Source organism: Phycobacter sedimenti (genome assembly GCF_038148855.1).
Taxonomy (GTDB): Bacteria; Pseudomonadota; Alphaproteobacteria; order Rhodobacterales; family Rhodobacteraceae; genus Phycobacter; species Phycobacter sedimenti.
In genome coordinates this window covers 114764-169209 of the sequence record NZ_JBBVGR010000009.1, presented here as the reverse complement: position 1 = coordinate 169209, position 54446 = coordinate 114764, and the positions used below count along the sequence as shown (strand labels likewise).

The 54446-nt window shown below is 62.1% G+C and carries 59 protein-coding genes and 1 tRNA gene (2 of these 60 running past the window's edge); 35 read left to right on the top strand and 25 right to left on the bottom strand.

The window, feature by feature from the left end; translation table 11 throughout:
• A protein-coding gene (locus AADA15_RS16575; RefSeq protein ID WP_341642671.1) for a P-II family nitrogen regulator crosses the window boundary here: on the bottom strand, positions 1–14 show its 5' portion. 325 nt of this gene lie to the left of the window's left edge; the window shows 14 of its 339 coding nt (coding positions 1–14); its start codon is at positions 12–14; its stop codon lies off the left edge, out of view.
• 172 nt (positions 15–186) lie between these two features.
• Between AADA15_RS16575 and AADA15_RS16570 the strand changes: the two genes are divergently transcribed.
• Positions 187–1863 carry an NAD(P)H-hydrate dehydratase gene (locus AADA15_RS16570; RefSeq protein ID WP_341642670.1) on the top strand — a complete coding sequence of 559 codons (1677 nt, stop codon included), beginning with the start codon at positions 187–189 and terminating at the stop codon, positions 1861–1863.
• Here AADA15_RS16570 and AADA15_RS16565 read toward each other — a convergent pair.
• Positions 1860–2393 carry a Hint domain-containing protein gene (locus AADA15_RS16565; protein WP_341642669.1) on the bottom strand — a complete coding sequence of 178 codons (534 nt, stop codon included), beginning with the start codon at positions 2391–2393 and terminating at the stop codon, positions 1860–1862. The two genes, AADA15_RS16570 and AADA15_RS16565, sit on opposite strands and share 4 nt — an antisense overlap.
• Before the next feature lie 224 nt (positions 2394–2617).
• On the opposite strand from AADA15_RS16565, the gene AADA15_RS16560 reads away from it, so the two are divergent.
• A tRNA-Leu gene (locus tag AADA15_RS16560) sits at positions 2618–2702 on the top strand.
• Between the two features lie 91 nt (positions 2703–2793).
• Here the strand turns inward: AADA15_RS16560 and AADA15_RS16555 are convergent.
• Positions 2794–3411, bottom strand: coding sequence for a sensor histidine kinase (locus AADA15_RS16555; RefSeq protein WP_341642668.1), 618 nt, complete (start codon positions 3409–3411; stop codon positions 2794–2796).
• Positions 3412–3435: 24 nt separating this feature from the next.
• Here AADA15_RS16555 and AADA15_RS16550 point away from each other — a divergent pair, with 24 nt between their 5' ends.
• Positions 3436–3573 carry a hypothetical protein gene (locus AADA15_RS16550; RefSeq protein ID WP_341642667.1) on the top strand — a complete coding sequence of 46 codons (138 nt, stop codon included), beginning with the start codon at positions 3436–3438 and terminating at the stop codon, positions 3571–3573.
• Positions 3574–3600: 27 nt separating this feature from the next.
• Here AADA15_RS16550 and AADA15_RS16545 read toward each other — a convergent pair whose 3' ends face one another.
• Positions 3601–4314 (bottom strand): response regulator, encoded by a 714-nt coding sequence (locus tag AADA15_RS16545; protein WP_341642666.1) that lies wholly within the window; start codon positions 4312–4314, stop codon positions 3601–3603.
• A gap of 179 nt (positions 4315–4493) precedes the next feature.
• Between AADA15_RS16545 and AADA15_RS16540 the strand changes: the two genes are divergently transcribed.
• Positions 4494–5033, top strand: coding sequence for a hypothetical protein (locus AADA15_RS16540; RefSeq protein WP_341642665.1), 540 nt, complete (start codon positions 4494–4496; stop codon positions 5031–5033).
• Positions 5034–5198: 165 nt separating this feature from the next.
• On the opposite strand, the gene gph is transcribed toward AADA15_RS16540, so the two are convergent.
• The 10 genes from gph to AADA15_RS16490 all read right to left on the bottom strand — a co-directional run bounded on the left by gph (position 5199) and on the right by AADA15_RS16490 (position 15063).
• The gene (gene gph, locus AADA15_RS16535; protein ID WP_341642664.1) at positions 5199–5858 is read right to left on the bottom strand and encodes a phosphoglycolate phosphatase; all 660 of its coding nucleotides are present in this window, start codon (positions 5856–5858) and stop codon (positions 5199–5201) included.
• The gene (locus AADA15_RS16530; RefSeq protein WP_341642663.1) at positions 5855–6412 is read right to left on the bottom strand and encodes a thioredoxin family protein; all 558 of its coding nucleotides are present in this window, start codon (positions 6410–6412) and stop codon (positions 5855–5857) included. Before AADA15_RS16530 ends, gph begins: the two co-directional genes overlap by 4 nt.
• Before the next feature lie 15 nt (positions 6413–6427).
• The gene (locus tag AADA15_RS16525) at positions 6428–7132 is read right to left on the bottom strand and encodes an HAD family hydrolase (protein WP_341642662.1); all 705 of its coding nucleotides are present in this window, start codon (positions 7130–7132) and stop codon (positions 6428–6430) included.
• Entirely contained in the window at positions 7122–7805 is a 684-nt protein-coding gene (gene rpe, locus AADA15_RS16520; RefSeq protein ID WP_341642661.1) for a ribulose-phosphate 3-epimerase, read from the bottom strand. The genes AADA15_RS16525 and rpe overlap by 11 nt, the downstream gene beginning before the upstream one ends.
• 73 nt (positions 7806–7878) lie before the next feature.
• Positions 7879–8934: a class II fructose-bisphosphate aldolase gene (fba, locus tag AADA15_RS16515; protein WP_341642660.1), complete on the bottom strand. Its 1056-nt coding sequence runs from the start codon at positions 8932–8934 to the stop codon at positions 7879–7881.
• 9 nt (positions 8935–8943) lie between these two features.
• Entirely contained in the window at positions 8944–10155 is a 1212-nt protein-coding gene (locus AADA15_RS16510) for a phosphoglycerate kinase (RefSeq protein WP_341642659.1), read from the bottom strand.
• Positions 10155–11156 carry a type I glyceraldehyde-3-phosphate dehydrogenase gene (gene gap, locus AADA15_RS16505; RefSeq protein WP_341642658.1) on the bottom strand — a complete coding sequence of 334 codons (1002 nt, stop codon included), beginning with the start codon at positions 11154–11156 and terminating at the stop codon, positions 10155–10157. The genes AADA15_RS16510 and gap overlap by 1 nt, the downstream gene beginning before the upstream one ends.
• Complete coding sequence (tkt, locus tag AADA15_RS16500; RefSeq protein WP_341642657.1) at positions 11153–13153, bottom strand: transketolase; 2001 nt, start codon at positions 13151–13153, stop codon at positions 11153–11155. Before tkt ends, gap begins: the two co-directional genes overlap by 4 nt.
• An 11-nt stretch (positions 13154–13164) precedes the next feature.
• Positions 13165–14037, bottom strand: a complete 873-nt coding sequence (locus AADA15_RS16495) for a phosphoribulokinase (RefSeq protein ID WP_341642656.1) — start codon at positions 14035–14037, stop codon at positions 13165–13167.
• Between the two features lie 24 nt (positions 14038–14061).
• Complete coding sequence (locus tag AADA15_RS16490; protein WP_341642655.1) at positions 14062–15063, bottom strand: class 1 fructose-bisphosphatase; 1002 nt, start codon at positions 15061–15063, stop codon at positions 14062–14064.
• A 91-nt stretch (positions 15064–15154) separates the two neighbouring features.
• On the opposite strand from AADA15_RS16490, the gene AADA15_RS16485 reads away from it, so the two are divergent.
• Entirely contained in the window at positions 15155–16090 is a 936-nt protein-coding gene (locus AADA15_RS16485) for a LysR family transcriptional regulator (RefSeq protein ID WP_341642654.1), read from the top strand.
• 2 nt (positions 16091–16092) lie between these two features.
• On the opposite strand, the gene AADA15_RS16480 is transcribed toward AADA15_RS16485, so the two are convergent.
• From AADA15_RS16480 to AADA15_RS16465, 4 genes are all read right to left on the bottom strand, one after another.
• The gene (locus AADA15_RS16480; protein WP_341642653.1) at positions 16093–18408 is read right to left on the bottom strand and encodes a nitric oxide reductase activation protein NorD; all 2316 of its coding nucleotides are present in this window, start codon (positions 18406–18408) and stop codon (positions 16093–16095) included.
• Positions 18374–19177, bottom strand: coding sequence for a CbbQ/NirQ/NorQ/GpvN family protein (locus AADA15_RS16475; RefSeq protein WP_341642652.1), 804 nt, complete (start codon positions 19175–19177; stop codon positions 18374–18376). Before AADA15_RS16475 ends, AADA15_RS16480 begins: the two co-directional genes overlap by 35 nt.
• An 88-nt stretch (positions 19178–19265) precedes the next feature.
• A complete protein-coding gene (locus AADA15_RS16470; RefSeq protein WP_341642651.1) occupies positions 19266–19622 on the bottom strand; it encodes a ribulose bisphosphate carboxylase small subunit in 357 nt (118 codons plus the stop codon).
• Between the two features lie 45 nt (positions 19623–19667).
• Complete coding sequence (locus AADA15_RS16465) at positions 19668–21101, bottom strand: form I ribulose bisphosphate carboxylase large subunit (protein ID WP_341642650.1); 1434 nt, start codon at positions 21099–21101, stop codon at positions 19668–19670.
• Between the two features lie 122 nt (positions 21102–21223).
• Between AADA15_RS16465 and AADA15_RS16460 the strand changes: the two genes are divergently transcribed.
• From AADA15_RS16460 to tig, 4 genes are all read left to right on the top strand, one after another.
• Positions 21224–22132: a LysR family transcriptional regulator gene (locus tag AADA15_RS16460; protein ID WP_341642649.1), complete on the top strand. Its 909-nt coding sequence runs from the start codon at positions 21224–21226 to the stop codon at positions 22130–22132.
• A 31-nt stretch (positions 22133–22163) separates the two neighbouring features.
• Positions 22164–22745, top strand: coding sequence for a hypothetical protein (locus tag AADA15_RS16455; protein WP_341642648.1), 582 nt, complete (start codon positions 22164–22166; stop codon positions 22743–22745).
• A gap of 412 nt (positions 22746–23157) precedes the next feature.
• Positions 23158–24273, top strand: a complete 1116-nt coding sequence (locus AADA15_RS16450; protein ID WP_341642647.1) for a porin — start codon at positions 23158–23160, stop codon at positions 24271–24273.
• 219 nt (positions 24274–24492) lie between these two features.
• The gene (tig, locus tag AADA15_RS16445; RefSeq protein WP_341642646.1) at positions 24493–25824 is read left to right on the top strand and encodes a trigger factor; all 1332 of its coding nucleotides are present in this window, start codon (positions 24493–24495) and stop codon (positions 25822–25824) included.
• An 89-nt stretch (positions 25825–25913) separates the two neighbouring features.
• Here tig and AADA15_RS16440 read toward each other — a convergent pair whose 3' ends face one another.
• Together AADA15_RS16440 and AADA15_RS16435 are read right to left on the bottom strand one after the other, a co-directional pair.
• Positions 25914–26378, bottom strand: a complete 465-nt coding sequence (locus tag AADA15_RS16440) for a transglycosylase SLT domain-containing protein (RefSeq protein WP_341642645.1) — start codon at positions 26376–26378, stop codon at positions 25914–25916.
• 401 nt (positions 26379–26779) lie between these two features.
• On the bottom strand, positions 26780–27142 hold the full coding sequence (locus tag AADA15_RS16435; RefSeq protein ID WP_341642644.1) for a hypothetical protein: 363 nt from the start codon (positions 27140–27142) through the stop codon (positions 26780–26782).
• Positions 27143–27328: 186 nt separating this feature from the next.
• On the opposite strand from AADA15_RS16435, the gene AADA15_RS16430 reads away from it, so the two are divergent.
• Entirely contained in the window at positions 27329–27907 is a 579-nt protein-coding gene (locus AADA15_RS16430; RefSeq protein ID WP_341642643.1) for a hypothetical protein, read from the top strand.
• A gap of 75 nt (positions 27908–27982) precedes the next feature.
• On the opposite strand, the gene rplI is transcribed toward AADA15_RS16430, so the two are convergent.
• From rplI to rpsF, 3 genes are read right to left on the bottom strand one after another with little or no spacing between them, the layout of a single operon-like run.
• Positions 27983–28603: a 50S ribosomal protein L9 gene (rplI, locus tag AADA15_RS16425; protein WP_341642642.1), complete on the bottom strand. Its 621-nt coding sequence runs from the start codon at positions 28601–28603 to the stop codon at positions 27983–27985.
• Positions 28604–28615: 12 nt separating this feature from the next.
• Positions 28616–28843 (bottom strand): 30S ribosomal protein S18, encoded by a 228-nt coding sequence (rpsR, locus tag AADA15_RS16420; RefSeq protein ID WP_005982441.1) that lies wholly within the window; start codon positions 28841–28843, stop codon positions 28616–28618.
• Between the two features lie 28 nt (positions 28844–28871).
• Positions 28872–29225: a 30S ribosomal protein S6 gene (gene rpsF / locus AADA15_RS16415; RefSeq protein WP_341642641.1), complete on the bottom strand. Its 354-nt coding sequence runs from the start codon at positions 29223–29225 to the stop codon at positions 28872–28874.
• A 379-nt stretch (positions 29226–29604) separates the two neighbouring features.
• Between rpsF and AADA15_RS16410 the strand changes: the two genes are divergently transcribed.
• Positions 29605–30180, top strand: coding sequence for a YceI family protein (locus tag AADA15_RS16410; protein WP_341642640.1), 576 nt, complete (start codon positions 29605–29607; stop codon positions 30178–30180).
• A 396-nt stretch (positions 30181–30576) separates the two neighbouring features.
• Here the strand turns inward: AADA15_RS16410 and AADA15_RS16405 are convergent, their stop codons facing one another.
• Entirely contained in the window at positions 30577–31845 is a 1269-nt protein-coding gene (locus AADA15_RS16405) for a cytochrome b/b6 domain-containing protein (RefSeq protein WP_341642639.1), read from the bottom strand.
• 184 nt (positions 31846–32029) lie between these two features.
• Between AADA15_RS16405 and fabD the strand changes: the two genes are divergently transcribed.
• From fabD to cysE, 24 genes are all read left to right on the top strand, one after another.
• Entirely contained in the window at positions 32030–32962 is a 933-nt protein-coding gene (gene fabD / locus AADA15_RS16400; RefSeq protein WP_341642638.1) for an ACP S-malonyltransferase, read from the top strand.
• Positions 32963–33032: 70 nt separating this feature from the next.
• Positions 33033–33770: a 3-oxoacyl-[acyl-carrier-protein] reductase gene (gene fabG, locus AADA15_RS16395; RefSeq protein WP_341642637.1), complete on the top strand. Its 738-nt coding sequence runs from the start codon at positions 33033–33035 to the stop codon at positions 33768–33770.
• A 363-nt stretch (positions 33771–34133) separates the two neighbouring features.
• Entirely contained in the window at positions 34134–34367 is a 234-nt protein-coding gene (locus AADA15_RS16390) for an acyl carrier protein (RefSeq protein WP_065273474.1), read from the top strand.
• Positions 34368–34533: 166 nt separating this feature from the next.
• Positions 34534–35277 (top strand): 1-(5-phosphoribosyl)-5-[(5-phosphoribosylamino)methylideneamino]imidazole-4-carboxamide isomerase, encoded by a 744-nt coding sequence (locus AADA15_RS16385; protein WP_341642636.1) that lies wholly within the window; start codon positions 34534–34536, stop codon positions 35275–35277.
• A gap of 284 nt (positions 35278–35561) precedes the next feature.
• Positions 35562–36827: a beta-ketoacyl-ACP synthase II gene (gene fabF, locus AADA15_RS16380; RefSeq protein ID WP_341642635.1), complete on the top strand. Its 1266-nt coding sequence runs from the start codon at positions 35562–35564 to the stop codon at positions 36825–36827.
• Positions 36828–37982: an endolytic transglycosylase MltG gene (mltG, locus tag AADA15_RS16375; RefSeq protein ID WP_341642634.1), complete on the top strand. Its 1155-nt coding sequence runs from the start codon at positions 36828–36830 to the stop codon at positions 37980–37982.
• A gap of 540 nt (positions 37983–38522) precedes the next feature.
• Positions 38523–39914, top strand: coding sequence for a DNA-packaging protein (locus tag AADA15_RS16370; protein ID WP_341642725.1), 1392 nt, complete (start codon positions 38523–38525; stop codon positions 39912–39914).
• A 122-nt stretch (positions 39915–40036) separates the two neighbouring features.
• Positions 40037–41242, top strand: coding sequence for a phage portal protein (locus AADA15_RS16365; protein ID WP_341642633.1), 1206 nt, complete (start codon positions 40037–40039; stop codon positions 41240–41242).
• Positions 41235–41453 (top strand): GTA head formation protein, RCAP_rcc01685 family, encoded by a 219-nt coding sequence (locus tag AADA15_RS16360; RefSeq protein WP_341642632.1) that lies wholly within the window; start codon positions 41235–41237, stop codon positions 41451–41453. The genes AADA15_RS16365 and AADA15_RS16360 overlap by 8 nt, the downstream gene beginning before the upstream one ends.
• A 33-nt stretch (positions 41454–41486) precedes the next feature.
• Positions 41487–42029 carry an HK97 family phage prohead protease gene (locus tag AADA15_RS16355; protein ID WP_341642631.1) on the top strand — a complete coding sequence of 181 codons (543 nt, stop codon included), beginning with the start codon at positions 41487–41489 and terminating at the stop codon, positions 42027–42029.
• A 24-nt stretch (positions 42030–42053) separates the two neighbouring features.
• Positions 42054–43235 (top strand): phage major capsid protein, encoded by a 1182-nt coding sequence (locus tag AADA15_RS16350; RefSeq protein WP_341642630.1) that lies wholly within the window; start codon positions 42054–42056, stop codon positions 43233–43235.
• Between the two features lie 185 nt (positions 43236–43420).
• Positions 43421–44020: a head-tail connector protein gene (locus AADA15_RS16345; protein WP_341642629.1), complete on the top strand. Its 600-nt coding sequence runs from the start codon at positions 43421–43423 to the stop codon at positions 44018–44020.
• A complete protein-coding gene (locus AADA15_RS16340; RefSeq protein ID WP_341642628.1) occupies positions 44017–44367 on the top strand; it encodes a head-tail adaptor protein in 351 nt (116 codons plus the stop codon). Before AADA15_RS16345 ends, AADA15_RS16340 begins: the two co-directional genes overlap by 4 nt.
• A complete protein-coding gene (locus tag AADA15_RS16335; protein ID WP_341642627.1) occupies positions 44364–44771 on the top strand; it encodes a DUF3168 domain-containing protein in 408 nt (135 codons plus the stop codon). The genes AADA15_RS16340 and AADA15_RS16335 overlap by 4 nt, the downstream gene beginning before the upstream one ends.
• Positions 44772–44827: 56 nt before the next feature.
• Entirely contained in the window at positions 44828–45241 is a 414-nt protein-coding gene (locus AADA15_RS16330) for a phage major tail protein, TP901-1 family (RefSeq protein ID WP_341642626.1), read from the top strand.
• Between the two features lie 3 nt (positions 45242–45244).
• A complete protein-coding gene (locus AADA15_RS16325) occupies positions 45245–45568 on the top strand; it encodes a gene transfer agent family protein (protein ID WP_341642625.1) in 324 nt (107 codons plus the stop codon).
• Positions 45565–45780, top strand: a complete 216-nt coding sequence (locus AADA15_RS16320) for a rcc01693 family protein (RefSeq protein WP_341642624.1) — start codon at positions 45565–45567, stop codon at positions 45778–45780. The genes AADA15_RS16325 and AADA15_RS16320 overlap by 4 nt, the downstream gene beginning before the upstream one ends.
• On the top strand, positions 45767–46423 hold the full coding sequence (locus AADA15_RS16315) for an RcGTA-type gene transfer agent tail tape measure protein (RefSeq protein ID WP_341642623.1): 657 nt from the start codon (positions 45767–45769) through the stop codon (positions 46421–46423). Before AADA15_RS16320 ends, AADA15_RS16315 begins: the two co-directional genes overlap by 14 nt.
• Positions 46424–46444: 21 nt before the next feature.
• The gene (locus AADA15_RS16310) at positions 46445–47077 is read left to right on the top strand and encodes a phage distal tail protein, Rcc01695 family (RefSeq protein ID WP_341642622.1); all 633 of its coding nucleotides are present in this window, start codon (positions 46445–46447) and stop codon (positions 47075–47077) included.
• On the top strand, positions 47077–47964 hold the full coding sequence (locus AADA15_RS16305) for a phage/gene transfer agent baseplate hub protein (RefSeq protein WP_341642621.1): 888 nt from the start codon (positions 47077–47079) through the stop codon (positions 47962–47964). The genes AADA15_RS16310 and AADA15_RS16305 overlap by 1 nt, the downstream gene beginning before the upstream one ends.
• Positions 47961–48473, top strand: coding sequence for a C40 family peptidase (locus tag AADA15_RS19310; protein WP_437343209.1), 513 nt, complete (start codon positions 47961–47963; stop codon positions 48471–48473). Before AADA15_RS16305 ends, AADA15_RS19310 begins: the two co-directional genes overlap by 4 nt.
• Positions 48355–52299 carry a baseplate multidomain protein megatron gene (locus AADA15_RS16295; protein WP_437343214.1) on the top strand — a complete coding sequence of 1315 codons (3945 nt, stop codon included), beginning with the start codon at positions 48355–48357 and terminating at the stop codon, positions 52297–52299. Before AADA15_RS19310 ends, AADA15_RS16295 begins: the two co-directional genes overlap by 119 nt.
• Positions 52296–52622: a DUF7742 family protein gene (locus AADA15_RS16290; RefSeq protein ID WP_437343208.1), complete on the top strand. Its 327-nt coding sequence runs from the start codon at positions 52296–52298 to the stop codon at positions 52620–52622. The genes AADA15_RS16295 and AADA15_RS16290 overlap by 4 nt, the downstream gene beginning before the upstream one ends.
• Before the next feature lie 200 nt (positions 52623–52822).
• Positions 52823–53632, top strand: coding sequence for a serine O-acetyltransferase (cysE, locus tag AADA15_RS16285; RefSeq protein WP_341642618.1), 810 nt, complete (start codon positions 52823–52825; stop codon positions 53630–53632).
• 87 nt (positions 53633–53719) lie between these two features.
• Here the strand turns inward: cysE and AADA15_RS16280 are convergent, their stop codons facing one another.
• A protein-coding gene (locus tag AADA15_RS16280; RefSeq protein WP_341642617.1) for a pyruvate dehydrogenase complex dihydrolipoamide acetyltransferase crosses the window boundary here: on the bottom strand, positions 53720–54446 show its 3' portion. 602 nt of this gene lie beyond the right edge of the window; the window shows 727 of its 1329 coding nt (coding positions 603–1329); its start codon lies beyond the right edge, outside the window; its stop codon occupies positions 53720–53722.

The window sequence follows — 54446 nt, the reverse complement described above, 5'->3', positions numbered from 1 at the left end:
TCGATCTTTTTCATCTCGGGGGCTCCTCACAACCTTGTCGAAGGTGGTCAGATCATTTCTAAATGCCGTGGACAATGGATACTGCTCAAGTTGCCGGAAAATCAGCCTGCAAAACAGGCATGCATGATTAAAAAATAGTCTATGCGCACAAAAACTGTGCGGTTTTGAAACGCAAGGGGCGAAAGAATGACCGAATTGCTGACCGCTGCCCAAATGCGCGCCATTGAACAGGCCGCCATCGAGTCAGGTGAGGTGACCGGCCTAGAGCTGATGGAGCGGGCCGGGCAGGGCGTTGTGGAGGCCATTTTCGAGGAATGGCCAGAGCTGGACACCCCCGGCAAGCGCGCCGTGGTCCTCTGCGGTCCAGGCAATAATGGTGGCGACGGGTTCGTCGTAGCGCGATTGCTGAAAAAGCGTGGCTGGGAGGTGGAGGTTTTTCTGTACGGAGATCCGGCCAAGCTGCCGCCGGATGCGAAGGAAAATTATGAGCGGTGGTTGGGGGGGAACCAGGTCGACTGCTCGGTTGACGGCGATGAAGGGGATTGGTCTGAGAATGCCTATCAGGAAGCCGTGCGGGCAGATCTGGTCATTGATGCATTGTTTGGGATTGGCTTGTCACGTCCGATTTCTGGTGAGTTGCGGTATCTGATTGGCCGGTTTGGCGAGAAGCGCCGCTATTTCGAGCGCCTTGTCTCAATTGACGTGCCGTCTGGTCTGTGCTCGGACAGTGGTGCATGTCTTGGTGATCCCAGGCAGGCAAGGTCTTTTGGTGAAGATCTGGTCTGGGGCGGAGTATCTGCACTTGCGGCTCACATGACAGTGACTTTCGATAGTCCGAAGGTGGGTCACTTTTTGGAAGACGGCTCGTCAGCCTGCGGTATTGTGAAAGTGGTCGATATTGGAGTTCAACAATATCGTGCTACTGAGATTTCCAAAAATTCACTGCATCGCGTTCTAAGGGAGCCTGATGTCGAGTTGTTGTGCCAGACGCCCTTGGTTCAAGACAAAAGGCCATTCTTCTCGAGGCCTTGGGTTTGGGCTGCCAAGTCTGAGGGGCACAAATTCTGGCATGGCCATGCCCTGATCCTGACGGGCGGTTCCGGTAAGACAGGTGCAGCGCGGCTGTCTGCGCGCGGCGCGCTTCGGATCGGGGCAGGGTTGGTGACGCTGGGCGTGCCGCCAAGCGCCCAGCAGGAGGTTGCCTGCCAGATCACCGCGCTGATGTTGCAACGCGTTGCCGATGCCGAGGCTTTGACAAAGGTTTTGGAGGATTCTCGTCTCAATGCCCTGTGTCTGGGGCCGGGAATGGGCCTTGATCGGGCGCGGGAGCTTGTGCCTGCGACGCTGGCGGCCAAACGGGCAACCGTGCTGGACGCCGATTCGCTCTCGGCCTTTGGCGAGGCGCCGGAAGACCTGTTCGCCATGCTGCATGAAAACTGCGTCTTGACGCCCCATGGCGGCGAATTTGCGCGGCTGTTTCCAGATATCGCAGAGAAGCTGAACGCGCCCGCCACCAAAGGCCCGGCTTATTCCAAGGTGGACGCGACGCGCGAGGCCGCCGCGCGGGCGGGCTGCGTGGTGCTGTTCAAGGGCGCCGATACGGTGATCGCTGCGCCGAATGGGCGCTGTTCGGTGAACGCGGCGCATTACGACCGCGCTGCGCCTTGGCTGGCGACCGCCGGGTCGGGGGACGTTCTGGCGGGTTTCATCACCGGCCTTTTGGCGCGAGGCTTTGCCCCGATGCAGGCGGCAGAAAGTGCCGCCTGGCTGCATGTGGAATGCGCGCTGGAATTCGGCCCCGGACTGATCGCCGAGGACCTGCCGGAACAGATCCCCGCCGTCTTTCGCAAACTTGGGCTTTAGGCGGCCGGGCGCAGGTCGGTGCTGGCGGCCTTTGAGGTCGCGATCTCCATGCCGCCCGCATAGATCACATGGGGCCGGTCAAAGCTGAGAATGCACAGCTCCAGCATCTGCAGGCCCTCGTCGCGGATGAATTCATCGTCAATCAACTCGAACGCGGGGACAACGGCCTGGGGCTGTCCGAACATGGCCCTGGCGCGCCAGTCCCGGATCAGCACCTGCTGATTGATGGGAAGCAGCAGGTCGCGTCCGGGCTGGGTATGGCCCAGGGACCCGGCGGCAAAGGTGACGCCATGCATCAAGCTGCGCGTTTTGCGGATCCCCAAGACGGATGAAAAGCCTTGCGTGCGGGTGATGATCTGATCGCCGGGCTGCAAGGTCTCAACGGGGATTTCGCCATCCTGTGTCTGAACCATTGTGCCTTGGGTCAGCGCGACCGAGGTCTGCGCCCCAATGCTGTCGCTGCGTTCGCGGCGGGTTTGAATGATGCGCGCAAGAATGTGCTGCGCAGGCGGATTCGCTTGCGTTTTCATTGGGGTACTCGCTCTGCCTCAGTGTGCTTTATTTTTTTTGCCCTTTATAAGCCCGAGACCCCTCAGACGTCTGCGGGTTTTTGCATGGATGAGCCAAAGGCTTGAAAACCATGTGTCATTCTTGCCGCAATGGAGAAGTTTCAAGGCGGTGCGATTTTCTCTCGCATCCTTGGGCGGGCTTTGCTATTGAGCGGCTCACGCAGCGCCTCAGGTGCTGCGCCCGTGCGGGTGTGGCGGAATTGGTAGACGCACCAGATTTAGGTTCTGGCGCCGCAAGGCGTGGGGGTTCAAGTCCCTTCACCCGCACCATCATCCATAGCAGATTCGTGTATTCGCGCTTTGGCTGTGAATAACCGTTTGTTTCCGGAGAGATATGCCGTGCGCTGGCAACGGGCTGCGGTCAACCCGAAGGCTCAACCGGGAAACTGAACTTGAAACAGGTTCCGCGCCCCAATTCCGATTGAATGGTCAGGACGCCGCCCCAGTTTCCCGCGATTTTCTTTGCTATTGCCAACCCGAGACCGCTGGCCTCTCCCTCTTCACGAGGTTGCAGCCGGGCAAAGGGTTCGAAGATGCGCTGGTGGAATTGCGGATCTATGCCTGGCCCGTTGTCCGCAATCTCGAAAACGGCGGTCGTGTCTTGAAGATGAGCCGTGACACGCACTTTGGGCGGGCGCTCCTCGTTGTGCTGCACGGCGTTGGATATCAGGTGGTTGAAGCAGGCCTCAAAATCCTCTTCCGCCACCTCAATATGCGATAGCTCTGGGGCGATGGAAATCTCAAACCTGTCCTGCGGCAGGTGTCTGTCGGCAATGTCGCTGATCTTTGCTGTGACATCAATCTTGCAGAACCTGGCCGCCGGGTCTGCCACCAGGGCATATTCAAGAAGACCTGCCAGCATGCTTTCCATCAGGATGGCCTTGGCCGTGATCAGATCCAGATACTCGATTGCCTGTACGTTGGCGGTGCCGCCTTCCTCTTCGAACTCTTCGACAATCCATTCAGGAAGCGTTTTCATTGCACGCAGCGGCGCGCGCAGGTCATGTCCGATTCTTTGGGCTATGAGGTTCACGTCTGCGCGGGTCCGCGCGCAGCTTTTGCAGTCATCACCTCTGTTCATGGCGGCACGAAACATGACGCGAAGGTCCTTGTCGTTAAGCGCGATGGGGTGGCGGGCTGAGAGGAAGTCAGTGGGGAGCGCTGACGCTCAAACGCGGGCGCGCTCGGATTTTTCGTGATCGGTCAGAGGGGTGCTCTTTGATCTTGGAAGGCCGCCTGGGATCGCATGTGGGGACGTGGGTCTTGCCCCATTTTTCGGTGCGAGGATTTCGGTTATGAGATGCGGTTTCAGATCGGACTTGGTCACGATCCGTCTGACACCTGCGGCGCTCGCCTTGTCCCACATGAAAGGCGAGGGCCAATCGGAGACTATGATGATCGGAATGTCGGACCATTTCGAGGAGAGGGCCAACTCCATCGCAAAATCCGCTCCCTTTCCATCCGGCAAGGAGTTATCCAGCAGGATCAGGGAAATCAGTTCGGTTCTGACGGCCGTCCTTGCCTCCTGCAAGGTGCTTACAACTTTGATCGTGATGCCGCTCACTGCAAGCCGTGTGGTGCGATACATCATTTTCTTGTCGAAACTGTCGTCCTCGACGATCAGGCACTTCGGCGACGTTTCCTTAAGACCAACATGGCCCATACTGATACTCCACATGTTCAACGGTGAACTGCTTGGCTTGGGTGGATTGGCTGCAAACAAGCTGACCAACAGGTTATCGGAATACTGTAAAGATATCCTTAAGGGTAAACACTTGGATAATTGGTAGAGGCCGGGTGTTTCGGCAAAATTCCATGAATCAAAGGGCGCTGGCCATTGATGATTGAAGGGTGGGTGTTTGGTGGCCGCTGAATGGCTCAAGGAAATGCGACCATACCATCGGCCTCTCTCGAGCTTGCCTGTGCGTTACATTGGACCGAAATGCCGGAAATCCCCCACAGTTTTGGCGGATCAACGCCTCATTAACCTGCTGCAACTTAAGAATGTGCGGACCGCGAACAGAGGAGAACGGGCCATTCGTGGCCCTGATGCGTTGAGACATGGAACAGGAAATCCCAAACCGTCGCAGATCCAGATCGGAAGTAACCCCGCAGATCGAAGACGGCGGGCTGTTCAAGCATGAGTTGCAGGATGTTTCCGTGGACCTGAACCCGGTCTTTGGGCGCAACAGTCGCGGCGATCTTCTGATCAAAGGGATCGCTCGCCCCGAAAAGGAAGTGGAAGTCGTTTTTGCCGGGCGGCGCCTGCCTGATGCGGCAGACCTTTATGAGCGCGTAAAGCAGCTGGGATTGGCAAGAGGGCCGCGGGCACGGTTTCAGGTCAGTATCCGCGGGAACTGGCGCTTGCGCTTTGCGCCGGACGAGAGCGGCTGGGGCGTGAAGAGCTATCAGCTGCTGGCGGCGCAATGGGCCTATTTCGACGATGAGGGAGAGCCGCTTCTGTGCGGCTGCCTGCCCGTGCCGATTCAGAACCACATCATGGATCGGGCCCGAGCAGCCCAGGCGGTCCAACTGGCCCAGGCCAAAGCGATGGCTGCTGTGCGCGACCTGCAGGGGCAAAACGGGGAAGCCGCAATGTGACCAATGCCGCGTTGACGGAACCTGCGCGAGCCATGATCGGGGCGGCCAGTTCGTTGCCCAGATCGAGGATGCGGAGCTGTTCATGCCGGACGTGCAGGTTGCCCTCATCCCGGTGATGCACCGCGGGCATAGCGCAGCCCTGCTGGCAAAGGGGGCGGCCGGGTATCAGGCGGCGGCTCTGCGCCGGTCCACGATATCCATCAACAACTCGAAATGATTGAAGGTCGCGGTGTGAGGCAGCTCATCAACCGGTGTTTTCCGGTAGCCTTCGGTGAACAGGGCAAAGGGCACATCCGCCGCATCGGCCGTTGCCGCATCGACCTCACTGTCGCCTACATAGAGCAAGGCGGCAGCCTCCAGTTTCTCGAACGCCTTGAGGAGCGGTGCCGGATCGGGTTTCTTGACCGGCAGTGTGTCCCCGCCGATGACCACGTCGAAGAACGACGTCAGATTCAGCGCCTGCAGGATCTGCAGGGTCGGCTCAAGCAGCTTGTTGGTGCAGACACCCAGCCTGTACCCTTGATTGCGCAGTGTCTGAAGGCAGTCGATGACGCCTGGGTATGGCTGTGACAGATCCGCAGGATGAGCCGTATAGTGCTCCAGCATCCGGGCCTGCATGATCTGTTCCTCGGCTGAGGGGATACCACGCTCCTGCATGACAAGGCGTACGAGATTGGGAATGCCGTTGCCGATGAAACTGGTTACGCGGGCGAGGGTCAGCGGTGCATGTCCGAAATCTTCCAGCATCCGGTTGGCGGCGGCGTGGATGTCCGGCGCGCTGTCGATCAGAGTTCCGTCAAGGTCGAATACGATGGCCTGGCTCATGCGGGTTCCTTCCATTTGATCGAACATCCCATCGAGGGCACCTGATCGCGCGGTCCATGACCGGTTTTGGCGATCTGGCGCATGGCTTCGAACAGCTCTCGCGGGGCATCAGGTGGGGCGGGATTGCGCCCCGAGGCATCCAGCCGCCCGCGATACTGCAATTCGTCGGCTGCGTTGAAGCCAAAGAAATCCGGCGTGCAGGCTGCCTCCCAGGCGCGGGCGACGCTTTGGTCCGCGTCGTGCAGGTATGGGAAAGGGAAGGCCCGGTCGCGGGCCAGCTTGCTCATGTTCTCGAAACTGTCGCGCGGATAGGTCTGCGCATTATTGGAACAGATTGCGGCCACCCCGATGCCGAGTTTCTGCAGATCGCGGGCATCCCGCTCGATCCGGTCCAGAACGGCGATCACATAGGGGCAGTGATTGCAGATGAACATCACCAGCGTGCCCTTGGGGCCTGCGATATCCGTCAGGCTGTAGGTCTTGCCATCGGTGGCAGGCAGACGGAACTGCGGCGCGTGCCAGCCGAAATCGCAAATGGGAGGGGAGACGGCCATGAGTTGGTCCTTTCGTTACGCGGTTTGGGGCTGCGGCAAAAGCTGGGCAAGGGCATCCACACCGCCAAGCGCGGTCACATCTCCAATCACGCAGCGAGCGCCGGTGAAATCGTCGCCATCGGTATAGATCGACGGCGTGACAATCGTGGCAATCCCGGCGGCCTCTGCGCTGCGCAGCCCGTTGGTGCTGTCCTCGAAGGCGAGCGCATTTTCTGGGGGCAGCCCAAGACGTTTCAGGGCCAGGTCGTAGACATCCGCTGCGGGCTTCTTGGCCGCAACCTCATCGCCGCAGGCAATCACCGAAAACAGGGTGTTTGCTGGCGCACCGAAACAGGCTTTGCAAAGGGCATCCACATTGGGGCGGCTGGTCGTTGTGGCGATGGCAACTTTCAACCCTGCATCCTTTGCCTCTGCGATCAGGGCAGCAATGCCGGGACGCAGGTCCAGGCCGCCGTCACCCATCAGGCGGACATAGCGGTCTGTCTTCGCTCTGTGCAACGCGGGGATGTCGATTCTGTCCGGGGCAAGGCCGAGGTCGCGCATGTGGTGGGCGATGCGTTCCTTGCCGCCGGTGGTCTGAAGCAGGCGGCGGTAATCTGCCTCACTCCAGTGCCAGTCGAGCCCTTTTTCGGCGAAGGTCTCGTTGAAGGCGCGCCTGTGCAGCTCTTCCGTCTCAGCGAGCGTACCGTCCACATCGAATATGAGTGCCTCAAGCGGCATTGGCTGCCTCTCGGATGGCGCGGATGTTGGTGCCGTAGGGGGCGGGATTGTCGACCGAACCGCCCTTGAAGACGGCGGATCCCGCCACCAGCACATCGGCGCCGGCGGCGCGCACCTTTGGGGCGGTTGTGGGATCGACGCCGCCGTCGATCTCGATATGCACGGGGCGGTCGCCGATCATCTGGCGCAGGGCCGCGATCTTGCCCGTCATGTCGATGAACTTCTGCCCGCCGAAACCGGGGTTCACCGTCATCACGCAGATGAGGTCGGTCAGATCCAGAAGATGCGCCACAGCCTCGGCCGGGGTGCCGGGGTTCAAGGCCACGCCCGCCTTCATGCCTGCGCCACGAATGGCCTGCAGGGTGCGGTGAATATGCGGGCCTGCCTCGATATGGGCGGTCAGAACATCGGCGCCCGCGTCGGCGTAGGCCTCGATGTAAGGATCCACCGGCGCGATCATCAGGTGCACGTCCATCACCGTCTTTACATGCGGGCGGAAGGCTTTGACCGCCATCGGCCCGAAGGTGAGGTTGGGGACGAAATGGCCGTCCATCACATCCACATGCACCCAGTCTGCGCCTTCGGCCTCGATGGCCCGGATTTCCTGGCCGAAGTTGGCGAAATCGGCAGAGAGGATGGAGGGTGCGATCTTCACGCTGCGGTCAAAGGACATCGGGGAGCCTCGTCATGTCGGGGAGGAGGAGGGCGCGCGACACGCCCCCCGAATTTGCTGCGCCTGGGCGAGATCAGACCGCCAGCGCGCCGCTGCTGTAGCGTTTCGCCATCTCATCCAGATCGATCGGGGTTATCCTGGAGGCGTTGCCCGCGGTGCCGAAACGCTCGAACCGGTCGAGGCAGAGTTTCTCCATCTCTTCCATCGCGGGGATGGTGAACTTGCGCGGGTCGAACTCGGTCGGTTTTTCCTGCGCTACCTTGCGGAACTGGCCAGTGATTGCCATGCGATTATCGGTGTCGATATTGACCTTGCGCACGCCGGATTTGATGCCGCGCTCGATCTCTTCCACCGGTACGCCATAGGTCTGGGGCATCTCGCCGCCGAATTCGTTGATCAGGTCCTGAAGGTACTGCGGCACCGAGGACGAACCGTGCATCACCAGGTGCACATTGGGGATCTTGGCGTGGATCGCTTCGATCTGGCTGATCGCCAGGATGTCGCCGGTGGGCTTGCGGCTGAACTTATAGGCGCCGTGGCTGGTGCCGCAGGCGATGGCGAGCGCATCGACCTGGGTTTTCGCCACGAAATCCTTGGCCTGATCCGGGTCGGTCAGCAGCTGCTCTTGTGTGAGCTTGCCCACCGCGCCCGATCCGTCCTCTTCACCCGCTTCGCCGGTTTCCAGCGAGCCAAGCACGCCCAGCTCGCCCTCGACCGAGGCACCGACCCAATGGGCCATGCGCGACACGCGTTCGGTGATCTCGACGTTGTAGTCATAGGATGCGGGCGTCTTCATGTCCGCCTCAAGCGAGCCATCCATCATCACGCTGGTAAAGCCGTGGCGAATGGCGGACAGGCAGGTCTGTTCGTTGTTGCCATGGTCCTGATGCATGCAGATCGGTATATGCGGATACATCTCGACCAGCGCCTGAATCATGTGCCGCAGCATGATGTCACCGGCATAGGAGCGCGCGCCCCGGCTGGCCTGCAGGATCACCGGGCTGTCGCATTTCGCGGCGGCCTTCAGGATCGCAAGACCCTGCTCCATGTTGTTGATGTTGAACGCGGGCACGCCATAGCCGTGTTCGGCGGCATGGTCGAGCAGTTGACGAAGAGTGATAAGTGCCATGAAAACCTCTTAGGCCGCTTCTGCCGCGCCTTGCAGCGCCGCAATGCCGGGGAGCGTTTTACCCTCCAGCCATTCCAGGAAAGCCCCCCCGGCGGAGGAGACATATGTGAAATCGCCAGATACACCGGCCATGTTGAGGGCTGCAACCGTGTCTCCACCCCCTGCGACAGAAACGGCCAGCCGTTGGCGGGTCAGGTCGGCGGCGGTCTGCGCCAGGTGCCTGGTCGCCAGGTCAAAGGGAGAGAGTTCAAACGCCCCCAGCGGCCCGTTCCACAGGATTGTCTTACAGGAGGTCAGCACCGACTGGAACCGTTTCAGCGCGCGCGGCCCGGCATCCAGGATCATGGCGTCTTTTGGACAGGCAGTGGCGGGGGTGATGTCATGGGCCGCACCGGCGGCAAAGTCATGGGCGGCGACCACGTCTTCGGGCAGATGCAGCGTGCAGCCTGCAGCCCGGGCCAAGCCGCGGATTTCCCGCACCGTTTCGATCTGGTCGGCCTCATGCAGCGAGCGCCCCATCGGCGCGCCATCGGCAAAAAGAAAGGTATTGGCCATGCCGCCGCCGATGATGATGTGATCCACCTTCTGAACCAGGTTCTTCAGCACGGCGATCTTGCTGGAGACCTTGGCGCCGCCAACAACTGCCACCGCCGGGCGTTTGGGGCATTCCAGCGCTGCCGACAGGGCTTCGATCTCCTCGATCATCAGCGGGCCTGCCACGGCGGGCAGAAGGTGCGCCAGCGCCTCGGTTGAGGCATGGGCGCGATGGGCGCAGGAGAAGGCATCGTTCATGTAGATATCGCCAAGCTTGGCCAACTGCGCGGCAAAGGCCAGATCATTGGTGGTTTCCCCCGCATGAAGACGCAGGTTTTCGCAGAGCATCACCGTGCCATCCGTCAGACCCCGGCTGCGGGCGACGGCCTCATCCCCGATCAGTTCGGGACAGAAACGGACCGGGCGGCCCAAGGCGGCGGCGAGGGATGGGATCAGCGGTTCGACGGAATGCTCCTCCGTATCGGTTCCCGGTTCGGGGCGGCCAAAGTGGGTCAGGATCACCAGCCGTGCCCCTGCGGTCAGAAGCGGTTTCATGCCCTCGGCAAAGCGGCGGATGCGGGTGTCATCGCTGACGGTGCCGTCATCACTCATCGGCACGTTGAGGTCGGCCCGCACCAGAATGCGGCGGCCTTTGACGGTGGCGAGGTCGATCTGCGGCAGGTCCATCACTGAAGTCTCCCCATGGCATTGGCCGTATCCGCCATGCGGCAGGAAAAGCCCCATTCGTTGTCATACCAGGCCATCACCCGCACCAGCCGCGCGCCCATCACCTTGGTCTGGTCGGCGGCGAAATTGCAGGAATGGCTGTCATGGTTGTAGTCGATCGAAACCTTGGGTTCGGTCTCGTAGCTGATGATCTTTTGCATGTTGCCTTGGGCGGCCTCGGCCATGATCGCGTTCACATCGGCCTCGGTCACATCGCGGGCTGCCATGAAGGTCAGGTCCACCGCTGACACATTCGGGGTGGGCACCCGGATGGCGGACCCATCCAGACGGCCCGAGAGTTCCGGCAGAACTTCGCCGATGGCCTTGGCCGCGCCGGTGGAGGTCGGGATCATCGACAGGGCGGCGGCGCGGGCCCGATATAGGTCCTTGTGGCGCCGGTCGAGCGTGGGCTGATCGCCAGTGTAGGAATGCACCGTGGTGACAATGCCGCTTTTAATGCCGATGGCATCGTTCAGCACCTTGGCCAGCGGGGCGAGGCAATTGGTGGTGCAGGAGCCGTTTGAGACGACCAGCTCATCGCTGCGCAGGTCACCGTGGTTGACGCCGTAAACCACGGTACGGTCGGCGTTCTTGGCCGGGGCCGAGATCAGCACCTTGCGCGCGCCCTGTTTCAGGTGGACCGTGGATTGTTCCTTGGAATTGAAGACGCCGGAACATTCCAGCACCACGTCCACGCCCTCCCAATCGAGTTCCTCGGGGGTGTAGGTGGAGAAGACCTTGATCGGGCCACGGCCCAGATCCAGCGTGTCGTCATTGACCGCAACCGGGTGCGGGAACCGCCCGTGCACGCTGTCATAGCGCAGAAGATGCGCATTGGTCTCAATCGGGCCGGTGGCGTTGATCTTCACCACCTCGATGTCGTTGCGGCCGCTTTCGATGATATGGGCCAGGGTGCAGCGTCCGATGCGTCCAAAGCCGTTGATGGCGACTTTCGTGGTCATGCCTTCGTCCTTTTCTCGATCTGTCGGCGGGCAGAGGCGGCGATGGCCTCGGCCGTTATGTTGAAATGGCGGTAAAGCTCCTCGGCGGGGGCAGAGGCGCCAAAGCCGCTCATCCCGATGAAGCCGTCGCCGCGCTCGAGGAACAGCTCCCAGCCCTGGCGTATGGCGGCCTCGACACCGACCCGTGGCGCACTGCCGCGCACCGCCGCGCGATAGTCCGGAGACTGGGCCGCGAAGGCTTCGAAACAGGGGGCCGAGACGACGGCGGCCTTGATCCCGTCCTGTGCCAGCAGATCCGCGGCCTCCATCGCGATCTCGACCTCTGATCCGGTGGCGATCAGGGTCACGTCACGTGCACCGCCGCCGCGCAGAACATAGGCGCCCTTTGCGGTCAGGTTCTCGGCGCTGTGGTTGCGGCGCAGGGTCGGCAGGCCCTGACGCGACAGGCACAGAACCGTTGGGGTGGTTTCAGATGTGGCCGCCATTTCCCAGGCCTCCGCCGTTTCCACCGCATCGGCAGGGCGGATCACGTTCATGTTGGGCATGGCCCTGAGCGATGCGATGGTTTCCACCGGCTGATGCGTCGGGCCATCTTCGCCAAGGCCGATGGAGTCATGGGTCATCACGTAGGTGACTGGAACCCCCATCAAGGCCGACAGACGCATGGCGGGGCGGCAATAGTCGGCAAAGGCCAGGAAGGTGCCGCCATAGGTCACGAACCCGCCATGGAGCGCGATGCCGTTCATGGCGGCGGCCATGGCATGTTCGCGAATGCCGTAGTGGATGTAGTCGCCGCTGAAATCCTGCGCCGTGATGGGCCGCATGGCGCTGGTGCGGGTGTTGTTCGATCCCGTCAGGTCCGCCGAGCCGCCGACGCTGTTGGGAAGGGTGGCATTCACCACCTCCAGCGCCATTTCTGACGCCTTGCGCGTCGCGACCTTCGGCGCATCGGCGCTGAGACGCTCCTTATAGGCGGTGATCGCATCACGCAGGGCATTGGCGTCCGGTGAGGCAAGGGCGGTGTCGAAATCCGCGGCCTTGGCCGAAGCCGCCTTACGCGCTTCCCAATCCTTGCGGGCCTTTTCGCCGCGCTTTGCCACCTCGCGCCAGGCATGGCTGACGGTATCCGGGATAACAAAGGGCGCATGGGGCCAGTCCAGTGCTGCGCGGGTGGCGGCGATCTCCTCGGCGCCCAAAGGTGCGCCATGCACCTTGTGGCTGCCACCCATGTTTGGCGCACCCTTGCCGATCACCGTGCGGCAGGCGATCATTGAGGGACGATCATCTGCGCGCGCGGCGACGATAGCGGCGGCGATGGCTTCGGGCGCGTGGCCGTCCACGGCCTGCACATGCCAGCCAGCGGCCTCGAAACGCTTCTTCTGGTTCATGGAGGTGGACAGATCGGTCGGCCCGTCGATGGTGATGCGGTTGTCGTCCCAGAAGACGATCAGCCGCCCGAGGCCCAGATGCCCGGCCAGATCGATGGCCTCGTGGCTGATGCCTTCCATCAGGCAGCCATCGCCGGCCAGCACATAGGTGTAGTGATCGACCAGATCATCGCCAAACCGCGCCTGCATCATGCGTTCGGCCATGGCCATGCCGACGGCGGTGGAAATGCCCTGACCCAGGGGGCCGGTGGTGGTCTCGATCCCCGCCGCATGGCCGTATTCGGGATGGCCCGCGGTGCGCGCACCCATCTGGCGGAAGTTGCGAAGCTGATCTGCGTCCATGTCCGCATAGCCCAGAAGATGATGGATCGCGTAGACCAGCATCGATCCGTGTCCCGCGCTCATCACAAAACGGTCGCGGTCGGGCCAGTCGGGGCGGGAGGGATCGATCCTGATGAATCGGTTGAACAAAACGGTGGCCACATCCGCCAGCCCCATGGGAGCGCCGGGATGGCCGGAGTTCGCCGCCTGCACCGCATCCATGGTCAATGCGCGAATGGCATTGGCCATCAGGGTTTCGGTCGTAACGACAGGGGTTTGAATGGTCATGGCAGGTCTCCTCAGGCCCGTTTCGCGTCATGGACCAGCCGGTGCACCATGGGGGTGAAGATCAGCTGCATGGCGAGGTCCATCTTGCCGCCCGGAATGACCAGGCTGTTGGCGCGGGTCATCCAGCTGTCGTGGATCATCGACATCAGATAGGGGAAATCGATGCCGCGCGGGTTCTTGAAGCGGATCACCACCAGGCTTTCGTCCGGGGTGGGGATCCAGCGCGCGATGAAGGGGTTGGAGGTATCCACCACCGGCACGCGCTGGAAGTTGATGTCGGTTTCGGAAAACTGCGGGCAGATGCAATGCACGTAGTCCTGCATCCGCCGCAGGATGGTTTCTGTCACGGCTTCGGTCGAATAGCCGCGCGATTCCCGGTCACGGTGGATCTTCTGGATCCATTCGAGGTTGATTACCGGAACCACCCCGATCTTGAGATCCGCAAAGGCGGCAAGGTTCACCTCGTCATTCACCACCGATCCGTGCAGGCCTTCGTAGAACAGAAGATCGGAATCGTCGGGAAAAGGCGCCCAGGCGGTGAATTCTCCCGGTGGCACACCGGTTTTCTCGGCTTCTTCGGCGTCATGCACATAGGTGCGGGTGCGCCCCTTGCCGGTCTCGGCGTATTCGCGAAAGACGCGCTCCAGCTCTCCCAGCTCGTTGGCGTCATAGGAGAAATGCGAAAACGTGTGATCGCCCGCTGCCTGCCGCCGCTCCAGCTCGGCGCGCATGTCGGCGCGGTTGTAACGGTGAAAGGCGTCGCCTTCGATCGAGACGGATTTGATGCCTTCGCGGCGAAAGATCTGGTCGAAGGTCTTTTTCACGGTCGAGGTGCCAGCCCCGGAGGATCCCGTGACACTGATGATCGGGTGCTTGATGCTCATGTCGATGTCCTGAAGGTAGTGGGATCAGGCGCGGAAAAGCCCGCGCGATCCAAACAGCGCCGATGTCTCTTCATCCGGCAGATCGTGGTAGGTGGCGACCCGCGCGACCTTGTTGGCCGAGCCAAAGACGAAGGGGGTACGAATATGCAAGCTGTGCGGCACGGCATCCAGGATGGGCTCCTGCCCATCGGTGGCGCGACCACCCGCCTGTTCGATCAGCATGGCAATAGGCGCGCATTCGTAGACATAGCGCAACCGGCCCTGGCCGTAGCCCTGCCTCTCGTCGGCTGGATACAGGAAGATGCCGCCACGGGTCAGGATGCGATGGGTTTCCGCCACCAGGGAGGCGATCCAGCGCATGTTGAAATCGCTGCCCATCGGGCCTTCGCTACCCGCGACACGGTCGTCGATATAGGCGCGGATCGGTTTGCTCCAATGGCGGTAGTTGGAGGTGTTGATGGCGTATTCCCGTGAATCCGGCGCGATCACGCCCAGCGTGCCAAGCAGCCTGAACTGGCCGGATTCGGGGTCCAGAACGTATTTCAGCACGCCGTTCCCAAGGGTCACCATCAGCGCGCACTGCGGCCCGAAGATCGCATAGCCCGCTGCCAGAAGATCGCGCCCCGGACGCAGGAAGGAGGCCTCGGGCGTGTCGGCTGCCGGATAGATCCCGAAGATCGTCCCGATCGAGACATTGGTGTCGATATTGGAAGAGCCATCCAGCGGGTCGATTGCAACGGCGAATTGGCCATCCGGATTCATGGTGACCACGCAGTCCTGCTCTTCGGAGGCATAGTGGCGGGTATTGCCCTGGGCGAGCGCCTCCATGAAGGCTTCGTCCGCGATCACATCCAGCGCCTTTTGCGCGTCACCATCGGTGTTGGTGCCGGCCGCGCCACCCAGGTTTTCGTCGATGCCGCCGCGTGCGATACGCCGGGCCAGCGAGGCGGCCACCCCGGCCAGCCGGTCGAGTTCCGCAATCAGCGCGGGGTCGGCGCCCTGCGGTACCTGATCTAGAGTTTTCATGTGGTGGTCCTCCCTCTCGAAAGAACAGTTGCAAGAAAGTGAATTTTTATGGAATTTAAAAAATATGAACCATGATTAGGAAAATTCGAAAATGCGCCGTGATGCCATCACTCTCAAACAATTGCGCGCGCTTCTGGCGGTGGCGGAAACCGGTTCGCTGACAGCGGCTGCGGATCTGTTGCATCAGACGCCGCCGACAATTCACAGCCAAATCAGGAACCTGGAGGGCGCAGTTGGAGAGGCTCTGCTGGAGCGTGCCAGTGATGGCACCGGGTTCCACCCGACAGCGGCCGGCCAGGAGATGCTGGCTGCCGCCCATCGGATCGAGGCGAATTTGTCGCATGCGGAACGCCAGATCCTTGCCTTGGCAGAGGGGCGTCGTGGCCATGTGGTGCTGGGTACGGTCTCAACGGCGAAATATTTCGTGCCCCGTCTGGTGCGCCTGTTGCAGGATCGGATCCCGGATGTGGAGATCTCTTTGCGGGTGGCCAACCGGTCGGAGGTGATCCAGGCGCTGGGGCGGGGCGAATATGATCTGGCGATCATGGGGCGGCCGCCGCGCAGCGTGATCCACCGTGCCATTCCCCTGGGGCCGCATCCGCATGGGATCGTTCTGCCGCCCGATCATCCGCTGGCGCAGGAGGACGGCTACGCGCCGCACCGGCTGATGCAGGAGACCTTTCTGAGCAGGGAAGAGGGCTCGGGCACGCGGATCCTGATGGAACGGTTCATTGAACGTCTGGGGGAGGGGCAGACACCAAAGAAGGTTGAAATGCCTTCCAACGAGACCATCAAACAGGCGGTTCTGGCAGGATTGGGGATCGCCTTCCTGTCGCTGCACACCGTGCATGACGAACTTGCATCTGGGCGGTTGGCGCTGCTCCGGGGACGGGATCTGCCGGTGATGCGCCATTGGTACCTGATCACCGGTGCCGCCAATGGCGAGGAGGTGCCTCCGGCGACCAAGCTCTGCGCGCAGGAAATCGACGCCTTATCAGGTGTTTACTTACCGACGTTCAAGGCGTGAGTTTAGCGGGTGAGCGCGGCATAGAGCTGCGGCAGACGTTCCGGCAGGCGTTCGACCCGGTCGAGGATCATTGCGCCGCGCGGGCCAAAGATGCGTTGCACATAGGCATCCGCACCGGGATCCAGCGTCAGGCAGAAAGGGGTGATGCCGCTTTGTGTGGCTTCCTCAACCGCGCGGCGGGTGTCGGCGCGCAGGTATTGTGGGTCGCGCACATCGATATCGGCGGGGGCCCCATCGGTCAGCACCAGCATCAGCTTGCGCGCGGCCTTCACCCGTTTCATCTGCGCCGTTGCGTGGCGGATCGCTGTTCCCATGCGGGTGGAAAGCCGCCCTTCGGCGCCCATCAGCCGCGCGGTCGCCAGATCCTCCCATGGCTGGTCGAAATCCTTGAACCTCTCGTAATAAACCTGCGACCGCCCGTCCGAACAGAAACCATGGATCGCAAAGGCATCGCCCACCCGGTTGATCGCCTCCGACAGAAGCACACAGGCCGATTTAGTCAGGTCCATCACGGTAGAACCATCGCCTACGGGATCGTTCGTTGATTCCGACAGATCCAGCAGCACCATGACGGCGGTGTCGCGGGTCTTGTGCACCTGGCGCATCATTACGCGCGGGTCGGGCTGTCGGCCCATGCGGATGTCGATGGCGGCCGTGATCGCTGCGCCGATGTCGATTACATCGCCATCCTCCAGCTTGCGGATGCGCTGCATGCCTTGCGGGCGCATGGCATCAAGCCGGTGTTTCAGCCGCTCCATCACCGGGCGGTGTTCGGCCAGAATCGCCTCCGCCCCGGTTGGGTCGCCCAGACGCGGGCGACGCTCCAGCACCGTGGCCCAGGCCGGGCGCATCATTTGAATGGTGTGATCAAATTCATCATACATCACCGGCGGAGCCAGTGGCTCGCGACCTTCCTTTTCGTTGAAGCTGTTGCCGTCGTCATCAAAGATTTCCGCCGACTGCACCCAGATTTCCTGTGCGTCATCGCCTGCGGTTTCCACCTCCACCTCGTTTACCATTTCGCTGACCGAGACGTATTTGCGCACCTGCGGGGGCGGGGCGTATTCCGTGTTGAACTCCTGCTCCTCGAACTCCCACAAGAGCCGGTTGTCGCAGCGGTAGGGGCAGGAGGGATGATCGGTATAGGCGGAATATGGCTGGGCGCGCAGGCGTTCGGCCAGGCGCAGGCCCAGATCGCGGGCGGCTTCCGCGTGCGTCAGATCCAGCTGCGCGAATTCGCCCTGTACCCAAGACGCAAGATCGCTTTCGGCTGGCTGATCCGCCAACAGGAGGGCGCGGGCAATGCGGTCGAACTCTCCGGCGATGCCGGGGGCGGTGTCCTTGTGAAACGGTGCCCAAAGATCACGCAGCCGGGGCAGGCGGGCGATGGCAAGGCTTTCTGCGCGGGCGTCCTCAATGAGCCCGATCATGGCCGATTGCAAGGCGTTCAGCCCCTCGCCCTGAATGGGTTTGCGCAGGCAGGCCAGATGCGCGGCCAGATGTGCGGCCTGCGCGCGGTAGAGATCCAGAGCCGCCTGATCCCGCCAATCGTCCAGCGCGTCCGGCAGGTGCAGGCTGTAGCCCTCGTAATAGGGGCGCAGGCCTGCGCGATCTTCGAAGTCACCTGCGGTGGGGGTGAGCATGAAATCCCGCCCCCAAAGCGCGCGCAGATACATCATCAGCCGCCGCTGCACGTCGATCAGCAGGGTGCCCTTGCGTTCGCGCTGAATGATCGCGCGGCTTTCTTCGGTTTCTAGCGAGAAATAGGCCAGCAGCTCCTTGAAGTTGGTCCGGTGCGCCTCCACCCCCCAATCGGCCCAGCGGCGCAGGCCGCCGAGGGTCAGAACCTCCAAGAGGTCGGAAAGGTGGTCCAGCATGGGCCGTACGGCGCGGGGTGCGCGGGCCAGAAGATGCTCCAGAAAGCGCAGGTAGGCCATGAAGAGCGTGGCATCGCCAAGTCGCATCGCGGCCTGCGGAGATGTCTCCAACAGCCGGGCAATCACCGCGCCCGAGGTGCGGGAGGCAAAGCCCAGCAGCAGCGGCAGCAGATCGCTGAGGACATCCTCGCCCAGATCGCGGGCAAGGGCCGGTGCGGCCTCGATCCAGGCGATAACCGGATCCAGGCCCCGGCCCAGTTGCATCAGGGCCTCAGAGCCGCGCAGCCAGGTGTCCAGGGCGCGGGGCGACAGTTTGCGCCGCGCATCGGGCAGGGCGGCCAGCAGGACCTCGGCGGCCACGGGCGGCAGGCTGTCCAGCAGGCCCGCGTGATCCGCGGGCAGGGCCTCAGAACCAGGTTGCAACAGCGGCATCGAGAGCATCGCGCATATCCGGATCATCGGTGATGGAATTGACCAGCGCCATGGAGCAGGCGGCGCGCGGGGCGATGCCACCCTTGATCAGGCGGCCGGCGTGGATCAGCATGCGGGTCGAAACCCCTTCGTCCAGCCCGTGGCCCTTGAGGTTGCGGGAGCGCGCGCCAATCTCGACCAGTTTTCCGGCGGTTTCGGGATCAATACCGGCCTCATGGGCCAGGATTTCGGCTTCGCTCTCCCCTTCGGGCCAGGTGAAGTTCATCGCCGCAAAGCGTTGTTTTGTCGACTGTTTCAGGTCTTTCATCAGGGATTGGTAGCCGGGGTTGTAGCTGATCACGATCAGGAAATCGGGGTGCGCCTGCAACAATTCGCCCTTCTTTTCCAAGGGCAGAACCCGGCGGTCATCGGTCAGCGGATGGATGGCGACAGTGGTGTCCTGTCGGGCCTCGACAACCTCATCCAGGTAACAGATCGCGCCATGGCGGGCGGCAAAGGTCAGCGGGCCATCCTGCCAGCGGGTGCCGTCGGCATCCAAGAGATAACGCCCCACCAGATCCGAGGCGGTCATATCCTCGTTGCAGGCGACGGTCACCAGCGGGCGGCCCAGTTTCCAGGCCATATGTTCCACGAACCGCGTCTTGCCACAGCCGGTCGGCCCTTTCAGCATCACCGGGATACGGGCATCCCAGGCGGCGGTGAACAGCTCCACCTCGTCGCCGGTCTGCCGCCAGAAGGGCGCATCCGTGACGCGGAATTCGTCAAGCATATCTTTCATGGCGGGCTCCTCCTGCTGGCCGGGGAATTTGGTCTGGGCTTGGGATTTGCTGCCCGGCCACGAGGGAGTACCGGGCAGCAAAGGGGAATCAGATCATCTGACCGCGGTAGACGACCATGTTGGCGCCCTGGCTTTGGGTGAAGTTGTCGTATCCCAAAAGGCGCACGTGGTGCTTGGGATTGGCGGCGTGGCATTCGTCCAGCTCGGCCAGGATGGCGTCCACGTCGGTTTCGCCAAACATCGGCAGCTTCCACATGTACCAGTAATAGCCGGAGGCATTGCTGGGTTCGGTGTGTTCGATCGCCGGGTTCCAGCCGTTGGTGACGATCCATTCCACCTGTTTACGGATCTGGTCCTTGGTCATTTCCGGCAGGTAGGAGAAGGTCTCCATCTTGCGGGAGGCGGGATCCGACAGGCGGGAGGGGTAGTCCTGAATGGTGCTCATGGTCTTGGTCCTTGTTGTGATGTGTTCGAGAGAGAGCTGCCGGGATCAGCGGTGCTGCACGTCCAGCTTGTCGACGGTGTCGAACTCGAACTTGATTTCCTTCCAGGTCTCCATCGCGGATTTCAGTTCCGGCGAGTGTTTGGCTGCGGCCATCAGGATGTCCTTGCCCTCCTTTTCGATCTCGCGGCCCTCGTTGCGGGCTTGCACGCAGGCTTCCAGCGCCACGCGATTGGCCGCAGCGCCCGCCGCATTGCCCCAGGGGTGGCCCAGGGTGCCGCCGCCGAATTGCAGGACGGAATCATTGCCAAAGATCGAAACCAGCGCGGGCATGTGCCAGACGTGGATCCCGCCCGAGGCCACCGGGAAGACGCCCGGCATGCTGCCCCAGTCCTGATCGAAGAAGATGCCCATCTCGCGGTCTTCCTTGACGAACTTGTCGCGCATCAGGTTGATCCAGCCCAGCGTCGCGTTGCGGTCGCCTTCCAGCTTGCCCACGACCGTGCCCGAATGCAGGTGGTCGCCGCCCAGCAGGCGCAGCAGTTTGGCGAGAACCCGGAAGTTGATGCCGTGGTTGGGGTTGCGGTCCATCACCGCGTGCATGGCGCGGTGCACGTGCAGCAGCATCCCGTTGTCGCGGCACCATTTCGAGAGGGAGTTATGCGCCGCCCAGCCGATGGTCAGATAGTCGGACATGATGATGGGGGTGCCGATCTCCTTGGCGAATTCGGCGCGCTTGAACATCTCTTCCACCGTCGGAGCGGTGACGTTCATGTAGTGGCCCTTGCGCTCACCGGTTTCGGCCTGGGCCTTGTCGATCGCTTCCTGACAGAACAGGAAGCGATCCCGCCAGCGCATGAAGGGCTGGGAGTTGACGTTCTCGTCGTCCTTGGAGAAGTCCAGACCGCCGCGCAGCACCTCATAGACGGCGCGGCCATAGTTCTTGGCCGACAGGCCCAGTTTCGGTTTGATGGTGCAGCCCAGCAGGGGACGGCCGTATTTGTCCATCTTGTCGCGCTCGACCTGGATGCCGTGCGGCGGGCCAAAGCAGGTTTTGACGAACCAGATCGGGAAGCGCACGTCCTCAAGGCGCAAGGAGCGCACGGCCTTGAAGCCAAAGACGTTTCCGACGATCGAGGTGAAGACGTTGACGACTGAGCCTTCCTCGAACAGGTCTGCGGGGTAGGCGATGAAGGCATAAAAGGCTTCGTCCTGACCCGGCACATCCTCGATCCGGTAGGCGCGGCCCTTGTAGTGGTCGAGATCGGTCAGAAGGTCGGTCCACACGGTCGTCCAGGTCCCGGTGGAGCTTTCGGCGGCCACGGCGGCGGCGGCTTCTTCGCGCGGGACCCCGTCCTGCGGGATCACCTTGAAGACGGCGAGGACGTCAGTTTCCTTGGGGCTATAGGCGGGATCCCAGTAGGTGGACCGGTATTCCTTGACGCCGGCGTCATATTTCTTGGCTGGTGCATGCATGTTCATGGCTTGTCTCCTCCTCGTGGCTGCCGGCAGGGCAGGCCACTTCATCGGGGATCAGGAAGCCACAGTTGATGAATATACAAAAATGAATAGTTTTTATTATCAGAATAGATTATTGTTTATTCATGAGGTATTCCCTTCGCCAATTGCAGATCTTTCAGGAGGTTGCACAGCATCTCTCCTACACGCGCGCGGCCGAAATGCTGCATCTGACCCAACCTGCCGTCTTTGCCCAGGTACGCCAGCTTGAGGATCAGACCGGCCACAAGCTGATCGAGAGGAAGGGGAAAACCCTGTTTCTGACCGAAGCCGGTGAGACGGTACTGCTGTCTGCGCAGCGCATTCTGGGCGAGGCAGAAGATCTTGATATGCGCCTTACGGAACTGCGCGGTCTTGCGCGTGGACGCCTTCGCCTGGCGGTGGTTTCCACGGCGAAATACGATATTCCCGCGCGGATCGGAGCCTACAGCAAAAGCTATCCGGGAATCGACGTGGCCCTGACGGTGTGCAACCGCGAAGAGATCCTGTCGCGGTTCGACCAGAATGCCGACGATCTTTATGTGCTTGGCACGCCACCGCATGAATTGGAGGCCGAGATCGAGCGGTTTGCGGAAAACCCGCTGGTTGCGATTGCGCCGCCGGATCATCCGCTGGCCGCTCAAACAGGGCTGACTATGAAAGATCTGGCTGAATACCCCTTTCTGACACGGGAAAGCGGGTCGGGAACACGGCTGGCGGCGGAGCGCTGCTTTGAGGAGGCCGGGGCCGCGCCGCGCGTACGGCTGGAACTGGGCGCGAATGAAGCGGTCAAACAGGGGGTCATTGCCGGGCTGGGCCTTTCGGTTCTCAGCCGGTCGACGGTCGCGCTGGAGCTGCGGCACGGATACCTGACCGAACTGGACGTCGTGCCTTTTCCGATCGTCCGGCACTGGCATGCGGTCTGGCCCAAGGCCAGGCAGTTGACCTTGGCCGCCGAGGCCTTCCTGCAGCAATTGCGGGCGCCAATCCAAGGCGAAGGCGAAATTTCTGCATAAAAGATGGGGCCATGCAGGAGGACTTTAACCTATGTTTACCGAATCTGCCGAAAGTGGAACCGACAAGAAACAGAAAGTTTTCCCAATGAACGTTGCGCAGATCGGCTCTTCTCTTTCGGATTTTGCAAAAGCTCGTGCAAAGCGCGTGCAGTCCATCTTCGAAGATAACATCAGCTTGCCGTTCCTGGGCGATCACGCCGGTGGCCTGAATCCTGTCGAAGCGGTCTTTGCCAAATACGATCTTGCGGCGATCTCTCCGCGCGAAATCGATCAGTTGGCGTCGGACCTGGCCGCGGCCTTCTTTGACGACATTGAATTTCTTCGGGTGCTCATGAAACGGGGCGAGGCCTCCCTGACCAAAGCGCAAGAGCGGTTTTCGGGGGAGGGCTACAGCGTGTCCGGGTTTGACCCGACCGGAAAGCTGGATTTGCTACAGGTCAGCCGGGATCAGCTGAGCCTGTCCAGAGCCTTTGGTGGAGCGACGCAAGCTCAGGAGAGGTTCATCTCAAAGCTAGAGCGGATTGTGCTGCGAGGCGCGCATTTTGCGAAAGTCAGGACACAGGCGACCCAGGGATCAAAGTTGCTCGTCCTGTCTCAGGCCCAGCGGGTCTGACGGCGGCATCCCTCACCGAGAACCGCCCTTTTGGCCGGATTCTGGCATTGGGATGCATCGGTGATCACGATAATTTTGGCATCAGGCGGCGCAGCCGCCAGTAAAGATTTCGTGTGCACTGACGCACATGTTACGGGCCGTGAAGAGGGATGCGTGCAGCGCAATCCTGCTTTGCCCCAAGCGCATGCGCTATGTGATCTGCTTTATATAACGAGACCTCAAAAGGCGTCAGAGTGTCTGGAACTGGTGGGGATTGGCAAGAATCTGCCCAGTTTTCGAGGCGGTCCCGGACTGTCAGCGCGAACAGGATTTCAAGAGTGCTGCGGCGATTGCGCCAGACCTATGTTCAGGGCTGGTGCAGTCGCGAAAGACGGGGCTGCCGTGCCGTATGAAAACGTCAGGAGACACCTTAATGACACAAAAATTCGCTTCCCGAGCGCTTGCGGCCTCTGTTGCAGCCACGCTCGCGGCGCCTGCATTTGCGGGCCCGACCTATGAAAACAGCACTGGCGGTTCGTTCAGCTGGTATGGTCAGTTCAACCCGGCCTTCCAGTACTACGATGATGGCACCGAGACCTATGACCGTCTGGTTGATAACACCGGGTCCAACTCGCGCATCGGGTTCTGGCTGAAGCAGGCCTACGGGGAAAACACGCTGACCTTCCGGTTTGAAACAGCCTTTGGTCTGCGCGCATCTGATGGCGTAAGCCAGACAACCACCGGCGACAGCCTGAGCTGGACCCGCACCAACATTCGCCATGTGGATTTCCAGTTCGACACCGCACGCTACGGCAAGTTCTCGGCCGGTCAGGGCTCCATGGCGTCGGACGGTATCGCGGGCAGCGACGCTTCGGGGACCGGAGTCGCGGCGGGTGTTGCTGTTGCAGATCCGGCGGGCGGTTATGCCTTCCGCACCGCGGGCGGCGCTTTGAGCGGCGTATCGGTCGGCGATGCCTTCACCGACTATGACGGCGGTCGCCTGGGTCGTGTGCGCTACGATTCGGCCGACTTTGGCGGTTTCACCTTCTCGGCCTCCTACGGGACCGATATTCTGAAAACCAACAATGACCGCGAAACCTATGACATCGCGGTGCGCTATGGCAGCGAGTTCGGCGATCTGGCCGTGGACGCAGCTCTGGGCGCGGCCTGGACCGAAGAGACCGGCAAGGCCGACAAACGCGATGTCGTCGGCTCGTTCTCGGTTGCGCATAAACCCACCGGCCTGTCGCTGTCCGTTGCCGCGGGCGAGCGGGATATTGCGGGCAGCTACGCCTATGCAAAGCTGGGGTACAGCGCCAATCTGATCGCCGCCGGTTCGACCTCCTTCTCGGTCGACTACTATGACGGCTCTGACATGGTCACCGTCGGCGACTCGGCTGAATCCTGGGGCGTTGCTGCGGTTCAGAAAATCGACAAGTACAACGTCGAAGCCTATCTGGCCTACCGCGATTATTCCTACTCGGACACCTCTGCGACCCAGTATCAGGACAGCAACGTGATCCTGGCCGGCGCGCGCTGGAAATTCTAAGTCTGAACTGTAGGTTCCACGACGACAAGGCACGCCCCGCTATGGGGCGTGTTTTCTTTTGAAGGCTCCGTGACGGGGCGGAAACAGGCAGAAAACCTGCCCAATATGACTCTGAAGCTGGCAATGCCCCTTGCACCGAAGGCCCCGGCCAAATAGAAGGCCACAAATTGTCTGGGGGCGGAGCCTGCGCGCGCGCCCCGAATCTCTATGGGGTATAGGATGCAGGTCACCGAGACGCTGAACGAAGGTCTGAAACGCGGCTACGCCATCACTGTCACAGCTGCCGAGCTGGACGAGAAGGTCCAGGAAAAGCTGGTCGAGGCACGGCCGGAAATCGAAATGAAGGGTTTCCGCAAGGGCAAGGTCCCGATGGCGCTGCTGCGCAAGCAGTTTGGCCAGCGTCTGCTGGGCGAAGTCATGCAGGAAACCATCGACGGCGCGATGAACAAGCACTTCGAAGACAGCGGCGACCGTCCGGCCCTGCAGCCCGAAGTCAAGATGACCAACGAAGACTGGAAAGAGGGCGACGACGTCAACGTCGAGATGTCCTACGAGGCGCTGCCCGAGATCCCCGAAGTGGATCTGTCCGTCATCGCAGTTGAAAAACTGGTCGTCAAAGCCGAAGACGAAGCCGTTGACGAGGCGCTGAACAACCTGGCCGAAACCGCCAAGGACTTTGAGGCGCGTGACGAAGGCGCAGCCTCCGAAGATGGCGACCAGGTCGTGATCGACTTCGTGGGCAAGGTTGATGGCGAAGCCTTTGACGGCGGCTCGGCCGAAGATTACCCGCTGGTTCTGGGCTCCAACTCCTTCATCCCCGGTTTCGAAGATCAGCTGGTTGGCGTGAAGGCCGGTGAAGAAAAAGACGTGACCGTCACCTTCCCCGAAGACTACCAGGCTGAAAACCTGGCCGGTAAGGAAGCCGTGTTCTCCTGCACCGTGAAAGAGGTGAAAGCCCCCAAAGCGGCCGAGATCGACGACGAACTGGCCAAGAAATTTGGTGCCGAAGATCTGGAAGCCCTCAAAGGCCAGATCCGTGAGCGTCTCGAAGCCGAATACGCCGGGGCAGCCCGCGCCGTGATGAAGCGCGCCACCCTCGACAAGCTGGACGAACTGGTCTCTTTTGATCTGCCGCCGTCGCTGGTCGAAGCCGAAGCCAAGGACATCGCGCACCAGCTGTGGCACGAGGATAACCCCGAAGTGCACGATCACAACCACGGTGAAATCGAAACCACCGAGGAGCACACCAAACTGGCCGAGCGCCGCGTGCGCCTTGGTCTGCTTCTTGCCAACCTTGGCGAGAAGGCAGAGGTTCAGGTGTCCGACGCCGAAATGACCCAGGCCATCATGGCGCAGGCCCGCCAGTATCCGGGCCAGGAACGCCAGTTCTTCGAGTTCATCCAGCAGAACGCTCAGATGCAGCAGCAGCTGCGCGCGCCGATCTTCGAAGACAAGGTGATCGATCACGTCTTTGCACAGGCAAGCGTGACGGAAAAAGAGGTCTCCAAAGAGGACCTGCAGAAAGCCGTTGAGGCGCTGGACGACGAATAAATCGTCCCTCGCCTGAAAAATGCAAAGGCCGCTCGAATGAGCGGCCTTTTTCTGTTCTGGTCTGATCAAGGACTCTGATTATGGATGCATCAGGGGCGCAGGCCCGTTTCCTGGAGCATGCCGCGGCGCTTGGCTTCGTAGTAATAGCCGCGCGCATAGTGCCTGATCGCGGTATCCTCACTGTCGTCTGACAATATCCACGCGCCCCGCAGGTATTTCACAGCGAATTCCAAATTGGTGTCCGCATCAAGCAGATCGCTCGGCTCGCCCCCGAATCCCATGGCCCGCGCGGTCGCTGGCAGGATCTGGAGCAATCCGTAATAGGGTCGGTTGATCGCCTCCGGCCTATGGGTGCTCTCGCGTACCGCCAATCTGTGCACCAATGTCCGTGGCACCTCGTAGTGATCCGCCCAGTAGTTGATTTTTTGCCGCAGGTCCGGCGTTTCGTTCGGATAAAGCGGCGGCGAATAACGGGTTGTGGCTTCAGTTGGTTGGCTACAGCCGGTCGCGAGCAAGGCACAGGAAAGTAGGATTGATACGTGACGTCGAAGCATCCGAAGGCTCTCTTGCAAAATGGGGTTCGCGCAGAAAGTAGAAGCAGAGCTGAAGGCTCACAATCGGGTCCTGTTTCCGACGGGTGCATCGGCAAAAGCTCTCCTGTCGTCGGCGGAACATTTCCTATTCGGCAGGCACAGACCGTGAATTGGACAAAAGTCCCTACAATTCGATTTTCTAAGGATTTGTTCACTTTCGAGCAAAATGCGAAAATCACCACATATTGAGGCACAAGACCCTCAGAGGGGCTGCGCCGCTTTCGCCTGCGGTTCGGCCTCCAGCCAGAGCAGTAAGGGGCCGCGCCTGTTTCCCACATATCGCGGCCCCACCTGCTGTTGGGGTGTCCTCATCCATCCCGGTATCGACGTTCCCAGCACCAATAGGCTGGATGCGTGGCGCTCTAGCCGGTCACGGGATGGCCGCGGTTCTGCATGCAGCGCACCACGTAATTGCGCTGCGCCTGTTTGACCTGAATGTCGCCGACCGCAGCCCCGGCCATCGCGCCCGCAATCGCCCCGACCAGCGCCTTGTCGCTGTTTTCCGTTGCCCCTACGAGCGCACCGCCAGCACCGCCCAGAGCTGCACTCTTGCCGATGTGACCCTGACCAATCTGCTGCGCTTCGGCCTGGCATTGCGCCAGATCCGCCTGATAGGTCGGGCCAGGGGTTCCTGCCAGAGAAAGAGGTGCATCAACTGGCGGCGTATCGCAGCCTGCGAGGGTGGCGGCGCAGAGGCCTGCTATGGCGAGAGATCGAACCATCATTGTCAGCTTCCTTTGTCAAAACGCGCGTCCGTTGCTCTGATGCTATGATCGGCGGGGCCAGCATTCCAGTGGGAAGAGTGTGGGAAATGCGGCACGGCAAGATCGTGCCTAGCCAAGCGCGCATGGCACATTGATCTTGCAAGGCACAAGGCTATGATTGTCATGGTCATTTTTTAAGGATTTTCGATGCGGCGTCTTAGACAGCTATCCGGTTTTGGTCTCTTCTGTTTGGCTTTGTCACAGCCTGTTGCTTCATCCGAGGTGGATATCGAAACGGCTGACCTTTCCCGTGAAGAGCTTGTGGCCCGCATCATTGCCGCCGGGACCTCGGCATCCGACCGGCGCCGCACGGGGGTCGAGATCGATGGCTGTATGGTCACCACCTTTGCCCATGAGCCCTACCAGGACTTTGGCTGGGTATTGCATACCCTTTTCGAATTCGACATCGGGCTGGTGCAGATAAGCCGGTCGCGAGAGGGCGAGTTGAGTATGTTTGTCAAGGCCAACTCCATAAACCCCAATATGGCCTTGGTGATTTTCGAGGCTATCCCGCCATACAAGGTGCCCCACGAAATGCCTGCCTATAGAGAGCCAAAGACCCCCGTCAGGCGTTCGGACAGAGAGGGTCCCATCGAGTATTTCTTTATCGAAAACGAGGATTTCTTGGTGCTGATGGAAAATGTCACCGGTCCACAGCAAGGTCGCGACTTTGCCCGTGGCCTGATGCGGTTGCGCAGTGAATACTGTCTGCCATCGTCGTCGTAGGGTAGGCCACAAGAAGAAAAAGGCCGCGTCCCATATGGGCGCGGCCTTTCTGTTTGTCTTGCGGATCCGATGGGATCAGGCGTTGGTTTCTTCTTCGCCTGCGGCTGCCGGAGAGGCGTCGCCTTCGTCGTCGTCGGACGCGGCAGAGCCGATGTCGTCAAACAGCTCGGAGATTTCGAATTCCGCAGCGGCTTCCTCTTCGGCGGCCAGTTCCTGGATGGACTTGCCAGAGGCCTGCAGCTCGGCTTCTTCGGCCGAGCGGGCCACGTTCAGGCTGATGGTGACCATCACTTCCGGGTGCAGGTGCACTTCGGCCTCGTGCAGACCAAGGGACTTGATCGGCTCGCGGATGATGACCTGCTTGCGGTCCACGGAGAAACCTTCCTCGGTGGCAACTTCAGCTGCATCACGCGGGGTGACGGAGCCGTAGAGGTTGCCGCCATCGGAGGCGGAGCGAATCACGACGAACTGCTGGCCGCCCAGCTTTTCGCCCAGAGCCTCGGCTTCTTTCTTGGTCTCCAGGTTGCGCGCTTCAAGCTGCGCTTTCTGGGATTCGAAAGCCGCGATATTGGCTTCGGAAGCGGTCTTCGCCTTGCCCTGGGGCAGGAGGAAGTTGCGTGCATAGCCGGGCTTGACGTCAACGACGTCGCCCATCTGGCCTAGCTTGGCCACACGTTCAAGAAGGATAACTTGCATGTCGAGGTCTCCTTACTTCACGGCGTAGGGCAGCAGGGCGAGGAAGCGGGCGCGTTTGATGGCGCGGGCCAGTTCACGCTGCTTCTTGGCCGAAACGGCGGTGATACGGGAGGGAACGATCTTGCCGCGCTCAGAGATGTAGCGCTGCAGAAGACGGGTGTCTTTGTAATCGATCTTCGGCGCATTGTCGCCCGAGAAGGGGCACACTTTGCGGCGGCGGAAAAACGGTTTGGCTGCCATGGTTTAGCGTCCTTTTCTCAAGCGTTGATCAGCGGCGTTCACGGCGACCTTCACGGTCGTCACGCTTCTGCATCTGAACCGAGGGGCCTTCTTCGTGCTCGTCGACCTTGATGGTCAGAACGCGCATCACGTCTTCGTGCAGGCGCATCAGGCGTTCCATTTCCTGGATCGCTGCCGCAGGGGCGTCGGTGCGCAGGAAGGCATAGTGGCCCTTGCGGTTCTTGTTGATCTTGTAGGCCATCGTCTTGACGCCCCAGTACTCGCTGTCGACGAGCTTGCCGTCGTTGTCAGTCAGTACGGCGCCGAAGTGTTCGATGAGGCCTTCAGCTTGCGAGTTGGACAGGTCCTGACGCGCAATCATTACATGCTCATAGAGGGGCATGCGAACTCCTGTTTCTGTCTGGGCGCATTTCATAGACCGGGCTGTTGTCCCTTCCGCGGCCAGGTCACGAGAGGCTGCGCGGATCGAAAATCGTGCGGAAGGAAGCCCCCATATACAGCCTTTGCCGTGGAGGGCAAGCCATATTGCGCCCCAAGTTCGATCGGAGTTTGGCCCGCATGGATCTGCAAGGCCCGCGCGCGCCGTGACGGGCGGTGTGACCGGTTCCGCTGTTGGGCGGAAGATTTCCGCACAGGCCGGTGTCCGATCCAGTGTTCGATCAAGAACACGTTATGTGGAGTTTTGCCCGTATCATTTCGTCGGCAGTTGCCACAATTGTTTTCACATCAGTTCACACCAACTCGTATCGGAGTTCCTGACCATGAAACACCTTCTGCTTGCCGCTGCCCTGACCGGAGCAACCGCAACCGCTGCTGTCGCCGCGCCCGAGAAATACGCTCTGGACGCAAGCCACAGCCAGATCCTGTTCAGCTACAACCACCTTGGCTTCTCCACGACCTGGGGCATGTTCTCGGGCTTTGAAGGCGAGATCATGTTCGATCAGGAGGATCCTGCCGCCTCCAGCGTGTCGGTCTCCATGCCGGTCATGTCCATGTTCACCGGCTGGGAAGGCCGTTTTGATCACTTCATGTCCAAGGATTTCTTTGAAGCCTCCGAGGATGAAATGGTTTCCTTCACTTCGACCGGCATCGAAGTCACCGGCGAGAACACCGCCAAGATCACCGGCGATCTGACCCTCAATGGTGTGACCAAATCGGTGGTTCTGGATGCCAAGCTGAACCAGACCGGCGACCACCCGATGGCAGGCAAGCCCTGGGCCGGCTTTGACGCCACCACCACCCTGGTGCGCAGCGACTTCGGCCTCGGCAAGTTTGCCCCCTACGTGAGCGACGAAGTTGAAGTCCAGATCTCGATCGAGGCGATGAAAGCCGAGTAATCGGTTTTCACGGCCTTCAGTTGGTATCGAACGCCGCGCCCTCTGGTGCGGCGTTTTCATTTGCAGCGGCTCACGCGCCGGTCAGGTCGTCTGTTGCGCGCCCGGACCGGGGTGCGGGCCGACCGGGAGATTGCCCTGGGCCGAAAAGCGGCGGCGAGGCACAGGGCAGGTCGGGGGGCAGGCCGAGGATTGGTCCGATCTGGACTTGCCAAGGCGATCGGCCGGGCAATGCCGGCGGTTTGCAGGTCTGCTCTCCTTCTCTGGCTTACGGGCCTCACTTGACCATTCCAGCCCGTCACGGACAGACAAAAGGCCCCGTGAAGGGGCCTTTTGGTGGATCTTTCGGGGATGCGCCTGAGCGACGCTGTCTGTCGGCGCAGGGCTGTCAGCCGCAGATCACGGAGCGCCCTTCTTGGCCGTGAGGGCAACGTCGATGTCCACCGCAAAGGCAAGGGTCCCTTCATCCTGTGTGCCCTGGCCGATGTTGAAGTCCAGCCGGTTGACCCTTGTCGTGCCGCGCATGGTGGCCGTGTCCCCGGCAAATGTCAGCTCGAACGGCAGGGTGATGGGCACGCTTTGATCGCGGATGGTCAGCGGTCCGGTCGCCTCATACCCCGTTTCGGTCTTGACGATCTCGCCTTCAAAGCGCGCGGTCGGATATGTCGCGCTGTCAAAGTAGTCGGCCCCCATGGCCTGATCGGTCACCGACCCGAGGCTGAGGGACGGTATTGCGATTGTCACCTCCACCTTGCCTGCGGGCCCCGGCGCGGACGGCTCTTCAAAATCGATCACTGCGTTCCAGTCTGAAAACTGTCCCTCGACGACACTTCCCATCTGGGTGATGGAGATCCCGAGTGTTCCCGTTTCAACTTGCCAGCCGCCAGCGGCGTCGGTCGCTGCGCCAACGGGCGCCGCTGCGTCTTGGGTCTCGGTAGTCGGCGCGGTTTTCGCGGTTTGCGGTGCGTGTTCGCCTGCGTCACCCAAAATGCTGCCCACCACCAGGACGACAACAAAGATTGCAACTGCAACGGCTGCCGGACGCAGGCTGTGCGTCTGTGCGGGAGGTTGCGGCATCGCTCCAGAGCCGGGTAGCATCCGGCGCAGAGTCGAGTCCTGGTCGATCACATGGTGCTTCAGTGCGCCTGCAACATGGAGGGCCAGCGACGCGGCTAGGGTCCAGACAAGGATCTCATGCGCGCCGCCGAACAGATGAGCCACCTCTTCTGATTTCGGAACGAACGGCAGCGACTGACCAAATGGCCAGAAAATCGGTGCGAACCCGGTGGTCGCCGCATGATGGATCCAGCCCGTGAGCGGTACGGCGACAAGCGATCCATAGAGCATCCAGTGCACCACCTCGGCGGCCAATGCCTCAAGCTTGTTGTCCGGATGCAGCAGTCCCGGCTTTTCGCCGCTGATGGCCCAAAGGATGCGCAGCAGCGCCACAAAGAAGACGGCAACGCCCACGGTCTTATGAATGGAAAACAACAGAGCCGCGCGGCTGATGGTGCTTTGCGAGCCGTCAAAATCCGGGCTTTGGATATAGTGGGCCAGCTCATTGGCGAAATAGCCCAGGGGAAAAGCAGCAAAGATCAGCAGTGCCGTCAGCCAGTGGAAGGCCTTGGCGACGCTGCCGTACTCGGAAAAACTGTTGCGGGCGGACATGGGGGAGGACTCCGTAGGTTGCGACACCATGCAGCCTAACGTCTGGTGCGGCGCGGGCAATCACATAGGCTGTCACTGGGCGCGCATTCGGGGTGCGCGCACGCGGGCAAGGCGCAGATCACTTGTACGCAAGGGCCGCTGCGTCTAAACCGGCTGAAATGGCAAAAAAGGGATGAGGTCATAAATGACTGTCGCATTTGTGTTTCCGGGGCAGGGCGCCCAGACTATCGGCATGGGCAAGGAACTGGCAGAGGCCTATCCGGCGGCCAGGGCGGTCTTTGACGAGGTGGATGAGGCGCTTGGCGAGTCCTTAAGCGGTTTGATCTGGGACGGCGATATCGAGACCCTGACCCTGACCCGCAATGCACAGCCTGCGCTGATGGCGACCTCCATGGCGGCCATGCGGGCTCTGGAGGCCGAAGGGATCGCGATCCACAAGGCGGCCTTTGTCGCCGGGCATTCGCTGGGCGAGTATTCCGCTCTGGCCGCCGCCGGGGCGATTTCCCTTGCCGATACCGCGCGTCTGCTGCGTACCCGTGGCGGTGCCATGCAGGATGCGGTGCCAGTCGGGGAGGGCGCGATGGCTGCCATCCTTGGTCTCGATCTGGAGGCCGTGCGTGCGGTGGCAGAAGAGGCCGCCCAAGGCGAGGTCTGCCAGGCCGCAAATGACAATGATCCAACGCAGGTGGTGGTCTCCGGCTCCAAGGCGGCCGTGGAACGCGCTGCCGAAATCGCCAAGGAAAAAGGCGCCAAACGCGCCGTGATGCTGCCGGTCAGCGCACCCTTCCACTGTGCCCTGATGCAGCCCGCCGCGGATGTGATGGCCGAGGCTCTGGCTGGCGTTGAAATCAAATCCCCAGCCGTGCCGCTGATCGCGAATGTGCGCGCAGATGCGGTGGTTGACCCGGATGAGATCCGCGCCCTTCTGGTGGAGCAGGTGACAGGCTCCGTGCGCTGGCGCGAGAGCGTTCAGAGCATGGCTGCCAAGGGCGTCACCGAGTTCTGGGAAATCGGTGCCGGTAAGGCCCTGTCGGGGATGATCCGCAAGATTGATCGTGATTTGGCCTGCCGCCAGGTTGGCACCCCCGAGGGCGTGAAGGCCGCGCTCGAGGCCTGAAGCCAGATTTCAACACTACGGGCTCCCCGCAGTTTACCTGCCCGGAGCAGATGAAAAACGAGGAAATGACATGTTTGATCTGACGGGAAAGAACGCCCTGATCACCGGCGCCTCCGGCGGTATTGGCGGCGATATTGCCCGCGCGCTTCATGCGGCCGGTGCCACTGTTGCCCTTTCGGGCACCCGCGAAGAGCCGCTGAAGGCGCTGGCCGAAGAGCTGGGCGAGCGCGCCTTTGTCTTGCCCTGCAACCTCAGCGATGCCGAGGCGGTCGAGGCGCTGCCGAAACAGGCGGCCGAGGCGATGGGCTCGGTGGATATCTTGGTCAACAACGCCGGAATCACCCGCGACAACCTTTTCATGCGCATGAAGGACGAGGAATGGCAAAGCGTACTGGACGTGAACCTCACCTCCACCATGCGTCTGTGCCGGGGCGTTCTGCGTGGTATGATGAAGGCCCGCTGGGGGCGGATCATCAACATTTCCTCCATCGTGGGCGCCACAGGCAATCCGGGGCAGGCAAACTATGCTGCCTCCAAGGCCGGTATGGTTGGCATGTCCAAATCGCTGGCCTATGAGGTCGCCAATCGCGGTATTACCGTGAATGCGATCGCGCCGGGGTTCATCGCGACCGCGATGACCGACAAGCTGACTGATGACCAGAAAGGGAACATCCTCAGCCAGGTGCCCGCCGGACGGATGGGAGAATCGAAAGAGATCGCCGCGGCGGTTCTGTATCTGGCCAGCGCAGAGGCCGCCTATGTCACCGGCAGCACGCTGCATGTGAATGGCGGCATGGCGATGCTCTGAGCCTTGGTTCGGTCGCCCTGTATGGGCGGCCGGGCGGAGGGGTGCATGGCATAACCTTCAGATTTTATTGAGGTTTGGAGAAAAGTACAGGGGCAGGGGTTGCAGGTGTGCCGATCAAGCGCCATTTGCCCCTCCAGCATGCGCAGACGCAGGGTTCCGGGGAGCGCCGGGAGGTTGCGAAAACGTTTGCCTCTGGGCGCGTCTGTGCTATAGGCGGCCCATATTCGCGCTGACCGGGACACACTCCAAGTCGGCTGTCTCCGCTTCGCGGGGGAACAACCGCCCGGACCGGGCAAAACAATGCCAGCCCGTGCGGGTAAGGGCAAAACCGGGCAGATTGCCCTGAAGAAACGAGGAATGGATATGAGCGACGTCGCAGACCGCGTGAAAAAGATCGTTGTAGAGCACCTGGGTGTTGAAGAAGCCAAAGTGACCGAGAATGCCTCGTTCATCGACGATCTGGGCGCCGACAGCCTGGACACGGTCGAACTGGTCATGGCCTTTGAAGAAGAGTTCGGCATCGAGATCCCGGACGATGCAGCCGAAACCATCCAGACCTTCGGTGACGCGGTGAAATTCATCACCGAAGCTTCCTAAGAGATTTATTCACACTCTTGTGAATTGTGCGGCGGCGCTTTCCTGTTGGAAAGCGCCGTTTTGCGTCATGGGGACCCCAGGTTTTTTGTGGCGGACTGATCCTTAGGCAGAGCTGCCTGTGTTAGCATTGTACAAGAGCGATGCACCGGTGAGGAGGAGACCCGCCATGATGATCTACCCGACGATGGAACTGATGAATGGCCGCTGCGTGACGCTGGACAAGGGGCGGCTCGATAACCCGATGCTTTGGCACGTGGATCCTGTCGAAACCGCCAAGGGGTTTGCAGCCGACGGCGCGGAATGGATGCACTTGACGGATTTCAACGCGGTGCAGGGGGACGGGGCGAACAGGGCCCTGGTGGAGGACATCATTCGCAGTGCCGGCATTCCCGTGCAGCTTGGTGGCGGGATGCGCAGCCGCGAGCAGATCGAGCACTGGATCGACCGCGGGGCGGGCCGCGTGACCGTTGGCACCCTGGCTGCGCGTGACCCGGCGCTGGTTTCCGAACTTGCCAGACAGCACCCCGATCAGATCGTTCTGGCGGTGGATGTCTGGCAGGGGCAGGTGATGACCGAAGGCTGGCGCAAGTCCGGTGCCTTTGCGCCGGGTGCCTATATCGAGGCTTTCGAAGATGCCCCTTTTGCAGCCATCATCATCACGGATATCGACAGTGACATGTCGGACCTGGAGGCGCAGCTTGGCCTTATTGCGGGGCTGGCAGAGCGCGCCAAAGCGCCGGTTATCGCCAGCGGCGTGGTGCGCAGCGCCGACGATATCTCGCGGCTCAAGTATATTCGCAACATCTCCGGTGCCTTGGTCGGACGGGCCCTGTTCCGCAGGGCGTTGACCTTGAGACAGGCTCTGGATGTTGCCCGTCCACAGCCGGAACCGGTTGCGGATTTTCTCTGACGCACCGATCATGAAGGCGTTTGCTGCGTTGGCGCGCTCCGTTTGTGGGCGCGCTGTGGGGGCACGGCTCGGTCAACATGTGCAGTTCGGGGGCGCTACGGCCGTATGAAACGGGCACGGCCCCAGTCGAAAATGTGTCCAAGCCTTTGCAAATGTTGAAAAGCGGAGCCATTTGAGCGTGACCTCGCTGCAGGGGGCTCCATGGGGACGTCGGCGCACTTGCACCTTTTGTCCAATCCAATGTATCTGGGTGGACGAATTGCCGAGGCAGAGGAGAGCATGGAATGCGTCGAGTAGTTGTCACCGGACTTGGCCTGGTTACCCCTTTGGCCAGCGGGGTCGAAGAAACATGGTCGCGTCTGCTGGACGGGCAGTCCGGCGCCGGGCCGATCACCCTGTTCGACGCCGAGGCCAGCGGCGTTGCCACCACCTATGCCTGCGAAGTGCCGCGCGGCGATGGGTCCGATGGAACCTTCAACGCCGATGACTTTCTGGCGCCCAAGGAACAGCGCAAGGTGGATGACTTCATTCTCTATGGCCTTGCCGCAGCAGACATGGCGGTCAAGGATGCGGGCTGGACCCCCGAGGATGAGGAAAGCCTGCTGCGCACTGGCGTGATGATCGGCTCGGGCATTGGCGGGCTCAGCTCGATCGCCGACACCGCCGTCCTGATCAAGGAACGCGGTGTGCGCCGTGTCTCTCCCTTCTTCATTCCCGGCTCCCTGATCAACCTGGCCTCTGGTCAGGTGTCGATCCGCTACGGGTTCAAGGGACCGAACCATTCGGTTGTGACGGCATGCTCCACCGGTGCCCATGCCATTGGCGATGCCAGCCGGATCATCCGCGCAGGCGATGCAGACGTGATGGTCGCCGGGGGCGCCGAGGCGGCAATCTGTGAGATCGGCATCGCAGGCTTCAACGCCTGCAAGGCGCTCAGCACCAAATACGGCGATGATCCGAAGTCGGCGAGTCGGCCCTATGACCAGGACCGCGACGGTTTTGTCATGGGCGAGGGAGCCGGCGTTGTGATCCTTGAGGAATACGAACACGCCAAGGCCCGCGGCGCCAAGATCTATGCCGAGGTTCTGGGCTACGGCATGTCGGGCGACGCCTATCACATCACCGCACCGTCCGAGACCGGCGAAGGTGGTGAACGCTCCATGCGCGCGGCGCTGGCCAATGCCGGGCTGAAGCCGAGCGACGTCGATTACATCAACGCCCACGGCACCTCGACCATGGCCGACACCATCGAGTTGGGCGCGGTCGAGCGGATGCTGGGCGATCACGCGGGTAATGTCACCATGTCCTCGACCAAATCCTCCACCGGGCACCTGTTGGGCGCGGCCGGTGCAATCGAGGCGATCTTCTCGATCCTGGCAATCCGCGATCAGGTGGCGCCGCCGACCATCAACCTGGACAACCCTGCCGTTGAAAGCACGGTCGACCTGGCCCCCAACGCCAAGCGCGAGCGCAAGATCGACGTGGCCCTGTCCAACTCCTTTGGTTTTGGCGGCACCAACGCCTCCGTGGTTTTCGGAAAGCCCAAGTAAATGTGGCGCGCCCTTGCCTCCAACATGCTGACGGTCCTCATCGTGGCGCTGTTCCTTCTGGGGGGCGTCGTCATGTGGGGCAAGTCGCAATATACCGCCGAAGGCCCGCTGGAGCAGGCGATCTGTCTGCGCGTGCAAAGCGGGTCGAACATGACCCGCGTCTCGCGCGATCTTGAAGGTCAGGGCGCGATCATCTCTGGTGCGCTTTTCCGCATCGGTGTGAAATATGACGAAAAGGCTGCCCTGCTGAAGGCCGGCAGCTATCTGGTGCAGCCCGGCGCTTCGATGGAAGAAATCGTCGAGCAGATCACCCGTGGCGGCGCCAGCACATGCGGTACCGAAATCGTCTACCGCATTGGTGTGACGCGGGTTCTGGCAGAGGTGCGCGAGCTGGACCCCACCAGCAATCGCTTTGTGGAGCGGGCCGAGTTCAACCCGGCCGAGGATGAAGCCCCGGCAGAATACCTGGAGAAGAAGGCCGAAGCCGACACCCGCTTCCGCATCGCTCTGGCCGAAGGCGTCACAAGCTGGCAGGTGACCGAGTCGCTCAAGGCCATGGATATCCTTGAAGGCGAAACCGGCCCGCGTCCACCCGAGGGTATGCTTGCTCCGGACAGCTACGAGGTCAGCCTTGGCGACCAGCGCGCCGAAATTCTGGCCGAGATGCAGGACCGCCAGATCGAGCGGATCAATGACGCCTGGGAGGCGCGCTCGCCCGATGCGGCGGTGGAAACCCCCGAAGAGATGCTCATCCTCGCGTCGATTATCGAAAAAGAAACCGGCGTTGCCGAAGAGCGCGGGCAAGTCGCGAGCGTTTTCACCAACCGACTGAAGCGGGGCATGCGTCTGCAGACCGACCCGACCGTCATCTACGGTGTCACCAAAGGTGAGGGTGTATTGGGGCGCGGCCTGCGTCAGAGCGAGCTGCGCGGCGTCACGCCGTGGAATACCTACGTGATCGAGGGGCTTCCCCCGACGCCGATCGCCAACCCCGGCCTTGCCAGTCTGATAGCGGCGGTGAATCCGGACCGGACGGATTACCTGTTCTTTGTGGCAGATGGCACGGGCGGTCACGCCTTTGCCGAAACGTTGGCTGAGCACAACCGCAACGTCGCAAAATGGCGCCAGATCGAAGCTGAAAGAAACAACAACTAAACTCTCCGCGGGCACGGTTATTACGTGAGATTTGGTCAGAAGGGCGCCGCGGCGCCCTTTTTGTTGTTGGTGCAAAAGAAGAAAACCCCTGAACAGTCGGTAACGCTGGATATCAGTAGGGAAATCCTAACGGCGCCTTGTGCAGGAGTGCGCCAGTCGCGTCGGTTGGCTTGACCCGTGAGGGAAAATACCGTATAAGTTGTATTGCAGTTGGAAGGAAACTTGGCGGCCCCGATCATGTTCGGTGGTCGCTTGTTTTTTCTCTCATCCGGGGCGCTTCCGAATGAGGTCCATCATTTCCATGACAGATTATCGTGACAGATCCTGAGGCCGTGGATCCGCATCATCCAACCGGTGACTTGCTGCGCTCGCTGCGGGCCTCGATCCTGAGGCTGCGTCAAAAGGCCGAACAGTTGCGGGAACGACTGGAGGAGATGGGTCCAGATGCCCTGGACGAGGGGGAACAGCGACAGGTCGCCAAACTCGACAGCCTGATCCGGGATTGCCAAAAGGTGGAGAAGACGCTTGCAGAACAAACGCATGGCGCAGCAGCCCAAGACAGCGGACTGGACCTCAATTCGGCAAGGGTTGAAATCAGCTGCCGCCTGGCTCGCCTCCGGTCCGCCAGCGCTGGAGGAAAGGCTTCTGAAAGGCCTGAGTGATGATGCTTTGCGGGCACTTCCCTATCTTTTCGAAGTCTGGGCGCATCCGCACCAGCTTCCGCCGGGTGGGGACTGGCGGACCTGGGTGATCCTGGGCGGACGGGGTGCGGGCAAGACACGGGCGGGGGCCGAATGGCTGCGGGCACATGTTGAAGGCGCAACACCGCTTGCAGCGGGCCGGGCCGAACGGGTGGCGCTGGTTGGAGAAACCTACGATCAGGTGCGCGACGTCATGATCCTGGGCGACAGCGGGCTGCTTGCCTGCGCGCCGCCGGACCGGCGGCCAATGTGGAAGGCCAGCGAGCGCAAGCTGATATGGGCCAACGGGGCGATGGCACAGGCCTTCTCTGCAAGCGACCCCGAAGCTTTGCGAGGGCCTCAGTTCGATGCGGCCTGGGCGGATGAGCTGGCCAAGTGGAAAAAGGGCCAGGACTGCTGGGATATGCTGCAGTTTGCGCTTCGGCTCGGGCAGCTCCCGCAGGCCTGTGTGACGACGACCCCACGCAATGTGGCCCTGTTGCGCAGGGTTCTGGCGCTGCCATCCACGGTCCAGACCCATGCGGCAACCGAAGCGAACCGGGCCAATCTGGCCCCCTCCTTCATCGCGGACGTGCGCGCACGTTACGCCGGATCACGCCTGGGGCGGCAGGAACTGGATGGAGAACTGCTCGAGGATGTGCAGGGGGCGCTGTGGACGGCGGCGCAGCTTGAAAAGCTGCGCAAAGAGGCGCATCCGCCTCTCAGCCGGGTTGTGGTTGCGGTGGATCCGGCGGTGAGCGCCGGAAAATCCTCGGACGCGTGTGGCATCGTGGTGGCCGGGGCCATCACCGATGGCCCGCCGCAAGACTGGCGTGCCTTTGTGCTGGCGGATTGCACGGTGCAGGGGGCACAGCCTCTGGCCTGGGCGCGGGCAGCGATCGCCGCGCGGGATGAGTATGGCGGCGACCGTCTGGTGGCCGAGGTCAACCAAGGCGGTGCCCTGGTGGAAAACGTCCTGCGGCAAGTGGACCCGATGGTGCCCTTTCGTGCCCTGCATGCCGCTCGGGGAAAGGGGGCACGGGCCGAACCGGTGGCGGCGCTTTATGAACAGGGGCGTGTTTCCCATCTGCACGGGCTGGGAGAGCTTGAGGACCAGATGTGTCAGATGACGGCGCGCGGCTTTCAGGGGCAGGGCTCTCCCGACCGCTTGGATGCCCTTGTCTGGGCTCTGCACGAGCTGATGATCCGGCCTGCCGCAGATCTGCGGGTCCCGCGGGCGCGGATGCTCTGACGGCGCTGCGGCGGGTGTTGCAACTGCGCCGGGCGCGCGGATGGGCCGATTTTCATTTCTGGATGTCACAACTGTCTCCAGCAAAGGGCGCATCCGCGTCGATCAGGAATGAGGAGTGCAGCATGGTCTTTGACCGCCTGCGGCGCAAGACGCGGCCGATTGGACAGCCGCCACAACAGCCGGATGAACGCAAAGCAAGTGCAGCCGCGCGGGTCGTGAACTGGCATGGCCTCGGCAGCACGACCTGGAGCGCACGCGATACCGTCTCTCTGACGCGCAACGGTTTTGCCGGCAACCCGGTCGGGTTTCGTGCCGTAAAGCTGATCGCCGAGGCGGCAGCGGCCTTGCCCCTGATCCTGCAGGACAGCGCGCAGCGTTATGAAACCCATCCGCTCCTGACCCTGCTGGCCCGCCCGAACCCGGCTCAGTCGCGGTCTGACCTGATGGAGGCGCTGGTTGGTCATCTTCTGCTGTCAGGCAATGCCTACGTCGAGGCCGTGGCAACAGAGGAGGGCCTGCCGAGCGAACTGCATGTGCTGCGCCCGGACCGGATGAGCGTGGTGCCGGGCGCCGATGGCTGGCCGGTTGCCTATGACTATGCGGTGTCCGGGCGCAAACATCGATTTGCCGCTGCAGGTGGCCGACGTGTGATCTGCCATATCCGCAGCTTTCATCCGCAGGACGACCACTACGGGTTCGCGCCGATTCAGGCGGCCGCCACGGCGGTAGATGTGCACAATGCGGCCTCACGCTGGTCAAAGGCGCTGCTCGACAATGCCGCGCGTCCGTCTGGCGCGCTGGTGTGGTCTGGCAGTGACGGCCAGGGGATGATGTCTGATGATCAATTCCGCCGTCTAAGTGACGAAATAGAAAGCAACTTTCAGGGAGCGCGAAACGCCGGACGGCCGATGGTTCTGGAAGGAGGGCTGGATTGGAAACCGATGGGGTTTTCGCCATCGGACATGGAATTTCAAAAGACGAAAGAGGCCGCCGCACGGGAAATCGCCCTGGCCTTTGGGGTGCCGCCCATGCTTCTTGGCCTGCCAGGGGATGCGGCCTACGCCAATTATCAGGAAGCGAACCGCGCCTTCTATCGTCTGACGGTGCTGCCGTTGGTGTCTCGCGTGGCGGCTGTTCTGTCGGACTGGCTGTCAGGTTTCACTGGCGAGGCGCTGGAGTTGCGCGCAGATGTCGATCAGGTTTCGGCTCTGTCCTCTGAGCGTGAGGCGCAGTGGCGACGGGTCTCGCAGGCAGATTTCCTCAGCACGGATGAAAAGCGTCGGCTGCTCGGTCTTCCGCCCCTGCAGGTGAGCGATGACAATGCCTGAGATGCCTCTCCCTCCTTTCGATTGCTCTCCGGGCCTGCGCCTGTCGGCCCATGAACGGGTCACGGAGATCCAAAACCAGGCAATGAACCGGCGGCTGGAACGGATCGAACAGATGATCGAGCGGCTGGAAAAACGGCTTTGGCTCACGGTCTATGGCGTCGCAGCCGTGATCCTGGCGCAGGCGTTCCAGTCCTTTCTGGTTTCGCAATAGTTTGAAATATCAGGTGTATATAAGGAATTTCTCATGCAGGCGCAGTTAGAGCTTGAGCAAAAATTCGCAGGCAGTGATACCGCGCTGCGACTGGAAGGGGATAACGTCATTCAAGGCTATGCCAGTCTGTTCGGTGAGATTGACCAGGGCGGCGATATCGTGATGCCCGGGGCCTATGTGGCGTCGCTCCGCGCGCTTGCGGCCAGGGACTGCAAGGTCAAGATGCTGTGGCAGCACGATCCCGGTCAGCCCATCGGGGTCTGGGAGGAGGTGCGAGAGGATGCGCGCGGCCTCTGGGTGAAAGGGCGGGTTCTGACCGAAACACGACGCGGAGCGGAGGCGGTTTCGCTGATTGCGGCGGGGGCGCTGGATGGGCTGTCGATCGGCTATCGCACGGTGAAGGCCGCGCGCCATGAGGGGGGCGGGCGAAAGCTGACCGAGCTGGACCTGTGGGAAGTGTCACTGGTGACCTTTCCCATGCTGGCGGCAGCGCGGGTTGCCGCGAAATCGACCTCCGAGACGGAAACCGTGTTGCGCGCCCTTGCGGCCGAACTGCGCGGCGCGCGGGATGCGTAGGACCTCAAGGAAACAGGACAACAAATGAGCAAACAGGAAATCCCGGCCCTGGCCGGAGATGCGGTGCCGCTGGTGCAGGAAGTCCGTCAGGCCGTTTCCGGCTTTGTCAAAGACTTCAGGGGGTTCCAGGGTGAAGTGCAGGCGAAACTGAAACAGACGGAAGAGCGAATGACCATGCTGGATCGAAAAACTCAGGTGGCGGCGCGCCCCCATCTTGCCGCAAGCGAGGAGATCGGCGCCCCCCATCAAAAGGCATTTGGCGCCTACCTGCGCTCGGGCGATGAAGGGGCGTTGAGGGGCCTTGAGCTGGATGCAAAATCCCTGTCGGGATCGGTCAACAGCGATGGTGGCTACCTCGTGGATCCGCAAACCGCCGATACCGTGAAATCAGTGCTCCAGTCGACGGCGTCGATCCGGGCCGTGGCCTTGGTGGTGAACGTGGAGGCGACCTCTTATGACGTGCTGATCGATCATACCGATGTGGGCGCAGGCTGGGCGAGCGAGACCGACCCCAGAGGCGAAACCGGGACACCGTCGATTGACCGCATCACCATCCCTCTGCACGAGCTGAGCGCGCTTCCGAAGGCCTCGCAGCGGCTCCTGGACGACAGCGCCTTTGACATCGAAGGTTGGCTTGCGGGCCGGATAGCCGACAAATTTTCCCGGGCCGAGGCCGCGGCGTTCCTGACCGGCGATGGGGTGGACAAGCCCACCGGTATTCTGACCCATCCGACGGTGGACAACGACGTCTGGTCCTGGGGCAGTCTCGGCTATGTCGCGACAGGGGGCGATGGGGATATTGGCACGGGTGATGCCATCATCGATCTGGTCTATGCGCTGGGGGCGCAGTATCGCGCCGGTGCGTCCTTCGTGATGAACTCCAAAACGGCAGGCGTGATCCGCAAGCTGAAAGACGCCGATGGCCGTTTCCTGTGGTCCGATGGTCTGGCGGCCGGTGAGCCCGCGCGGCTGATGGGCTATCCGGTGCTGGTGGCCGAGGACATGCCGGATATCGCGACGGACAGTTTTTCCGTGGCCTTCGGCGACTTTGCTGCCGGCTACACGATTGCCGAACGGCCCGATCTGCGGGTACTGCGCGACCCCTTCAGCGCCAAACCGCACGTGCTGTTCTATGCCACCAAACGTATCGGCGGCGATGTCAGCGATTTTGCCGCCATCAAACTGCTGAAATTCGGCCTGAGCTAACCGCTTGGAACCGATGACGGGGCCGGCAGCCCGGACCCGTCGGCGGGCGCATGTCACTTACTCTTTGTCGTCCAGCTGCTCCCCCTCCGTCCGAGCGGCAGAGAGGATGTGCGCCCGCTGCAATGATCAAACCTGGGGGACACCGGCCCAGGGCCGGATTGTGCGGGGAACTGCGGAGAGATGAGATGATTTTGACCGAAGTGGCACAGGTGCCGGACAGCGCTTTGCCGCTGGAGGCCTTCAAGGCGCATCTGCGACTGGGCACCGGCTTTGGCGAAGAAAGCCTTCAGGACGGCGTGCTGAGCGGCTTTCTGCGGGCGGCGATTTCGGCCATTGAGGCGCGCACCGGCAAGGCGCTGATCCAGCGGACGTTCGAATGGGTGTTGCCCCGCTGGCGCGATCCGGGGGCGGCCACTGTGCCGGTTGCGCCGGTTCTGGCGATTTCGTCGGTGGTGATGGTGGATGCCGTCGGCAGCGAACGCGTGCTTGATCCCGCGCTCTATTACCTGGAGCAGGATACCCATCACCCGAAACTGCGCCCCGTGCACGGTTATCTGCCGCTCGTGGCCGAAGGTGGCACGGCAAAGATCACCTTTGAGGCCGGTCTGGGCGCCACCTGGGGCGATCTGCCGGCCGATCTGGCTCAGTCTGTCCTGATGCTGGCGGCGCATTACTACGAGTACCGCGCGGACACGGGGCTGCACGGCGGCTGCATGCCCTTTGGTGTCACCAGCCTGATCCAGCGGTACCGTGCCCCGCGCCTGTCGTTGCGGGCGGTTCAATGAGCGTTTCTGTGCCCGCGCCGCAGCTGGCCCGTCGGCTTGTGCTGGAAGACCCGCAGCGGCTTCCCGATGGGGCTGGGGGCTATGTGGAAAGCTGGGCGGCGCTTGGAACGCTTTGGGCCGAGGTGAGCGCCCTGAGCGGGCGCAGTGCCGATCAGCAGGGTGGCAGTCTCTCGCTGCAGCGCTACCGGATCACGGTTCGGGCGTCGCCGGTCGGCGCCGTGTCGCGGCCGCGCCCCGACCAGCGGTTTCGCGATGGAACGCGGCTGTTTCGCATCGATGCGGTGAGCGAGGCGGACGCGCGCGGACGCTACCTGACCTGTTTCGCGGTTGAGGAGGTGGGCGCATGAGCTATGCCCTATCAGAGGCGCTTCAATCTGCGGTCTATCAGCATCTTGCGGCGGACCCGGGGCTGACGGCGTTGATCGGCAGCGACCTGTTCGATGCGCTGCCTTCGGGTGCCCTGCCTCAGACCTATGTGGCCCTTGGCCCCGAAGAGGTGGAGGACCGCTCGGATGTCTCCGGCGCAGGCGCGCGGCATCGTTTTACGGTCAGCGTCTTTTCTGACACCGCCGGGTTTTCGGCGGCGAAAGCCGTGGCAGCGGCAGTCTGCGATGCGCTGATCAATGCGCCACTGACCCTGTCGCGCGGCCGACTTGTCGGCTTGTGGTTTGAACGCGCCGCAGCCGAGCGTCTGGCGGATGGCGGGCGCAGCATCATCCTGCGCTTTGCGGCGCGGGTCGAAGACGGCTGAGCGCGCCAAGCCAGAGGCGCAACCCCCTGTAAACAGATAGAAAGTGGAGTGACCCCATGGGTGCACAGAATGGCAAGGATCTGCTGATCAAGGTCGACATGACCGGGGATGGTCAGTTCGAAACCATCGCGGGGCTGAGGGCCACGCGCATCAGTTTCAATGCCGAAAGTGTCGATGTGACCAGCCTCGAAAGCCAGGGCGGCTGGCGTGAGCTGCTTTCTGGTGCGGGGGTGCGCTCAGCCAATATCTCCGGCTCGGGCGTGTTCCGCGATGAGGGCACGGATGAGCGCGCGCGGCAGTTGTTCTTTGACGGGATCACCCCGGACTTTCAGGTGGTTGTGCCTGATTTCGGCATCATCAAAGGTCCCTTTCAGGTAACGGCTCTGGAATATGCCGGTACACACAATGGCGAGGCCACGTACGAGCTGTCGCTGGCCAGTGCCGGCGCGCTGACGTTCACGGCGGTCTGAGCCATGGTCAACCCCTTTGCAGGCGAGGTCGAGATCGTCATCGATGGGCGCGCCTATGCGCTGAAACTGACCCTTGGCGCGCTGGCCAGCCTGGAACAGAGCTTGGGTGAAGGTTCCCTCGTGGATCTTGTGAAGCGGTTCGAAGAGGGTCGGTTCTCGGCCCGCGATATCCTGGCGCTGATCGCGGCGGGGCTTGAGGGTGGCGGGCATGATCTGCGCGCTGAGGATCTGGGAAAAGCCGAGATTGCCGGTGGTCCGATGGGTGCCGCGCGGATCGCAGCCCAGCTTTTGGCGCGCAGCTTTGCACTCCCTGAGGCCCGGACATGAGCGGCTTTGACTGGCCTGCGCTGATGCGGCTTGGCCTGACCGGGCTGCGCCTGACTCCGGATGCGTTCTGGCGTCTGACCCCGGCAGAATTGCGCCTGATGCTGGGGCACGAAGGGGGCAGGGCGGCGATGGACCGGGCCGGACTTCAGGATTTGATGTCAGCCTTCCCGGATGGGCCAAAGAGCGAGGAGCATGCCGATGGCGGAAACTGAAATCGCAGAGCTTGAGCTGCGCAGCGAAGCCTTGGGGGATGCCCTGGGCGATGCCGCGGGCATGGCGGCAAGTTTCGATACCGAGTTGCGCCGGGTGCGCGATGCCTTTGCGGCGACGGGCAAGGATGTGCAGACGCTGGAACGCGGCATGTCGCGCGGCCTGCGACGCGCCTTCGAAGGGGTGGTCTTTGACGGCAAGAGCCTGTCTGACGCGCTGGATACCGTTGCGCGCTCGATGATCCGCACCACCTACAACGCCGCCATTCGCCCAGTCACCGATCATGTCGGCGGCCTCCTGGCCTCGGGTGTGGGCAACCTCGTGAGCGGGCTTTTGCCCTTTGCCGATGGCGCGGCGTTTTCCGAAGGGCGCGTGATGCCCTTTGCCCGTGGCGGCGTCGTGAGCGGCGCCACCCTGTTCCCGATGCGCGGGGGAATGGGGTTGATGGGGGAAGCCGGTCCTGAGGCAATCCTGCCCCTGCGCCGCGCTGCCGATGGCTCGCTGGGCGTGACCAGCGCCGGAGGGCGTCCAACCCAGGTGGTGATGAATATTACGACGCCCGATGTGCAGGGCTTTCAGCGCAGCCAGGGCCAGATCGCCGCGCGCCTGTCCCGCGCTTTGACGCGCGGCAACCGCAACCGCTGAACAACTCGGGGAGATTTTGCGATGAGCTTCCATGAAATCCGGTTTCCGGCCTCGCTCAGCTTTGGGTCTGTCGGAGGTCCCCAGCGACGTACAGATATCGTGACGCTGGCCAATGGTCACGAGGAACGCAACACGCCCTGGGCGCATTCGCGCAGGCGCTATGATGCGGGGCTGGGCCTGCGGTCTCTTGACGATGTGGAGGTGCTGATCGCCTTCTTTGAGGCGCGTCAGGGGCAGATGTATGGGTTTCGCTGGAAGGACTGGTCCGATTTCAAATCCGCCCGCGCCACCGCCGATGTGGATTACCGGGATGAGGTGATCGGCCTGGGCGACGGGGTGACGAGCGCTTTTCAACTGGCCAAAACCTATCGCTCGGGTGAGACAACCTACCTGCGGCCCATCGCCAAACCCGTGGCCGACACCGTGCGGGTCGGGATCGAGCAGGAGGAATTGCGCGAGAGTGTTGACTATGAGCTTGATGCGACCTCGGGGCTGATCACGCTTGCCTACCCGCCCGAGGCGGGCCTTCAGGTGGTGGCCGGTTTTGAATTCGACGTCCCGGTGCGCTTTGATACCGATCAGATCCAGACCAGCGTGGCCTCGTTCAGGGCCGGGGATGTGCCAGCCGTGCCGATCGTCGAGGTGCGTGTCTGATGGCGGGACCTTCGCAGGCGTTTCTGGATCACGTTGCCACGGGCCTGACCACCCTGTGCCGGGCCTGGGCCTTGACGCGGCGGGACAGCGAGGTCTTTGGATTCACCGATCACGACCGGGATCTTGCGTTTGACGACATATCGTTCAAGGCGGGCAGCGGTCTGACCGCACGCGCCCTTCAACAGGCGACGGGGCTGTCGGTTGACAATACCGAGGCGCTTGGAGCGCTGTCGGATGCTGCGATCCGGGAAGATGAGATCGAGGCGGGCCGTTTTGATGGAGCCGATGTGCGCTGCTGGCTGGTCAATTGGCAGGACGTCTCGGTGCGGTGGTTGCAGTTTCGCGGCTCCATCGGCGAGTTGCGGCGCGCAGGCGGTGCCTTCGAGGCCGAGCTGCGCGGCCTCAGCGAGGGATTGAACCGACCGCTGGGGCGGATCTACCAGAAACCCTGCACTGCCGTTCTGGGCGATGCGCACTGCGGCTTTGACCTCGGCGCCCCCGGCTATGCCGTGCAGCGTGGGGTAGAGCGCAGCGAAGAGGGCCGTGTGTTCTTCTGGCACGATCTGGCGGGGTTTGAACCGGAATGGTTCACGCGCGGCCGCCTGACCGTGCTGGGTGGAGCGGCCAAGGGGCTTTGGAGCGCGATAAAGCAGGACCGCATCGCGGGGCAGGTGCGCCGGATCGAGCTGTGGGAACCCTTGCGCACGCCCGTTGCTCCGGGGGATCTGGTCCGGCTTGAGGCGGGCTGCGACAAGCGGATGGAGACCTGCCGTCTGAAGTTCAACAACCTGCTGAACTACCAGGGGTTCCCCGATATCCCGGGCGAGGACTGGGTGATGTCGGTGCCGAAATCAAGCGGCGCCAATACCGGCGGCAGCCGCAGATGAGCGGCGCCAGGATCGCCGAAACTGCGCGAGGCTGGCTGGGGACGCCTTATGTGCATCAGGCCAGTCGGCGCGGCGCAGGATGTGATTGTCTGGGGCTTGTGCGCGGGATCTGGCGCGAACTGGAGGGGGCGGAACCGGCCGCTCTGCCGGCTTACACGATGGACTGGTCCGAGCCTCAGGGCGAGGAACGCCTGTTGGAGGCTGCCCGGACGCATCTCAGTCCGAAGCCGCTGCAGGACGCAGCCCTTGGGGATGTGCTGCTCTTTCGGATGCGGGCGGGATCCGTGGCAAAACATCTTGGCATCCAGTCCTGGCTCGGCTCGGGACATGAAGGCGGCGGAGTACCGCCGCGCGATTTGCATTCCCGCAAGAGGGTCTCTGATGGCAACTATTCTTCTTTCGGCGGCAGGTGCCGCAATCGGTGGCGCGGTTGGCGGCAGCGTGGCGGGCTTGTCTTCTGTTGTGATCGGGCGCGCCATCGGGGCCACATTGGGCCGCGCCATAGATGAGCGCCTGTTTGGGGCCGGATCTGACCCGGTCGAGACTGGAAAGGTCAATCAGTTCCGCCTGACCCAGGCCAGCGAAGGCGAGCCCATCGCACAGGTCTTTGGCCGCACCCGTGTCGGCGGACAGGTGATCTGGTCCACGCAGTTTCTGGAAAGCAGTCAAACAACTGGGGGCGGCGGGAAAGGTGCCCCGCGCCAGCCCACGGTGACCCGCTACAGCTATTCGGTCTCGCTTGCGATTGCCTTGTGCGAGGGTGAGATTACTTCGGTCGCCCGCGTCTGGGCCGATGGGGAAGAAGTCTCGCCGCTGGATCTCAATATGACGGTCTATCGGGGTACGCCCGATCAGGCGCCCGATCCGCTGATGGAGGCGGTTGAGGGTGCGGGGCGGGTGCCGGCCTATCGCGGCACCGCCTATGTGGTGATGGAGAACATCCAGCTTGAGGGTTTTGGCAACCGGGTGCCGCAGTTTTCATTCGAGGTGATCCGGGGCGAACAGCCCGGTCGCCCGGAGTATGCCGATGATCCGGGGCAGCTGTTGCGCGGTGTCGCGCTGATGCCGGGGACCGGGGAGTATGCCCTTGCGGCCAGCCCGGTGAACTATTCCGGCGGACCCGGCGATATGCGCGCGGCCAATACGCACACGCCTTCGGGGCAGACGGACCTTCTGTCCGCTCTGGAGGCGCTGGAACAGGAACTCCCCGCCTGCGATGCGGCCTCCTTGATCGTGTCCTGGTTCGGGGATGACCTGCGGTGCGGGGACTGCCAAATCAAACCGAAGGTAGAGCAGAAGCGTGCCGATGGGGTGGGCATGCCCTGGCGCGTGTCAGGTCTGACGCGGGCAACCGCGGAGGAGGTGTTGAAGGATAGTGAAGCCTCTCCGGTTTATGGTGGCACCCCTGCGGATGCGGCTGTGATCGAAGCGATCCAGACCATGCGCGAACAGGGGCGGCGGGTGATGTTCTACCCGTTCATCCTGATGGATCAGGCCGAAGGCAACGGACTGCCGGATCCCTGGAGCGACAGCGCCGATCAGCCGCATCTTCCTTGGCGCGGGCGGATCACCCTGTCGATTGCCCCCGGCCGAAACGGATCCCCGGACCAGAGTGCCGCTGCCGATGCCGAAGTGGCCGCTTTCATGGGGCAGGCGCGGGTTGCGGACTTCTCGGTCTCACATGGCGCCGTCACCTACAAAGGACCCGAGGAATGGGGGCTGAGGCGGTTCATCCTGCACAACGCCGCCCTTTGCGCGGCAGCGGGCGGTGTTGAGGCCTTTTGCATCAGCTCAGAAATGCGTGCCCTCACGCAGATCCGCGGCGCCAGCGGATTTCCGGCGGTTGCGGCCTTGCGGGATCTGGCGGCTGATGTGCGCCAGATCCTTGGGCCAGAGGTCAAGATCGGCTATGCGGCGGATTGGTCGGAATACTGGGGGTATAGCAGCCCGGAAGGTAACCGCTATTTCCACCTTGATCCGCTGTGGGCGGATCCACAGATCGATTTCGTCGGGATCGATAACTACATGCCGCTGTCCGACTGGCGCCAGAACGAGGATCACTTGGACGCTGTGGCGGGTGTACCCGCGATCTATGACCTTGAGTATCTGCGCGGCAACATCGAAGGCGGTGAGGGCTACGACTGGTACTATCATTCCCCCGATGCGGAAGACGCACAGATCCGTACTCCCATCACCGATGGCAGCCATAATGAACCCTGGATCTGGCGCTACAAGGATATCCGCAACTGGTGGGCAAACACACATCACGAGCGGATCGGCGGGGTCCGTCAGCCTTACCCAACAGATTGGCAGCCGCAGAGCAAGCCGATCTGGTTCACCGAACTGGGTTGCGCGGCCATTGACCGGGGAACCAACCAGCCGAACAAGTTCCTGGACCCCAAAAGCTCGGAATCCAGACTGCCGAAATATTCGAACGGGCAGCGCGACGATCTGATCCAGCGGCACTACCTGCGGGCGATGCTTGGCTATTGGAGCGATCCCGTCAACAACCCTGTCTCGCCCGAGTATGAGGCGCCCATGGTGGATATGGCCAACGCCTATGTCTGGGCCTGGGATGTGCGTCCTTTTCCGGCTTTTCCCAATGATGTGGAGATCTGGAGCGATGGTGCAAACTACCTGCGCGGCCACTGGCTCAATGGGCGGATCGGTCAGCGCAGCCTTGCGTCGGTGGTGCACGAACTGTGCGCCCGATCGGGCCTGACGGACATCGATACCAGTACCCTTTATGGGCTGGTCCACGGCTATTCGCTGGATAGCACGCAAGAGGCGCGTGCCGCCTTGCAGCCCCTGATGCTGCGGCACGGGTTTGATGCCATCGAACAGGACGGTCTTTTGCGGTTCCGCGAGCGCACGGGAGGCAAAGCGCAAAACCTGGCACTGGAAACCCTGGTCGATAGCGGCGAGGTCGAGGGCGGACTGTCCCATGTGCGTTCGGGAGAGGCAGAACTGGCTGGCCGTTTCCGTCTGCGTTTCTCTGAATGGGGCGCAGGCTATGATATGGCTTCGGTAGAGGCGATCCTGCCGGATGAGGCGAGCCACGCAGTGAGCCAGAATGATCTGGCGCTGGTGCTCACGCGCGCCGAGGCCCGTCAGACTGCGGATCGCTGGCTGATTGAAGCCCGCATTGCGCGGGACACCGCCCGCTTTGTGCTGCCGCCGTCCCGGCTGGGGCTTGGCGTGGGCGATGTCGTTGCATTGCCCGTCGCAGATCCTTCGGGGCCGGAAAACGAGCGCGGGAAGTCCCCCCGCGCGCTGTTCCGGCTGGACCGGATCGAGATGGCAGAGGCGCAGGTGGTAGAGGCGGTCCGGATCGATCCCGGCGTCTATGAACCGGCTGACGTCCCTGACGACCTGCCCGGAGTGAACGCCTTTGTGGCGCCAACGCCGGTGCTGCCGCTGTTCATGGACCTGCCCCTTCTGACCGGAGAGGAGGTGCCGCATGCACCCCATCTTGCGGTAAGCGCCGCCGCCTGGCCAGGAACCGTCGCCGTCTATGGCGCGCAGGCGGATGAAGGCTATGTTCTGGAAGAGATCATCGCCGCGCGATCTGTGGTCGGCGTCACGGAAACACCGCTTCCTGCGGGTCCGGTTGGGCGCTGGGATCTTGGGGGCGATCTGCAGGTTCGGCTTGTTCACGGCAGTCTGGAGGGGCGTGATCCTTTGGCGGTTCTCAGTGGTGCCAATGCGATGGCCATCGGCGATGGCAGCAATGGCAACTGGGAGATCTTTCAGTTCCGGGAGGCTGAGCTGGTCGCAACCGGCACATATCTGTTGCGTGGGCGCCTGCGTGGGCAGCTGGGAAGTGACGGGCTGATGCCGGAGGTCTGGCCTGCGGGCTCTTATGTCGTTCTGCTGGATGGAACGCCGCGGCAACTGGATCTGCCGCTCGACCAGCGCCGGATTGCGCGCCACTACCGGATCGGACCCGCCCGGCGCGGATATGAGGATCCAAGCTACACGCACCGCATCGAAGCCTTTGATGGCAACGGCTTGCGCCCCTATGCGCCGGTCCACCTGCGTCTGGGCGGCGCGCTGGGCGAGGATACGCAGGTCAGCTGGATCCGCCGCACCCGGATCGAAGGGGACAGCTGGGATCTGCCGGATGTGCCTCTGGGCGAGGCGCGGGAGCAGTACAGGGTCCGTATCCTGCGCGGTCAGACCCTCTTGCGCGAAGATATCACAACCCAAAGCGCCTGGGCTTACGATATGGCAATGCAAGCGGCCGACGCTGTCATGCCCGGGGATATCTTCGAAGTCGCGCAACTGTCCGATCGTTTTGGCGCAGGCATTGCGGCGCGGGTCGTTTTAGCATGAGGCGGCCCATTCTGCCGGGGGATGTCGCGACAGTGGCCCGCGCTGTTCTTGCGGCACCTTGCGGTCGGAGAGGCACCGTGCTGACGGCCATTTTCGAGGGTGCACAAGCCGCTCTGGAGCGGGACGGCGGGGCGGGCAGCTTGCATCCGGAATGGGGAAATGGCGCGCTTGAAGCTGCCGCGCGTCGCTTTGCACTTGCGGATGAGCCAACGCTTGATCACACGGACTATCTGCGTTGCACGATCATGGTGCTGCTGGAGATGGAGCGGCGGCTCGTCCTGGCGGGCGGGGACGGCTTCCCGGACGATCCTCCAAAGCCCTGAGCGCTGGAACTCCCGCCCGGTGGCAGCAGCCCTGAAACAGGGCTTCCCACCCGTTGGGCCCGGCGCCGCGCTGCCGCGCGGCGCTTGTGGCACGCCCGGGAAACCTGTCATCAAGGCTCGAAATATCTTACTTCACGAATTTGCGTTTGGTCATTTCTGCGTTAGGTACATATCCTGAGGGCAGCAAAGGATGTATCGCCATGATCAAGACCCGCAAAGCCGTGACACCTCTGGACCCTGTATGGGACCGTATTGCGTCCGAAGCGCAGGAGGCGGTTGACAAACAGCCTCTCATGGGCGGCTTGATCCATGCCTGCATCCTGCATCACCCAACAATCGAAAAGGCACTGTCCTATCGGATCGCGGCCAAGCTCTGTTCGAACGAAATGTCGATGGTCATCCTGCGGGAGATCGTCGAGGCCGCCTATGAGGCCGATCCGGCACTGGTCGCCGCCGCGCGCGCCGATCTCATGGCTGTCTACGAGCGCGACCCGGCCTGCCACCGTCTGTTGCAGCCGATCCTCTATTTCAAGGGATATCAGGCGGTTCAGGCCTATCGTGTGGCGCATTGGCTGTGGACCCAAGGCGATTACGATCTGTCTTACTTCTTCCAGATGCGCATTTCCGAGATCTTTGGCGTGGATATCCATCCGGCAGCGCGCATCGGGCAGGGCATCATGATCGACCACGCGCATTCCATCGTCATCGGCGAAACGGCGGTGGTTGGGGACAATGTTTCCATGCTGCATTCCGTCACCCTTGGCGGCACCGGCAAGGAAGAGGAAGACCGCCACCCCAAGATCGAAGACGGGGTGCTGATCGGAGCCGGGGCCAAGGTTCTGGGGAATATCCGGATCGGTCATTGCAGCCGTATCGCGGCAGGTTCGGTCGTGCTGGAAGATGTGCCCCCCTGCAAGACGGTTGCAGGCGTGCCCGCGCGGATCGTCGGAGAGGCCGGTTGCGCCCAACCCGCCGTCAGCATGAACCAGGTGCTGCGCCGCGAGAGTTGAGCGGCAGAGCACAACAGATCAAAGAAAAGGCGGTCCCCAAACCGGAGACCGCCTTTTTTTCGTCTTGTGGCTTTGGTCGGGACAGCCTTAAGCCAGCATGACCATGGGGTTTTCCAGGTTTTCGACGATCGCCGCCAAGAGGTTGGCGCCAAGGGCGCCGTCGATGACCCGGTGATCCACCGACATGGTGACGCTCATGACAGTTGCGACCTTCAGCTCGCCATCGGCGCCGACGACGGGCTTCTTGCTGCCCGCCCCGACCGCGAGGATACCGGAGTGCGGCGGGTTCACGATGGCGTCGAAATTGTCGATCCCGAACATGCCAAGGTTGGAGATGGCAAATGCACCACCCTGGTACTCATGGGGGGCAAGCTTGCGATCACGGGCGCGGGCGGCGAGGTCTTTCATCTCGGTCGAAAGCGCGGACAGCGACTTCATATCCGCATCCTGCAAGACCGGCGTGAACAGCCCGCCTTCGATGGCAACGGCGACCGCGACATCCGAGGCTTTCATCTGCAGCACCCGGTCGCCTGCCCAGACGGCGTTGGCCTCGGGAACTGATTGCAGGGCAAGCGCCACGGCCTTGATGATGAAGTCATTCACCGACAGCTTTACGCCGCGCCCCTCAAGCTGTTTGTTGAGCTGGCTGCGGAAGGCCAGAAGCGCGTCAAGCTGGATGTCCCGGCGCAGGTAGAAATGCGGGATGGTTTGCTTGGCCTCGGACAGGCGCGCGGCGATGGTCTTGCGCATACCGTCGAGCTTGACCTCCTCGTAAGCACGGCCTTCGTACATCTTGGCCACCATATCGGCAGAC

Bases quoted from the DNA above. Each gene is read 5' to 3' on its own strand.
- AADA15_RS16570 (WP_341642670.1), top strand. From the start codon at position 187: ATGACCGAATTGCTGACCGCTGCCCAAATGCGCGCCATTGAACAGGCC.
- AADA15_RS16565 (WP_341642669.1), bottom strand. From the start codon at position 2,393: ATGAAAACGCAAGCGAATCCGCCTGCGCAGCACATTCTTGCGCGCATC.
- AADA15_RS16555 (WP_341642668.1), bottom strand. From the start codon at position 3,411: ATGAAAACGCTTCCTGAATGGATTGTCGAAGAGTTCGAAGAGGAAGGC.
- AADA15_RS16550 (WP_341642667.1), top strand. From the start codon at position 3,436: ATGTCCGATTCTTTGGGCTATGAGGTTCACGTCTGCGCGGGTCCGCGC.
- AADA15_RS16540 (WP_341642665.1), top strand. From the start codon at position 4,494: ATGGAACAGGAAATCCCAAACCGTCGCAGATCCAGATCGGAAGTAACC.
- gph (WP_341642664.1), bottom strand. From the start codon at position 5,858: ATGAGCCAGGCCATCGTATTCGACCTTGACGGAACTCTGATCGACAGC.
- AADA15_RS16530 (WP_341642663.1), bottom strand. From the start codon at position 6,412: ATGGCCGTCTCCCCTCCCATTTGCGATTTCGGCTGGCACGCGCCGCAG.
- AADA15_RS16525 (WP_341642662.1), bottom strand. From the start codon at position 7,132: ATGCCGCTTGAGGCACTCATATTCGATGTGGACGGTACGCTCGCTGAG.
- rpe (WP_341642661.1), bottom strand. From the start codon at position 7,805: ATGTCCTTTGACCGCAGCGTGAAGATCGCACCCTCCATCCTCTCTGCC.
- fba (WP_341642660.1), bottom strand. From the start codon at position 8,934: ATGGCACTTATCACTCTTCGTCAACTGCTCGACCATGCCGCCGAACAC.
- AADA15_RS16510 (WP_341642659.1), bottom strand. From the start codon at position 10,155: ATGGACCTGCCGCAGATCGACCTCGCCACCGTCAAAGGCCGCCGCATT.
- gap (WP_341642658.1), bottom strand. From the start codon at position 11,156: ATGACCACGAAAGTCGCCATCAACGGCTTTGGACGCATCGGACGCTGC.
- tkt (WP_341642657.1), bottom strand. From the start codon at position 13,153: ATGACCATTCAAACCCCTGTCGTTACGACCGAAACCCTGATGGCCAAT.
- AADA15_RS16495 (WP_341642656.1), bottom strand. From the start codon at position 14,037: ATGAGCATCAAGCACCCGATCATCAGTGTCACGGGATCCTCCGGGGCT.
- AADA15_RS16490 (WP_341642655.1), bottom strand. From the start codon at position 15,063: ATGAAAACTCTAGATCAGGTACCGCAGGGCGCCGACCCCGCGCTGATT.
- AADA15_RS16485 (WP_341642654.1), top strand. From the start codon at position 15,155: ATGCGCCGTGATGCCATCACTCTCAAACAATTGCGCGCGCTTCTGGCG.
- AADA15_RS16480 (WP_341642653.1), bottom strand. From the start codon at position 18,408: ATGCTCTCGATGCCGCTGTTGCAACCTGGTTCTGAGGCCCTGCCCGCG.
- AADA15_RS16475 (WP_341642652.1), bottom strand. From the start codon at position 19,177: ATGAAAGATATGCTTGACGAATTCCGCGTCACGGATGCGCCCTTCTGG.
- AADA15_RS16470 (WP_341642651.1), bottom strand. From the start codon at position 19,622: ATGAGCACCATTCAGGACTACCCCTCCCGCCTGTCGGATCCCGCCTCC.
- AADA15_RS16465 (WP_341642650.1), bottom strand. From the start codon at position 21,101: ATGAACATGCATGCACCAGCCAAGAAATATGACGCCGGCGTCAAGGAA.
- AADA15_RS16460 (WP_341642649.1), top strand. From the start codon at position 21,224: ATGAGGTATTCCCTTCGCCAATTGCAGATCTTTCAGGAGGTTGCACAG.
- AADA15_RS16455 (WP_341642648.1), top strand. From the start codon at position 22,164: ATGTTTACCGAATCTGCCGAAAGTGGAACCGACAAGAAACAGAAAGTT.
- AADA15_RS16450 (WP_341642647.1), top strand. From the start codon at position 23,158: ATGACACAAAAATTCGCTTCCCGAGCGCTTGCGGCCTCTGTTGCAGCC.
- tig (WP_341642646.1), top strand. From the start codon at position 24,493: ATGCAGGTCACCGAGACGCTGAACGAAGGTCTGAAACGCGGCTACGCC.
- AADA15_RS16440 (WP_341642645.1), bottom strand. From the start codon at position 26,378: ATGCTTCGACGTCACGTATCAATCCTACTTTCCTGTGCCTTGCTCGCG.
- AADA15_RS16435 (WP_341642644.1), bottom strand. From the start codon at position 27,142: ATGATGGTTCGATCTCTCGCCATAGCAGGCCTCTGCGCCGCCACCCTC.
- AADA15_RS16430 (WP_341642643.1), top strand. From the start codon at position 27,329: ATGCGGCGTCTTAGACAGCTATCCGGTTTTGGTCTCTTCTGTTTGGCT.
- rplI (WP_341642642.1), bottom strand. From the start codon at position 28,603: ATGCAAGTTATCCTTCTTGAACGTGTGGCCAAGCTAGGCCAGATGGGC.
- rpsR (WP_005982441.1), bottom strand. From the start codon at position 28,843: ATGGCAGCCAAACCGTTTTTCCGCCGCCGCAAAGTGTGCCCCTTCTCG.
- rpsF (WP_341642641.1), bottom strand. From the start codon at position 29,225: ATGCCCCTCTATGAGCATGTAATGATTGCGCGTCAGGACCTGTCCAAC.
- AADA15_RS16410 (WP_341642640.1), top strand. From the start codon at position 29,605: ATGAAACACCTTCTGCTTGCCGCTGCCCTGACCGGAGCAACCGCAACC.
- AADA15_RS16405 (WP_341642639.1), bottom strand. From the start codon at position 31,845: ATGTCCGCCCGCAACAGTTTTTCCGAGTACGGCAGCGTCGCCAAGGCC.
- fabD (WP_341642638.1), top strand. From the start codon at position 32,030: ATGACTGTCGCATTTGTGTTTCCGGGGCAGGGCGCCCAGACTATCGGC.
- fabG (WP_341642637.1), top strand. From the start codon at position 33,033: ATGTTTGATCTGACGGGAAAGAACGCCCTGATCACCGGCGCCTCCGGC.
- AADA15_RS16390 (WP_065273474.1), top strand. From the start codon at position 34,134: ATGAGCGACGTCGCAGACCGCGTGAAAAAGATCGTTGTAGAGCACCTG.
- AADA15_RS16385 (WP_341642636.1), top strand. From the start codon at position 34,534: ATGATGATCTACCCGACGATGGAACTGATGAATGGCCGCTGCGTGACG.
- fabF (WP_341642635.1), top strand. From the start codon at position 35,562: ATGCGTCGAGTAGTTGTCACCGGACTTGGCCTGGTTACCCCTTTGGCC.
- mltG (WP_341642634.1), top strand. From the start codon at position 36,828: ATGTGGCGCGCCCTTGCCTCCAACATGCTGACGGTCCTCATCGTGGCG.
- AADA15_RS16370 (WP_341642725.1), top strand. From the start codon at position 38,523: ATGGCGCAGCAGCCCAAGACAGCGGACTGGACCTCAATTCGGCAAGGG.
- AADA15_RS16365 (WP_341642633.1), top strand. From the start codon at position 40,037: ATGGTCTTTGACCGCCTGCGGCGCAAGACGCGGCCGATTGGACAGCCG.
- AADA15_RS16360 (WP_341642632.1), top strand. From the start codon at position 41,235: ATGCCTGAGATGCCTCTCCCTCCTTTCGATTGCTCTCCGGGCCTGCGC.
- AADA15_RS16355 (WP_341642631.1), top strand. From the start codon at position 41,487: ATGCAGGCGCAGTTAGAGCTTGAGCAAAAATTCGCAGGCAGTGATACC.
- AADA15_RS16350 (WP_341642630.1), top strand. From the start codon at position 42,054: ATGAGCAAACAGGAAATCCCGGCCCTGGCCGGAGATGCGGTGCCGCTG.
- AADA15_RS16345 (WP_341642629.1), top strand. From the start codon at position 43,421: ATGATTTTGACCGAAGTGGCACAGGTGCCGGACAGCGCTTTGCCGCTG.
- AADA15_RS16340 (WP_341642628.1), top strand. From the start codon at position 44,017: ATGAGCGTTTCTGTGCCCGCGCCGCAGCTGGCCCGTCGGCTTGTGCTG.
- AADA15_RS16335 (WP_341642627.1), top strand. From the start codon at position 44,364: ATGAGCTATGCCCTATCAGAGGCGCTTCAATCTGCGGTCTATCAGCAT.
- AADA15_RS16330 (WP_341642626.1), top strand. From the start codon at position 44,828: ATGGGTGCACAGAATGGCAAGGATCTGCTGATCAAGGTCGACATGACC.
- AADA15_RS16325 (WP_341642625.1), top strand. From the start codon at position 45,245: ATGGTCAACCCCTTTGCAGGCGAGGTCGAGATCGTCATCGATGGGCGC.
- AADA15_RS16320 (WP_341642624.1), top strand. From the start codon at position 45,565: ATGAGCGGCTTTGACTGGCCTGCGCTGATGCGGCTTGGCCTGACCGGG.
- AADA15_RS16315 (WP_341642623.1), top strand. From the start codon at position 45,767: ATGGCGGAAACTGAAATCGCAGAGCTTGAGCTGCGCAGCGAAGCCTTG.
- AADA15_RS16310 (WP_341642622.1), top strand. From the start codon at position 46,445: ATGAGCTTCCATGAAATCCGGTTTCCGGCCTCGCTCAGCTTTGGGTCT.
- AADA15_RS16305 (WP_341642621.1), top strand. From the start codon at position 47,077: ATGGCGGGACCTTCGCAGGCGTTTCTGGATCACGTTGCCACGGGCCTG.
- AADA15_RS19310 (WP_437343209.1), top strand. From the start codon at position 47,961: ATGAGCGGCGCCAGGATCGCCGAAACTGCGCGAGGCTGGCTGGGGACG.
- AADA15_RS16290 (WP_437343208.1), top strand. From the start codon at position 52,296: ATGAGGCGGCCCATTCTGCCGGGGGATGTCGCGACAGTGGCCCGCGCT.
- cysE (WP_341642618.1), top strand. From the start codon at position 52,823: ATGATCAAGACCCGCAAAGCCGTGACACCTCTGGACCCTGTATGGGAC.